Source organism: Sporosarcina sp. SAFN-015 (assembly GCF_051966875.1).
Lineage (GTDB): Bacteria > Bacillota > Bacilli > Bacillales_A > Planococcaceae > Sporosarcina.
Genome location: NZ_JBQCKP010000002.1, coordinates 1 through 57,671 on the forward strand (window position 1 = coordinate 1; position 57,671 = coordinate 57,671).

The window sequence follows — 57,671 nt, forward strand, 5'->3', positions numbered from 1 at the left end:
GCCAGGATCAAACTCTCCATAATAGAGAAATTCGAGTAGCTCGAGTTTCTTGCTGGCATCATTTAAGATGTCAATTTCGAATCCGAAGATTCGTTTTGTCTTTTCACCGACAAAGTCGGCTGCAAGACTTTATTTGTTGACGTTTTGCTGTTCAGTTTTCAAGGTTCATTGCGCGCCGCTTCGTCAGAAGCAACTCTTATATAATACCATCTTTGCAATTCCTTTGTCAACAACCTTTTTCAAAAAGTTTTAAGCTGTTTTGAAGTAGTTATTCACTTACCGGAAATGCAACGTTATTTACTATACCAGCATATTGTTTTGATTGCAATATCTTTTTAAACTTTTTTGCTCATTGCCTGAAAAACAAAGCCGCTGTTGAATTATATAAGAGCGGCTTTGGTTTATTCATTCAATGATCTTTGAAATAGCTATTCCGCGAAGAGCTGTCAAATCGATAATAACTCCGTCTGACTCCTTTTTAATCATAGGACGCAAAGGATTATCCCGGTGGATGAACATGATTTCGCCCACTTCCCCATCTGTCAGCTTCACTCGTGTTCCTATTGATAGATTGCCGACAAGTTTAAGAAGCGCTTCCACCACCTTGATGTCGAATTTGCCAAACTCTTCTTCTTTGATCATTTCAATCACTTTGTACGGTGAATGTTTTACTCTATATAATCTTTCCGACGTCATTGCATGGAAAACATCCGCCACGGCGAGTATTTGTGAGAAAATCGAAATGGTACCCATTTTTTCACCCCGAGGATACCCGCTTCCATCAAGACGTTCATGGTGTTGAAGGATTGCAAGTTTCATATCCTGCCTTAGCAAAGGGGTGTCTTGTATCATTTTCACACTGAACAATGTGTGCTTTTTCACTTCATTGTATTCTTCTTTCGTTAGAAAAGCTGTCTTTTCCAAAATGGTAGGTGAAACCTTGGACATGCCGCAATCCGCTAATACCCCCGCCAGTCCAAGCTGCAGCGCATCTCCTTTATCGTATCCCATTTGACTGCTGACTGCTGCCGCAAGAATACCGACAGCGACCGAATGATGATAGATGTATTCCTCAGGGTTGGAGAAGTCATTTAACAATGTAAGCATTTGTTTTTGCCTGATGAATTTTTCGAGCAATGGCAGGATGATTGTCCTTACTTTTGGAACATCTGGACGTTGACCCGATCGCCAATGACCAAATTCCCTCTTGTAACTCTTAACCGCTTCGTTATATTCCTTGCGAAGCTGATACATGCTTACTGGAATATTATCCAGTACCTCCTCTGCATTCATGGAAGGTGCTATCTCCGATTCAGGGATATCCTTCTGTGTGACTCTCTCTTCAACCTTTATGCGTTTCACTCCGAATGCATGTAATACTTCAATATGTTCCAATGAAATTTCTGTATCCTTGCGCATAATTGGATACATCGTCTTGCCATAAACATCCTCTTTAAGCAAAATTCCTGCACGGAGCTCACTGATCGTTTTATATACTTCCATATCTACGATGTCACCACTTTCCGATCATCTCTTAAGAACTATCATACTGCAAATTTTCAAAATAGACGACAAAAAAAGTTATTGAGTGGCATTTAGCCACCTCAATAACTTTTCAAATCAATCCTCTTCAGGCTCTTCTATATAGTCTGTTTCTATTTCGTTTTCCATATTTACTTCAGAGCTACTATCGATTTCGTCGCTTTCTTCATGCTCTTCGTGTTCCTTCTCGACTTTTGCAACTGTCGCGACAAGCTCGTCTTCTCCAAGACGGATCAGACGGACGCCTTGCGTACTGCGGCCGATTGAGGAGATATCTTCAATATCCATTCGAATAAGGATGCCGTGGATAGTGATCAGCATAAGGTCTTCAGAACCATCAACGGTTTTCATTGCTACAAGCTGACCGTTCCGCTCAGTCACATTCAACGTCTTCAATCCATATCCGCCACGAGACTGGATACGATATTCATGTTCCGGCGTCCGTTTTCCGAACCCTTTTTCAGTGACAACAAGAATTTCATCGCCTTCCGATACAGTATCCATACCGACAGCAATATCTCCTGCACGTAATCGAATTCCACGTACGCCGCTTGCTACACGGCCCATCGTGCGGATATCGCGCTCGTCAAATTTGATAAGCATTCCATCACGCGTACCGATTGCAATATTCTGTTCACCATTTGTCATTTTCACGCCGATCAATTCATCATCACCGCGTAATGTCAGAGCAATCAGCCCGTTAGAACGGATATTAGCAAAATCGGCAACCGATGTACGCTTAACAATGCCACCGCGCGTTGCGAAGAAGAGATACTTATCTTCCTCGAATTTCTCGACCGGAATCATCGCTGTAACTTTTTCATCTTTTTCGACATCCAATAGATTAATGATTGGAAGCCCTTTTGCCGTTCGGCTGAATTCCGGAACTTCATATCCTTTTTTACGGAATACCCTTCCGCGGCTCGTAAAGAAGAGGATCGTATCATGTGTCGAGGTGTTCAACAAATGCTCGACAAAGTCGTCGTCATTCGTACCCATGCCTTGTATGCCTCGGCCTCCTCGACGTTGACTCCGATACGTGTTTGCAGGAAGGCGTTTAATATAGCCGTTATGCGTCAACGTAAGAACCGAGTTTTCAACCGGGATAAGATCTTCGTCCTCAAGCATTTCTGCGCCGCCGCTTCCGATTTCAGTCCTGCGATCATCGGCGAAACGATGCTTCACTTCAAGTAATTCTTCCCGAATGATATCGACCACTTTTTCCTCGTCTGCAAGAATTGCTCGCAACTCGGAAATCAATACGAGCAGCTCTTGGTATTCGTTCTCGATCTTATCGCGTTCCAATCCAGTTAGACGTTGGAGACGCATGTCAAGAATCGCCTGGGATTGTCTTTCAGTCAAGCTGAAACGTTCCATCAAACCAGTTTTCGCTTCATCAGTCGTCTTTGAGCCTCGGATCAAAGCGATAATTTCATCGATATGATCGAGTGCAATCCGCAGACCTTCCAAAATGTGCGCTCGATCTTCCGCTTTGTTCAACTCGTATTGAGTACGTCTGCGGATGACTACTTTCTGATGCTCTAAATAATGATAAAGAATTTCTTTAAGTGATAATATTTTCGGCTGCCCGTCGACGAGCGCAAGCATGTTGATACCGAAGCTCGATTGCAATGCCGTATGCTTATAAAGGTTATTCAACAAAACGTGTGCATTTGCGTCTCTACGCACTTCGATAACGATACGCATGCCCGTCCGGTCGGATTCGTCTGCCAAATGCGTGACGCCTTCAATCCTCTTATCACGGACGAGCTCGGCAATCTTCTCGATAAGCCGGGCTTTGTTTACCTGGTAAGGCAGCTCGGTCACGATGATTGTTTCTTTACCGTTCGACTGCTGTTCGATCTCCACTTTACCTCTGATAATAATTGAACCGCGACCAGTTTCATAAGCCCTTCTGATGCCGCTTCTTCCAAGGATGATGCCGCCAGTCGGAAAATCTGGTCCTGGAATAATTTCCATCAGTTCCTCAGTAGTGATTGCCGGATTATCCGCCATCGCCAATACACCGTCAATCGTTTCGCCTAAATGATGCGGCGGAATGTTCGTAGCCATTCCGACCGCAATACCCGACGTGCCGTTTACAAGCAAATTCGGGAAACGGCTAGGAAGAACAATCGGTTCTTTCTCCTGGCCATCATAGTTATCTTGATAATCAATCGTGTCTTTATTAATGTCACGCAGTAATTCCATGGCGATGCGGGACATTCTCGATTCCGTATAACGCATCGCTGCAGCCGCATCTCCATCGACAGAACCGAAGTTCCCATGACCATCGACGAGCATATAACGATAATTGAAATCCTGCGCCATCCTTACCATCGTGTCATAAACAGCACTGTCGCCATGTGGGTGATACTTACCGATAACATCCCCGACGATACGAGCTGATTTCTTATGTGGTTTATCCGCAGTATTTCCAAGATCCTGCATCGCATATAGAATACGGCGGTGAACTGGCTTCAACCCATCCCTCACGTCAGGCAATGCCCGGGAGACGATAACACTCATCGCATAGTCAAGAAAGGATGTCTTCATCTCCGTACTGATGTTAATGCCTTGAACACCACGTTTTGGCATATCTGCCATATTGTCAAACTCCTTTCAACTCAGGCGCTTTTCACGAACAGCCTGTCAACTGAACAAAGCCCCGTCTGTTGCAGGTCCATGTTCTATATCTATTTCCTAGTATTGAATAAATCAAGTATCCAGATTTTTTACATACATCGCGTTTTCTTCGATGAATTTACGCCGAGGTTCAACTTCATCACCCATCAATTGCTCAAACGTCAAGTCTGCTTCGAAAGCATCCTCGAGATGCACTTGTAGGAGTGTCCGCTGTTCCGGGTCCATTGTCGTCTCCCATAGTTGGGTGGCGTCCATCTCTCCTAGACCTTTATAGCGTGTAATGACCGGCTTCGGAATGGAAGAGAGTCGATCCAGAATTGCTTGCAGCTCCACTTCGTCGAAACAGTATTCTTCATGCTTGCCTTGTTTGACCCGATAAAGCGGCGGTTGTGCGATGTAAACATAGCCAGCCTCGATCAAAGGCCGCATGAAACGGAAGAAGAATGTCAATAATAACGTTCGAATATGTGCTCCATCGACGTCGGCATCCGTCATGATGACGATTTTATGATAACGTGCCTTCGAAAGATCGAACTCATCCCCGATGCCTGTACCGAGTGCAGTAATCATCGTCCTAATTTCAGCATTGCCTAAAATCCGGTCCAGTCTTGCCTTTTCAACGTTCAGGATTTTACCTCTCAAAGGCAGGATCGCCTGGAAATGACGGTCACGACCGCTTTTCGCAGAACCGCCCGCCGAATCACCTTCAACGATATACAACTCGCTGATTGCAGGGTTACGTGAAGAGCAGTCCGCCAGCTTTCCGGGAAGGCTTGATACTTCCAATGCCGATTTTCGTCTTGTCAGCTCACGGGCATTCTTTGCAGCAAGCCGTGCTCTTGCAGCCATGAGACTTTTATCGATAATTAGGCGTGCAGTGTTCGGATTTTCCAATAGAAAGCGTTGGAAACCTTCCGAGAACAAGGCATTTGTAATTGTACTCACTTCAGAGTTTCCAAGTTTCGTTTTAGTCTGTCCTTCGAACTGTGGATCTGGATGCTTAATCGATATGATTGCGGTCAAGCCTTCGCGGACATCGTCGCCTGAAAGGTTTGGATCTGATTCTTTCAACAATCCATTTTTCCTTGCGTAATCGTTGACGACGCGTGTCAGTGCCGTTTTAAAGCCCGACTCATGCGTCCCGCCCTCATACGTATTGATATTATTGGCAAACGATAAAAGGTTTTCAGCATAACCGCTATTGTATTGCATTGCAATTTCAATAGAGATGCCGTCCTTTTCGCCCTCTATGAAAATCGGTTCCTCGTGGATCGGTTCCTTGTTTTGATTCAAATGTTCAACATACGATTTAATTCCACCTTCGTAGTGGAATGTATCCGTTCGTTCCTCTTCCCCACGCTCATCTGTAATAGTGATGCGCAGTCCTCTATTCAAATAGGCAAGCTCACGCAGGCGATGGGCTAAAATTTCATATTCATAGACCGTTGTTTCAGTGAATATTTCCGGATCGGCTTTAAATCTTGTACGTGTACCTGTTGTATCGGTTGTTCCGATCACTTCAAGCTCATGTACGATAGCTCCTCTTTCAAAACGGATGAAATAAACCTTTTCATCCCGGCTCACATACACTTCAGTAGCTTCGGAAAGTGCATTCACGACAGAAGCACCAACACCGTGCAAACCGCCCGAAACCTTATATCCTCCGCCTCCGAATTTACCGCCGGCATGAAGAACCGTCATAATGACTTCAACGGCTGGTCTACCAGTCGACTCCTGGATTCCAACAGGGATGCCACGCCCATTATCGTCGACACGGATCCAGTTATCTTTTTCAATTGTTACTTCAATATGATCGCAATAGCCCGCCAAGGCTTCGTCGATACTATTGTCTACAATTTCCCATACGAGATGGTGAAGCCCTCGCGAACTTGTTGTACCGATGTACATGCCCGGACGTTTACGGACAGCTTCCAAGCCTTCAAGGACCTGTATCTGATTTGCATCATACGCTGTCTGCAATTCTTTTTCTTCCATAGCCAAAATGTTCACCTTTCCTTTCCGAACATCAATCTAAGCTTCTATTTCTGTTAAACAGGAGTGGTTTTAATTCCCTTTATCACTAACCGTACCCGCCGATACTTCATACAGCTCAGCTTCACGTATCGTTTCATGGTCGATTCCCGCTATATTCGTTGTTGTGACAAACGTCTGAACCTGACCTTGCATCGTGTTCAGCAAGTGTGACTGCCGGTAATCATCAAGCTCTGATAGAACATCATCCAAAAGAAGGACCGGAGTCTCGCCTACTTCCTGTTTAACGAGATCTATTTCCGCAAGTTTAAGGGACAGCGCAGTTGTCCTTTGCTGCCCTTGTGAACCGTATGTTTGGATATCATAGCCATTCACAAAAAAATGGAGATCGTCACGGTGCGGTCCGATCAGCGTCATACCACGTTCCAACTCACGACGTCTCACTTCGTGCAATTTTTGGCTGAGTATTTCTTCCATCTGTTCAGCAGTCTGCCCAGAATCCAACTCTTTTAAAGTCCCATACGTCACTTTTAGCTGCTCGATCCCTCTGGAAATCCCTTTATGGATCGGTTCTGCCCATTTCTGAAGCAATTCAACAAAATAAAACCTTTTCCGGATGATCTGAACAGCCAACTGTATATATTGTTCTGTGTAAATATCGAACATGACGTCCGTAAAATCCAATTTGCCGCGATGATCTTTGAGGATTGCGTTCCGTTGCTTTAAGACCTTTTGAAAAGTCAGCAGGTCATGGAGATAGACGGGGGAGATTTGTCCGATTTCCATGTCTAAAAATCTTCTTCGGACCTGTGGACTTCCCTTTACAAGATTTAAGTCCTCCGGAGCAAACATGACAACATTGAGTTGACCGATATACAGACTGAGGCGATTTTGTTCCAAATGATTAACTCGCGCCTTCTTGCCTTTTTTCGATATTGTCAATTCAAGGGGAAGACGTCCATATTTTCGTTGGATGTCCCCTTCTATTTTACCATACTCTTGTTCCCAACGTATAAGTTCACGATCGTTAGAGGTGCGATGCGATTTCGCCATCGATAAGACATAGATCGCCTCCATGATGTTCGTCTTTCCTTGTGCATTTTCTCCGATCAGAACATTGATATGCGGGGAAAAGGATAGCTCTAGAGAAGAGTAATTCCGATAATCTGTTAAAGCTATCCGTTCAATGTACATCCGATTGACCGTCTGTGGAAGTGGATATTTTGAATTTACCTGCCCCTGGAATGGTGACGATATCCCCGTCATAAAGCTTTTTGCCTCGTCTGCGGTCAACTTCGCCGTTTACGTAAACGGTATGTTCTTCCAAATACCATTTGGCCATGCCGCCGGAGCTTATGCAATTCGACATTTTCAGCAGTTGACCTAATGTGATGAATTCAGTATCGATTTTCATGAGTTCCATCCGCTTCAATCCTTCTTAAAGTAGTCTGTTCTTCTATTTTAGCGAACTTTCATCTGTAAGTAAAAATGTAAATGAAAAATAAAGAAACAGGCGAAGGAAAACGTTTTGAATTCCTTGCCTGCTGTGGATAGACAGTCCTGTAATTCTTAAAATGTCCTGACCGGTAAAATCAATTGTAAAATTGCGTCGCTATCCATTGATTTCAAGATGAACGGTCTCATCGCACCTGTGAAATGGATTGCGATATCCTGTCCTTCGATTGCTTTCAATGCATCCATCATATATTTTGCACTGAAGGAGATTTTTAACTCTTCTCCGTTCACATTAATCGCCTCGATCAATTCTTCTACCTTTCCAATTTCAGGAGAATTGGATGAAACTTCAATGACATCGCTGCCGTCTGCGGAAAATCGTACGATATTATTCCGATCTTCACGAGCTAACAGAGAAGCACGGTCAATCGCTTGTAATAGTTTACGGCCATTTACTTGTACAGTCGTTTTGTATTCGGAAGGGATCAATCTAGAAGTATCGGGATAATTCCCTTCTAAAAGCCGTGAATAAAACAGTACGTTCCTCGTTTTGAATAGTACTTGTTGATCTGCAATGACGATTTCGACAAGGTCTGAGTTATCCGGAAGGATTTTATTCAGCTCTTGAAGGCTTTTTCCAGGAATGACAACGCTGAACGGACTTTCTGGCATCATTTCAGGAACGATTTCTCTTCTTGCAAGTCGGTGACTATCTGTTGCTACACAGACGAGCTTCTCTTCATCAGTTTCCCAATGTACACCCGTCAGAATCGGACGTGTTTCTTGCTGGGATACGGCGAAAACAGTTTCCTTAATGATCGATTTCATCAAATCAGACGGTAAGGAGAAGCGATACTCGTCCTTTACGTTCGGGAGAACAGGATATTCATCCGAATTAGAACCGATTAAATGGAATTCGGATTTCCCTGATTGAATATGAGTTTGCATGTTTTCAACTTCAATCGTCACATCATTCGTCGGTAATTTCCGGACAATTTCACTAAAGACTTTTGCTTGGAGAATGATTGAACCTGATTCAATAACACGGATAATTTGCTCACCGTCTTGTTCAACTGGGATGAATGTGCAAATTGTTATATCTGAATCACTTCCAGTCATCGTCAAACCTTTTTCATTCACGTCAATTTTTACGCCGGTCAAAATGGGGTTGGCCACTTTTGAACTGATTGCTTTCATGACATCATTCAATCCTTCGAGCAACCAATCTCTCATTATTTCAAATTTCATTTTGCACCCTCGCTTATATATTAATTAGTTAAGTAATAAAGATAGTAATAGTAATAGGGGCTGTGGAAATGTGGATAAGCCCTGAAATCCTATATGTTAGAAAACAATTCACATGTGCATAATATGTGCACAGTTTGTTTCGATTTTATCGAGTTATACACATGTGGATTTATTAGCCTCGCCCTAGAATACTTTTAATATCTTGAATATCTTGCTGCAGATTTTGATCATCTTTCAGCTGCTTAGAGATTTTTTCATGTGCATGGATAACGGTCGAATGATCTCGCCCACCAAATTCGGAACCTATTTTCGGCAAAGAGGAATCCGTAAGTTCACGTGAAAGATACATGGCAATTTGACGAGGGAATGCGATCGCTCTCGTTCTTTTTTTAGCCGTGAAATCTTCCAGCCGTATATTGTAATGTTCCCCAACTGTTTTTTGGATATCCAATATGCTTACAGACCGCGGGCGGGAATTAGGGATGATGTCTTTCAATGCTTCCGCTGCAAGATCTGTCGTAATGTCCATATTGACGAGCGAAGAATAAGCCACGACGCGGATCAAGGCCCCTTCTAATTCACGTATATTCGTATCGATTTGATTAGCGATATAAAGCATGACTTCGTCAGATATATCGAGCAATCCATCGGCCTTCGCTTTTTTGCGCAAAATAGCTATACGCGTTTCTAGATCAGGCGGTGCGATATCCGTTATCAAACCCCATTCAAAACGGGATCTGAGGCGATCTTCTAATGTCGGTATTTCTTTTGGAGGTCGGTCGCTGGAGATAATGATCTGCTTTGATTCTTCATGCAGTGTATTGAATGTATGGAAAAATTCCTCTTGGGTCTGTTCTTTTCCGGCGATGAATTGAATATCGTCAATTAACAGGACATCTACGTTCCTATACTGATTTCTAAAATCGCCCGCTTTGTTATTCATAATCGAATTGATGAATTCATTCGTAAATTTCTCTGAAGATAAATAAACAACTTTGGAGGACGGGTCTTGCTCCATAATATAATGCCCGATTGCGTGCATGAGATGGGTTTTTCCAAGTCCCACTCCGCCGTATATGAATAAAGGGTTATATGACTTCGCTGGTGCTTCAGCTACAGCGAGTGATGCGGCGTGAGCAAACCTGTTGCCCGAACCGATGACAAATGTATCAAATGTATATTTTGGGTTCAACATGACAGATGCTGATTGGATAGCTGATTTGTCTGCCTGTTTAACTGCCGGTTTTGGGACTTGAAAATCTTTTTCTTCCATTTCCTTTGGAACGACGAAATGAATGAGTCGATCTTCCCCTGTCAATTCCGAGAGGATGCCTGTGATCAAGTGCACATAATGAGTCTCAAGCCAATCCTTCGCAAACGAATTTGGAACAGCAATCGTAACGTTCTCATCGCCGTAAGATATCAATTTTGTCGATATGAGCCAGGTTTCAAAACTGGGCCTTGAAATTTTATCTTCAATTTTCGACAAAACGTCGTTCCATAATTTTTCAAGCTGATCCACTCGTGGGCCTCCTTTACATAGAAAATAAAAAAACACAGGAATATGTATTATACACAGAATTCGCTTCTGTGGATAAGAAATATCCAAAAGTGTTGAAAAAATTATCCACAACCTATCAACAATTGTGGATAATAAAATGGGCTTTTTAATTTGTTAACAGCAAAATCCTCTATATTGTATCAAGAAACTATAAGAATGACAAGGGATTCTATGAGTTATTAACAGTAGCGGCAATTGTGGAGAATTACATTATCCACAGGCTTTTGTATGTGTAAAAGGTGTAGATAAGACCTGTGTATAAAAAAAACGGGAAAAATTTCTATGAACATATTATTGGTTTGTCGATTTTTGTAGTTGTGGATAATTTATTTTGTCGAATGATGAGGTAGAAATCTTAGTACAGTTTTGATCGTGAAAACTACTTGCAGAAAAAACGGTTGACATCTTCGTCTATGCCCTTTATACTGTTCAAGACTGTCAGATTGTAAAGGGACAATGCAGGAGGTGTCTTTGAAATGAAACGTACATTCCAACCAAATAAACGTAAACGTAGTAAAGTTCACGGCTTCCGTGCAAGAATGAGCTCAAAAAGCGGTCGTAAAGTTCTCGCTGCTCGTCGTCGCAAAGGAAGAAAAGTGCTTTCAGCATAAGACCACTGTACCCAGTGGTCTTTTTTTTTACTTATACTGATATATGTGGAATTAAATCTTATGTTGTAATGAATACTAATTTGTTGATTGAAGCGGAAGGCGGCGCCTGGATCGTACAAGTTATTGTCCAGCTCCAGGCGCTAGATGCTCAGGTCATAAGTCAAAACTGCTTCGTGGTACAAACCACCACTCCGCATCTTCGCCTTATGCCTGTCGCATCTGAGCAAGCGCCTTCCGCTTTTCGGTAGGAGGTGAAATGTTTGAAAAAACGGCAGCGGGTCAAAAAGAATGAAGACTTTCAAAAAGTGTTTAAAAAAGGCAAGTCCGTCGCGAATCGGCAATTTGTCGTCTATTCCTATAGGAAAGAAGAGCAACAGGAGTTCAGAATCGGATTATCTGTCGGTAAGAAATTAGGAAATGCGGTGACGCGTAACCGCATTAAACGATTTATCCGACAAGCTTTTCTGGAAATGAAGGACGAGCTAAAAAATGATCGTGACTATGTTATTATCGCCAGACATCAGGCGGCCACACTTGATTTCCATGAAACGAAAAAAAGCTTGCAGCACGTGTTAAGAATTGCAAAAGCGTTCAAATCGAAATAAGAAAGGGCCGTAATTGAGTAAGAAGTAGAACGGAATAAATGTTCATGATAAACTGAAATCATCGATATTTCATAGAAACAGATTTGGGGGAACCGATTTGAAAAAAAGAGCCACGTTATTACTTATGCTGACCGTATTGTCAGTATTCCTAGCCGGATGTTCGGAATTCAATCAACCGATATATGAAACGAGTGAAGGTTTTTGGAATAAATACATCGTTTGGCCAATAGTATCCTTGATTGTCACATTCAAAGACCTATTGGGGACATACGGATTAGGAATCATCGCCGTTACAATCATCATCAGACTTATCTTGCTTCCATTAATGATTAAGCAAGCTCAAAATTCGAAACGGATGCAGCAGATGCAGCCGATCTTGAACGGTTTGAAAGAGAAATACAAATCGAAAGATGCTGTAACGCAACAAAAATATCGTGAAGAAATGCAAAGAGTGATGACGGAGCAGAAGATCAATCCCGCTGCAGGATGTCTGCCAGTTTTGATTCAAATGCCTATCATCATCGGCCTTTACCATGCAATTAGCAGGATGAATGCCACGCCTGAAATCGAAATTGGAAAATTCCTTTGGTTCGAACTTGCAACGCCAAGCATTACGCTAGCAATTGTCGCTGGTCTCATGCAGTTCCTCGTATTGCGGACAGGTCCTGCGATGGACAATCCACAAATGAAAGTAATGATGTACATCATGCCATTTATGATCATTATTTTCGGTACATTCCTACCAGCAGCACTAGCACTTTATTGGGTTATCGGTAATATCATTTCAATTATCCAGAATATCTTCATTTACAAACCATTTAAGAAGAAAGAAGTGGAACCTGTAAAAGTAGGAGGGAAAAGGAAATGAATAAGATAACGCGAAAAGGGGCGACAGTGGAGGCAGCAATTGCAGCAGCCTTACAAGAGCTCAATGTCACGCGTAATGAAGTCGATATTGAAATATTGGACAATGGGAAAAAGGGTTTTCTCGGATTCGGTGCAAGGGAAGCCGAAGTAACCGTCTCCTTAAAGGAAATGGTTAAGCAGGAAATGAATGAACTTGAAGAGGAAAAGGAAATAGTTCAGAAAGAAAAAACAGAGCCGTCTATTGAAGAAGAATCGGTTGAAATCCCTGTCGAGCCAGCAGTGCAAATTGTTGAAGTGGAGACTGACAATGCTGCGGTTTCAGACGAGAGGGCAATCAACGAAACAAAAGCCTATATTACGGAAATTGCGAAGACGATGGGCATCGACGATCTAGTCGTCAATCATGAAATGGACGGGAAGTATCTTTCATTCCAGCTGGAAAGTGAAAAAGCTGCTTTCCTGATCGGCAAACGCGGTCAAACATTGAACGCATTACAGCAGCTCGCACAGTTAGTTGCCAATAAAACATCTGAGCAATTCAAGGTCGTTCGTCTAGATGTAGGCGATTATCGTGAGCGCCGTGAACAATCATTGGAGCAATTTGCAGAACGGATGGCCGACCAAGCCGTTCGAAATGGAAGAAAAGTTCAACTTGAACCGATGCCTTCGTATGAAAGGAAAGTCATTCATAATGCATTATCGAACCGATTGGACATTGAAACGTATTCGGAAGGTACGGATCCGAATCGTTATCTTGTTATCGAGCCGATTAGTTAATTTGGAAACCTCGTGAGATGATCACGGGGTTTTTATTTGTGTTGAATTAAAACTTATCCACATTTTTTAATCCCACAACTATGAGAGTGACTGGATATGTGATATTATATATTGTCAGATAGTCAAGTCAAAACAGGTTATCCACATGTGGGTAACCGATGTAGGAAGGTGAAGAGTTTGCATTATGATACAATAGCCGCCATTTCAACTCCAATGGGGGAAGGGGCTATCGCCATCGTCCGGCTTAGTGGAGATGAGGCTATCGGCATTGCAGATCGAATTTTTCGTTCTCCGTCAGGTAAAAAACTCGCGGATGAACAATCACATACAATCCATTATGGGCATTTGACAGATCCGTCTACCGAGGAAATTGTCGAGGAAGTCATGGTATCTATCATGAGAGCTCCGAAAACATTTACCCGTGAAGACGTTGTCGAAGTGAATTGCCACGGCGGCGTGGTGGCAGTGAACCGTGTCCTCAACCTAGTGTTGAAAGAAGGAGCTCGCCTTGCGGAACCGGGCGAGTTTTCAAAGCGTGCATTTTTAAATGGACGCATCGATTTATCACAGGCGGAAGCAGTCATGGACCTCATTCGTGCAAAAACGGACAGAGCGATGAATGTCGCCTTGAATCAAATGGAAGGAAAGCTTTCCAGGCTAATCGGTGAATTGCGGCAAGCACTTCTAGAAACATTGGCACAAGTAGAAGTGAACATCGATTATCCAGAATATGACGACGTCGAAGAAGTAACCATTCCTCTTATGATTGAAAAGGGAACGTGGGTGAAGGAAGAAATCGAGAAGCTGCTGCGTACTTCATCCCAAGGAAAAATTCTTCGTGAAGGATTATCGACAGTTATCGTCGGTCGACCGAATGTCGGAAAATCTTCATTGCTGAACAGCCTTGTTCAGGAGAATAAAGCAATTGTCACTGACATCGCAGGCACAACCCGTGATATTATTGAGGAATACGTTAATGTAAGAGGAGTACCGTTGCGTCTCGTAGATACGGCAGGTATCCGGGAGACGGAGGATATCGTCGAGCGGATCGGGGTGGAGAGATCCCGCCAAGTCTTAAAAGAAGCAGATCTCATCTTACTTGTCCTGAACAGCTCTGAGCCTCTCACAGAAGAGGATATCCGGCTTTTCGAAGCGACCGAGGGAATGGACATCATCGTTGTCATTAACAAAACTGACCTGCCTCAGAAAATCGATATGCAGCAAGTAGCAGAATTGGCTGGGAAAGGTTCAATTGTCACGACATCTATCCTGAAAGAGGAAGGTATCGACGAATTGGAAGAAGCAATCGCCAAACTATTCTTCGAAGGAACACTCGAAGCGGGTGATTTGACGTACGTGTCCAATGCAAGGCATATCGCATTGCTTCACAAAGCGCATAAATCAATTCAGGACGCCTTGTCAGCTGCAGAGGGCGGAGTGCCTGTCGACATGATTCAAATCGACGTCACGCGCACATGGGAGCTCCTAGGCGAAATCGTAGGCGACACCGTCCAAGACAGCCTCATCAACCAGCTATTCTCCCAATTCTGTCTAGGGAAATAATCTAATTAGTCATGTGATTACTACCGGATTGAAGCGCAAGGCGGCAAAGTGCAAAGATGTGCTCTCAACGCTTCGCTTTTGTTCGCAAAAGCCGTTCTTTGTTACGGCTTTTCCTGGGGGATTAGCGGGACAAGTAAGACCCCGCAGTGTCGCGTAGCGACCGAGGAGGCTTACTGCCCGCCCCCCGGAAAGCGTCCGCCTGAAGCGTAAATCCGATTTTATACTCATTTTTTTATACAAAGCAACACCATTCATAAAATAGGAAGGATGAACGAACATGCCACAATTTGAAGCAGGCACGTTCGATTGTATAGTCATCGGAGCAGGCCATGCCGGCGTCGAAGCCGCATTAGCTTCTGCAAAGATGGGTGCATCGACATTGGTGCTAACAATGAATCTTGACATGATCGCTTTCATGCCATGCAATCCGTCACTCGGAGGTCCTGCAAAAGGGATTGTCGTCCGCGAAATTGACGCACTAGGCGGAGCAATGGGGAAAGTAATCGACAAAACACATATCCAAATGCGGATGTTGAATACAGGGAAAGGACCAGCCGTCCGTGCGCTACGTGCACAAGCGGATAAAGTCCTCTACCAACAAGAAATGAAACGCGTCCTTGAAGAACAGGAAAACTTGACGCTCCATCAAGGGGTTGTAGAAGAGTTGATCGTCGAAGACGGTGAAGTAAAAGGACTCATCACGCAAATCGGGGCTGTTTACCGTGCAAAATCGATCATCATTACGACAGGAACTTTCCTTCGTGGAGAAGTCATCATCGGCGACTTGAAATATTCAAGCGGTCCGAACAACCAAATGCCGGCAATCAAACTTGCTGAAAATCTGCAAGAACTCGGATTGGAAACAGTACGCTTCAAAACCGGTACACCTCCGCGTATCAACGGAAATACAATCGACTACAGCAAAACGGAAATTCAACCAGGTGATGACGTACCTCGTGCATTTAGCTACGAAACTACGCAATTCATCATGGACCAACTTCCTTGCTGGTTAACATATACAACACCGAGAACGCATGAAATCATCAATGAAAACCTACACCTCTCTCCGATGTATTCAGGGATGATCAAAGGGAAGGGGCCGACCTATTGTCCTTCAATCGAGGACAAGATCGTCCGTTTTGCGGATAAGTCCCGTCATCAGATATTCTTGGAGCCTGAAGGCCGCAATACGAAAGAATATTACGTTCAAGGACTTTCAACTAGCTTGCCTGAACATGTTCAACGGAAACTGATTGAAAGCGTTCCAGGGCTAGAGAAAGCGGAAATGATGCGTGCGGGATATGCTATCGAGTATGATGCAATTATTCCAACGCAGCTTTGGCCGACGCTCGAAACAAAAAAAATCAAAAATCTATACACAGCTGGTCAAATCAACGGAACATCCGGCTATGAAGAAGCAGCTGCACAAGGCATCATGGCCGGCATTAATGCGGCGAGCAAAGTACTTGGCAAAGAAGAAGTCGTATTGGGAAGATCGGATGCTTATATCGGCGTTCTGATTGATGACCTCGTAACGAAAGGAACGAGCGAACCATATCGTCTACTCACGTCTAGAGCGGAATACCGTCTCTTGCTGCGCCATGACAATGCGGATATGCGTCTCACGGAAATCGGGTACAAACTTGGAATGATCAGTGCAGAGCGTCACGAGAAATTCCTTCTTAAAAAACAGCAAATCGAAGAGGAAATTGAACGACTTCGAAAAGTGACGATCAAACCGAGTGAAGCAGTACAAGAAATTATCCGCGAATCCGGCGGTACAGAGCTTCGCGAGCCAATGAAAGCGGCGGATCTGCTAAAACGTCCGGAAATGAAGTATGAACAAATCATTACTGTTGTGCCTGCTGAGGAAGAAAAGTCGGAAGAAGTGGCGGAGCAAGTCGAAATCTTCATCAAATATGAAGGTTATATCGAAAAATCGATGCAGCAAGTGGAACGCATGAAAAAGATGGAGAACAAAAAAATACCTGAGAACATTGATTACAATGCTATTACAGGCATCGCCAAAGAGGCGAAAGCAAATCTCTCCGCTGTCAGACCGTTATCCATTGCGCAAGCATCAAGGATTTCCGGTGTAAACCCAGCAGATATATCAATTTTGCTCGTTTATATCGAGCAAGGGAAAATTGCAAAAATTACTGGTTAACATTATGTGACTGATGTGGGATAAGTCCGCATCAGTCTTTTTTTAGAAGGAGGATCCAAGGTGAACGAAGAACAATTTATCGAAGCATTGAAAGAGCAGGGAATAAGTCTCTCGGATCATCAGCTTCATCAATTCGGAAAATATTTCCAAATGTTAGTTGAGTGGAATGAAAAAATGAATTTAACGGCAATAACGGATGCACCATCTGTTTATCTAAAACATTTTTATGATTCCATCACTGCAGCGTTTTACACAGATTTGACAGGAAATAAGTCTATTTGTGATGTAGGGGCAGGAGCAGGATTTCCGAGTATTCCTTTAAAAATCTGCTTCCCGGATGTAACCGTTACGATTGTAGACTCTCTAAACAAAAGAATTACCTTTTTGACTGAACTCGCTAAAGAACTTGAACTTGATAATGTACATTTCATTCATTCAAGAGCAGAAGATTTCGGTCAAAATCCGAAATACCGTGAGCAATTTGATATTGTAACTGCCCGCGCCGTTGCCCGTTTATCTGTCCTTTCGGAACTTTGTCTGCCTCTTGTGAAAGAGGGAGGAATTTTCATATCCATGAAAGGTGCAGCTGCGGAAGAGGAATTGCAAGACGCAAAAAAAGCAATCAATATACTTGGAGCTGAACTCGTCGAGAAATTTTCTTTTAGTTTACCTATGGAGGAAAGTGAAAGAAATATATTCATTTTGAATAAAGTGAAAAAAACACCTAAGAAATACCCTCGAAAGCCCGGCATCCCAAATAAAACACCACTTAAATAATTGTTTCACGTGAAACAATATCTCATTATCCTGATTTTTGGTTCAAAGGAGATTGGAAGGCAGGTGCTCTTTTAAACATTGCACCTGTCTTTACACAACCTTTTTATTACAGAGACTAGTAATATAAGTTATAGTATTGTAATCTTATAGAATTCTACTCTTTAATAAGTAATAAAGAGGATATATAATAGATATGACGAAATAGCTATTAACGATGAGCAGTTTTGTAAAGGTGGGTGCCGGCGATGAAAAACACGTTTTCACGGTTTTTTGGTAGTGGAGAAAAAGAACCTGATTTACAGAACATAGATAAAACTCCACAAGAGAAAGTTGATCAAGTAAAGATAGATTTAATTAAACCAAATAAATATCAACCTCGTACTATTTTTTCCGAAGAAAAAATTGAAGAACTTGCCCGAACAATTCACACACACGGAGTCATTCAACCGATTGTTATCAGGAAAAGCGACGATGGTTATGAAATCATTGCAGGTGAACGAAGATTCCGAGCAATGAAAAAATTAGGTTGGGAAGAAGTACCGGCCATCATTCGCGATCTCGATGACAAAGAAACAGCTTCCATTGCTTTGATTGAAAACTTGCAGCGTGAGGAATTAACGGCAATCGAAGAAGCGTATGCATATGAAAAATTACTTGAATTGCATGGTTTAACGCAAGAAGCTTTAGCGCAAAGGCTTGGGAAGGGTCAATCAACAGTTGCCAATAAGCTGCGTTTATTGAAACTACCTGACGATATCAAAAATAGTATTCTTTCAAAGGAAATATCCGAAAGACATGCAAGGGCTTTGATTTCTGTTAAGGATGCGGAATTGCAGCATAAGCTATTCAAGATGGCGATTGAGGAACAGCTCAATGTAAAGCAATTGGAAGATAGAATTCAGCAAGCCTTGAACCCCGTTGAAGAAGAGAAGGGAAAAAAGCAAGTTGTCAAAAGGAAATCGGTCAGCAAAGACGTACGAATTGCATTGAATACAATTCGGCAGTCATTGGCGCTAGTTACGAAAAGTGGAATTGACGTAAAAACAGAAGAAGAAGATACAGAGGATTTCTACACAATCACTGTTAAAATACCTAAAAAGAAATAAAAAACAACATAGTATTCTCGTAATGAGTGCGAGATGACTCTTGCTTGACTGAAGCAGGAGTTTTTTTGCGCTATACATTACCATGACGAACGATTTTTTGATAAACTAGTAAAGAGTAACTGAAAAAGAATGAATCTATTCATTATTGAAGAAAACTTTTTGATAGATGAGTGAGAAAGCAGGTGCAAGTGTGGGTAAAATTATAGCCATTGCCAATCAAAAAGGAGGAGTTGGTAAGACAACCACTTCGGTAAATCTTAGTGCTTGCCTTGCACATATCGGCAAAAAGGTTTTGTTGATAGATGCAGATCCACAAGGAAATGCAACGAGCGGGGTAGGGGTCAATAAAGGAGACGTACATCAATGTATTTACGATATGTTAATCGATGATGTCCACATACAGGAAGTCATTCACCATACGAAGATGGAAACCTCGATATCGTACCAGCAACCATTTCATTGGCAGGTGCGGAAATCGAATTAGTTTCAACCATTTCAAGGGAAGTACGAATGAAACATGCGATTCAAGAAGCAAAAGAATTGTATGATTATATTATTATTGATTGCCCGCCATCGTTAGGGTTATTGACAATTAACTCATTAACCGCTGCAGATTCTGTCATCATTCCGGTCCAATGTGAATATTACGCTTTGGAAGGATTGAGCCAATTGCTTAGTACAATCAGGCTTGTCCAAAAGCATTTGAATGAAGGACTTACAATTGATGGCGTTTTATTAACAATGTTCGATGCGAGGACAAATTTGGGAATTCAAGTCATTGAAGAAGTGAAGAAGTATTTTCAAGATAAAGTGTACGGAACGATCATTCCACGAAATGTTCGACTAAGTGAAGCGCCAAGCCACGGAGAGCCGATCATCATTTATGATTCAAGATCGAGGGGCGCGGAAGTATATTTAGAGCTGGCAAAGGAAGTGGTGCACAATGGCTAAAGGTCTTGGTAAAGGATTGAATGCTTTATTTCCAGATGAGTCTTTGACAAAAGCAGAGTCAATCGAGAATGTCCGATTGAAAAGCATTAAAGTGAATCCATATCAGCCAAGGAAAATTTTTGATGAGAATGCAATTCAAGAATTAAGCGAATCAATTAAAGAACATGGGATTTTACAACCGATCATTGTCCGAAAAGTAGGGACGATATATGAAATTGTAGTAGGAGAAAGACGTTTTAGGGCAGCCAAGATGGCAGGATTAGTAGAAATTCCGGCAGTCGTTCGCCAACTGACAGATGAAGAATCAATGGAAATGGCAATCCTTGAAAACTTGCAACGCGAAGATCTGACGCCAATCGAGGAAGCGGAAGCATATCAAAAGTTGATGGATAATCTTAGTCTTACGCAGGAGCAACTTGCATTTCGATTAGGGAAAAGCCGTCCCCATATTGCAAACCATGTCCGATTGCTAAGTTTACCTGAAAAAGTGCGGAAGATGATTACAGATGGGAAACTTTCAATGGGACACGGTCGTACATTACTTGGACTTCGGAAGAAAGAACAAATTCTGTTAATTGCTGAAAAGACAATTAGCGAAGGCTTGAATGTCCGACAACTGGAAAAGTTAGTCCATCGAATTAACGAAGATGTTCCACGTGAAACAAAGCCAGAAAAGAAAAACATTTTCTTAGAAGAGCAAGAGTCGCACTTAAGGGAGTATTTTGGAACAAATGTGACGATAAAGAAATCGAAAAACAAAGGTAAAATCGAGATCGAGTTTTTCACAGAAGAGGATCTTGAAAGAATCTTGGATCTATTGAACGAATGAGCCTGTACCTATTTTGCATATCGCAAAATAGGTATTATTTTTAGCAGATGGAAGTGAAAAACAATGATTTTATTCGGTTCGATTATAAACGCCTTGTTAATAATAGTAGGAGCTATGCTTGGCCGTTTTCTATATAACATTCCAGAACGGATGAAAGAGACCGTTATGTATGGAATCGGCTTGGCGGTCGCAGCGATTGGCATCCAAATGACATTTGAAAGTACTCAAATATTAATTGTCATCATTAGCATTGTTTTAGGTGCAATCGTTGGGGAATGGATGAATCTTGATGATAAAATCAATGCACTGGGGAAATGGATTGAGTTAAAACTGCCTTCCAAAAAAGAAGGACCTGGTATCGCTCAAGGTTTTGTCACGGCAACTCTTATCTTCGTCGTCGGTTCAATGGCTATTATCGGAGCGATAGACAGCGGATTGCGCAATGACCATGATGTATTGATCATGAAGGGGATAATTGATGGATTTACCTCTGTCATTCTTAGTTCCACACTTGGTATCGGCGTTATGATTGCGGCAGTTCCAGTATTCTTTTACCAAGGTCTTATTACAGTATTTTCAACGCAAATTAGCCGCTTTATTCCAGATGAGTTGTTACAATTTTTCATTTCCGAAGTGACTGCTACAGGCGGTTTAATGATTATTGGAATTGGATTGAACCTAATTGGGATTACAAAAATCCGGGTGGCAAATCTTATTCCGGGAATCGTCATCGTTGGCATCATTGTAACAATCGTTCATTTCCTGTTTTAAAACGACCGTAGGCTAGTTGAAGGGAACGGGAAATGATTCGGCTCATCTCAAATGGAAGATGCAATCTTGTGCTTTGCAGGACAGCCTGTTCCATAAATCCAGATATATTGACAACTCCTTTGATAGACAAATTACCTACTGGAGGCAACTCTTTTCCAACCGCTTTGCCAGGATAGAGAGGTCCTTGATTGAAAAGTAAATGACCGATGGAATCGCTTCTTCCTAAACATGCATCAATTGCAACGATGTAAGGGGAGGGGTTCATCGCTAAGCGCTCATCTAATTGTTGTTGTAAATTAAGAGCATGCAATGGCTTTTCTAGTGTTCCGACAACTTGAAATGGAAAAAGTAAAGATTCTGACAAATGAGAACCAGTTAACGGACCTAATGCATCACCCGTAGATCGATCAGTTCCAATGCAAAAGAAAGTTAAAGAGTCTTGATGAAAAGGAAGATGTTCAAGAAAATATGTGCTGAGCTTCCAAACAGCACCTGTTTCATTATAATGAATACGATAATCATAATCAGTAGAAAGTGCTGTGTGCATGACAAAACTCCATTCTGAATTTAGTATTCCATTAATTGATTGTGTAGAAGTATACGCCGCTACATGAGGATTTATACGGAAAGGTATGATGCGGATGACAGAATCGCTAAAAGAACTTATAAGGAAACTATTATTTGACGAGGAGTCAGAGAAAGTTCGTAAGTTCATATTCTCTGAAGATACATGGTTTTCTTTTATAGAGCTCTTCATTAAAATTGTCTTTATCATCGCCATCTCTGTACTTGTCATCCATGTTGGCAAGTATATTATTCGAAGGATTTTTAAGATCAAGTTAAAAGGTCCCATTCGAAAAGAAGAGCGTCGGGAACAGACATTGCTTAAACTGCTCGAGAACACGCTCAGTTATGTAATTTCTTTTTCCGCAATTTTGGCAATTCTTCAAGAGTTTAATATTGATGTGAAGGGACTTCTTGCTGGAGCAGGGGTACTAGGACTAGCTGTTGGCTTTGGCGCACAGAGCCTCGTGAAAGATGTCATCTCAGGATTTTTCATCCTTTTTGAAGATCAGTTTTCTGTTGGTGATTACGTCAAAATTGGCACTGCAGAAGGTACTGTGGAAGAGATCGGACTGCGGACAACGAAAATCAAAAACTTCACAGGTGAGCTTTTCATTTTACCGAATGGAACAATTGCTCAAGTCATCAATTATTCATTGAAAAACTCTTTGGCCATTGTAGATGTCACTATTCCATTTGAACTTGGCATTGAGAAAGTAGAAAAGTCGATTGATGCATATCTCGAATCAATGAGCAAAGACAATCTGGACTTACTAGGAAAACCGAAATTGATTGGAGCGCATGACTTTACAGAGGATGCCGTCATTGAAAGAATTATCGTCGAAACGCTGCCAATGCGTCATTTCGATATTGCGAGAAACATAAGCATGGGGATCAAAAAGCATTTGGAAAGGGAAGGAATGGAAATCCCATATCCTACCCTTGTTTCAAAATCATTCAATAACGCGTAAAGAAAAGGGAAGGAGTGAAATGGTAAGTGGAAAAAGAGTTTCAATTGAAAGATGTTGTGGAAATGAAAAAACCGCATCCATGTGGAACGAATGCATGGAAAATAATACGGATGGGCGCCGACATTCGGATAAAATGTGAGGGATGCGGCCATAGTGTCATGATTCCACGCAATGAGTTTGCTAAGAAGATGAAAAAAGTGCTGGTTAAGGCGGAAACTGAGCAAAATTAGACAGGAACGCCAACAATTCTTATAATAGAAGAGTTGCAATGATGATTATGAAATTGACCTATATGAAAGGTTGGGAAATATATGGCGTTAACAGCTGGTATCGTCGGTTTGCCAAACGTTGGGAAGTCGACTCTATTCAACGCAATTACAAAGGCGGGAGCAGAAGCTGCCAACTATCCATTCTGTACGATTGATCCAAATGTTGGAATTGTAGAAGTGCCTGATGAAAGGCTTCAAAAATTGACGGAGCTTGTTGTACCGAAAAAGACAGTACCGACAGCTTTTGAATTTACAGATATCGCAGGAATTGTAGAAGGGGCGAGCAAAGGAGAAGGGTTAGGAAATAAGTTCCTATCTCATATCCGTGAGGTTGATGCGATTTGTCAAGTTGTTCGTTGCTTCGACGATGAAAATATTACACACGTATCTGGAAAGGTGAATCCAATTGACGACATCGAAGTCATCAACTTGGAACTCATCCTCGCTGACATGGAAAGCGTGGACAAGCGTTTAACACGCGTATCCAAAATGGCGAAGCAGAAAGACAAAGATTCGATGGCTGAAGAGCCTGTGTTGCTTAAACTGAAAGAAGCATTCGAGAATGAAAAGCCTGCCCGTTCCGTCGAACTGACACCGGAAGAATTTCAACTTATTAAAGGGATGCACCTACTTACAATCAAGCCGATGCTTTACGTTGCAAACGTTTCAGAAGATGAAATTGCGAATGCGGAAGAGAACGAATATGTCAAAATGGTTCGCGACTTTGCCAAGAAGGACAATGCCGAAGTAATTGTAGTCAGTGCAAAAGTTGAGGAAGAAATGGCTGAACTTGATGATGAAGAAAAGGCTATGTTCCTAGAAGAACTAGGCATCAAGGAATCCGGTCTTGATCAACTGATCAAAGCTTCATATCATTTGTTGGGACTTGCGACATACTTCACGGCAGGCGTTCAAGAAGTCCGTGCATGGACATTCCGAAAAGGGATGAAAGCACCCCAATGTGCGGGCGTTATCCATACGGACTTCGAACGTGGTTTCATCCGTGCAGAAACTGTTTCGTATGATGCACTTGTGGAAGCCGGATCTATGGCAGCTGCAAAAGAAGCAGGCAAAGTCCGTCTTGAAGGAAAAGAATACATCGTCCAAGACGGGGACGTTATGTTGTTTAGATTTAACGTGTAAGCAAATGAAAAACAACCGGAGAAGGGATATCCTTTTCCGGTTGTTTTACTGTATATTGCGTCCTGGCTCAAATAAGTACAACTTTGGCTCCTCGGGATCGTCTTTCACAAGCCAATCATCCGGAAGTTTTTTCAATTCCTTATGCATGGCGAAATCACCAGCAGCACCACCTATCAGAAAAGCGGCCAAAGTCAGCCAGATTCCATTTCCGAATGCCAGTCCAATAATGGCAGGCACTACACCAGTCGTCCAAAAAGGAAGCAATAACGCTTTCCGGATAGCCTTGTTCGTCATTAGGCGATCCGTCGTAGCATAAGCAATCCCCAACTTGAGATTCATCCCAACAACCATGCTCTTCCAAGGCACCTTGCCAAACACCCGGAAACCAAGCAGATGAAAAAGCTCATGAAGGACAATCAAAACTACATAACCAACTACAAAAAACAAAACACTCCAAATGTTGATTGAGAAAGTAAATTCCCCCTCAATCAACATCCTTAAAATGATCAATCCAATAAGACTCAAAAAAGTTAGCATTAATCCCCGCTTCGCCACCTTAGGCAAATCAATCTCAATGATTTTATCCGGCTCGGATGAATTATCCAATTAAATCACCCCTCATTATAATTATACACAATTTATTTAGCTTTACTTGCCATTTAATAAGCTGCAGAGGCTTGGAGTGGAAGCGCGAGACTCCTGTGGGAAAAGCGTCAGTCGAAGACCCCGCAGGAAGCGAAGAATGAGCGGACGAGGAGACTGAGGCGACGCCCACGGAAAGCGAGCGCTGGAACGGAAAGCAACTGCTCATATCTTATTCATATTTAATAGTTGATTGTCTACAGACATCATGTTAAAATATGATGATGTGAGTAATAAAAATTACTTACTCCTTGCCCGCCGTAACAAGTGGGCCAAAGTCCATAAGGAGGTGACTAAAGATGAGAAAGTACGAAATTATGTACATCATCCGTCCAACATTGGAAGATGAAGCGAAAAAAGCATTGATCACACGTTTCGATGACATCCTTACTTCTAACGGAGCGGAAATCATCGAGTCGAAAGAGTGGGGCAAGCGTCGTCTTGCATACGAAATCGACGACTTGCGTGAAGGCTACTACCAATTGGTGACAGCTAACGCAGGTATTGAAGCAATCGATGAATTTACACGTCTTGCGAACATCAATGAAGATATCATTCGTCATATGGCTGTTCGTCTCGACAACTAATCCATATAAGAACGAAATGCAGTACCTTGTTAAAAGGTGAAACTTGAAAATGATGAGGGAGGTTGCATTCTGATGATTAACCGTGTCGTTTTAGTTGGCCGATTGACAAAAGATCCTGAACTCAAGTACACACAGAGCGGAATCGCGGTAACGCGCTTTACGCTAGCAGTGAATCGGACATTCTCAAGCCAGTCAGGCGAGCGTGAAGCTGATTTCATCAACTGTGTCACTTGGAGAAAACAGGCGGAAAACACTGCGAACTTTTTACGTAAAGGAAGTCTTGCTGGTATCGAAGGTCGTATCCAAACGAGCAGCTTCGATGGACAAGACGGCAAACGTGTCTTCATGACAGAAGTCGTAGCGGACAGCGTGCAGTTCCTTGAGCCACGCAGTGCAAATGCTGAGAGATCTGGAGCTGCTTATGGTGGAGCACCACAGAACGAACAACCTTATTATCAGAATCAGCAGCCGAACCAGCAATATCAACAACCAGCACAACAACAAAATTATACACGTACTGACAATGATCCATTCTCGATGGGCAGCGGGCCGATTGAAGTGTCGGATGACGATTTGCCGTTCTGATGAATGATTGCCAGTAACGTAGTCAAGTAAGGAGGGAAAGCGATATGGCACCACGCCGTGGAGGTCGCAGACGTCGTAAGGTCTGCTATTTTACATCGAATAATATTACACATATCGATTACAAAGATACTGATCTACTTAAGAAATTCGTTTCTGAACGTGGAAAAATCTTGCCTCGCCGTGTAACTGGTACAAGCGCAAAATATCAACGTAAATTAACGTCTGCTATTAAACGTGCTCGTATTATGGCACTTCTTCCGTTCGTTTCGGAAGAAAGATAATTATACTTTTTAAAACCGCCTTGTGATACCGGCATTCCCGGTCCCAAGGTGGTTTTTTTATTGGGCAATTTATGCGTTTCCTGGGAAATATACATTTTATTCAATGTAGGGGATCCGTTCTGTCCTTTGGTTAATCGGTAGTAATCATGATACAATTATAAGGACTCATTACATATGAGGAGTTAGACAATACTAAGTCCATTGACTGGACGGAGGAACTGAATGATGCAGGACCAATCTCGAAAAATAACATACGGTGCGATGATGCTCGCATTGTTCACGATTCTGCTGGCGGGTGCTCTATATATCCCTCTTCTCGGAAGCATCATACTGATTTTCATCCCGTTGCCGATTATCCTTTATCGGCTTCGTTATGATAGGAGCTCGACGATTTTCGTTGCACTTGCAGGCAGTATTTTGTCCCTCGTCGTCGGGGGCATTTTATTAGTGCCTTTTGCCGTGGTATTTGGATTGCTCGGCTTTCTGATCGCGGAATCGGTGCTTCTAGGAAAATCAAAGCTTTACACGTTCATGGCAACAGGACTCTTTTTCATCCTGACAGGCGTATTGGTTTATCTGATAGTTGCACTTGTTTTCGAAATTAATGCTATTGATAGTCTGATGGCTATGCTGAAAGAGATGGAAATGCAATTCAAGGCATCTCTCGCAAATTTTGGTGCATTGCCGGAAAGCTATGAAAAAATAGTGGAAGAAGCATTTACGATGTATCGATCTGCTATTCCTGCCATTTTTATTCTATCGGTGTATATGTTTGCGTTCATCATGGTCATTCCAAATTTCGAAGTACTGAGGAGACTTGGTCATCCAGTACCTAAATTTTCGCCATTCAGGGAAATGAAACTGCCCGTCATTACCATTTTCATCTATGGGCTCATTATTCTGCTCCCTTATATAATGGATTTGAAACCTGAATCCTCGGCTTTTTTGCTATATGTCAATGCGACGATCATATTGCGTGTCCTTTTGCTATTACAAGGGCTGGCATTAGTTCAATACTTCATGTACAAAATGAAACTGCCGACAGTTGCCACGGTGTTCGCTACGATTTTTGCATTGCTTTTCAGTCCAATAACCACACTTCTTGGCATACTTGATATAGGCGTGAATATCCGTGCTTGGATCGGAAAAGACAACTTGAAGTAAGGGGATGAGACAATGAGGTCATTTTATAGAAGAAGAGTTATCCGATATCCACTGACTGTCATATCTCTCCTTGGATTGATAGCGGCCGTCCTTTTGTTACTTTCAAACTTCTGGGGTGGCCTTTTATTTACGATTCCTTTTACAATAGCCATAGGCATCGCCTGGAAGCTTGAAGAGCAGACATATGTGGAAACAGAGAAGCATATCGAATCTCTATCCTACCGGCTGAAAAAGGTCGGGGAAGAGGCATTGCTCGAATTGCCGATCGCCATTATCCTTTTTAATGAAAAACAGATCATTGAATGGGCAAATCCCTATGCTGTCAATATCTTTGATAAAGAGACGTTGATTGGAGAGGAATTGTTTCAGCTATCTGATACATTTCAATCCGTTCTTAAAAATGATGAGCAAAAGACGACTTTGAAATTCGGAGGTTCCACTTATCAAGTCATTTACAGGGCTGAGGAAAAACTGATTTACTTATTCGATGTCACTGAAAAAGTAGAAATCGAATCGCTTTATTACCAAGACCGTACTGTACTCGGAGTTATGCTCATCGACAATTATGACGAGCTAGCCCAGACGATGGATGACCAGACACGAAGCAATCTTAATTCACTTGTTACATCACTCGTGAATCAATGGGCGATGGATAACGGTATTTTTGTAAAAAGGATTGCATCTGATCGTTTCTTGGCAGTATTCAATGAAGCAATCCTTTCCAATTTGGAAACGGCGAAATTTACGATATTGGATGATATACGAGAAAGGACCGCAAAGCAGAATGCAAGCTTGACACTTAGCATAGGTGTCGGTACTGGCTCCGCCTCACTGACAGAGCTTGGAGAGCTGGCGCAATCGAGTTTGGATCTTGTGCTCGGACGCGGAGGCGATCAGGTCGCCATTAAGCACAAAGACGGTAAACTTAAATTTTTCGGAGGCAAGACAAATCCGGTGGAAAAGAGGACCCGTGTACGTGCTAGGGTCATCTCGCATGCTTTACGAGATTTGATTCAAGGCAGTGATAAAGTTCTTATTATGGGCCATAAGATGCCGGATATGGACGCGATTGGTGCTTCCATTGGAGTGCGGAAGATGGCAAGGATGAACAATTTGGAAGGTCATGTCGTCCTTAATTTTGATGAATTGGATGCAAGTGTGACTCGCCTAATGGAAGAAATCAAAAGGGATGAAGAACTTTTTTCTCAATTTGTCGATCCAGAAACAGCATTATTGATGTTGACCGAAAAATCCCTTCTTGTGATCGTTGATACGCATAAGCCGAGTATGGTCATTGATGAGCGGTTGATCGAAAAAGCCGAAAAGGTTGTCGTTATCGACCATCATAGACGTGGTGAGGAGTTCATTAATAACACGATGCTCGTCTATATGGAACCGTACGCATCTTCTACAGCCGAGCTTGTTACAGAGCTTGTAGAATACCAGCCAAAGCATGAAAAACTGACGATGCTTGAGTCAACTGCCCTGCTAGCAGGAATAGTCGTTGATACGAAAAGTTTTACATTGCGAACAGGGTCGAGGACGTTCGAGGCGGCTTCCTATTTACGGACAAATGGTGCCGATACAGTATTAGTGCAGAGGCTGCTGAAGGAAGATATCGACACCTACATCCAGCGGTCGAAATTGATTGAAACGGTTGAGCTTACTTCTTCAGGCATCGCGATTGCAAAAGGTGAAGAAGGCATCATCTATAGCTCGGTGCTGATTGCACAGACTGCTGACATCCTTCTGACGATGCAAGGAGTCATCGCCTCGTTTGTCATCGCTTCTCGTTCGGATGGGAAAATTGGAATTAGTGCAAGATCACTTGGAGAGCTGAATGTACAGCTCGTCATGGAGGAGCTTGGAGGCGGCGGGCATTTGACGAATGCAGCTTGCCAGCTTGAAGTGGAAACGATAGAAGAAGCGGTTCATTTATTGAAATCCGCTATAGAAGATAAATTGGAAAGGGGAAATTGACGATGAAAGTTATTTTTTTGAAAGACGTTAAAGGCAAAGGTAAAAAAGGCGAAGTGAAGGAAGTCTCTGTAGGCTATGCACAAAACTACCTGTTGAAAAACAAATTGGCTATTGAAGCGACACCTGCAAACTTAAGCCAACTCGAAGGTCAGAAAAAGCGTGCTCAAAAAGACGCGGCGGCAGAATTGGCTGAAGCTAAAAAACTAAAAGAAGTTATTGACGAGAAAACTGTGGAAATGAAAGCGAAATCCGGCGAAGGCGGACGTCTATTCGGATCGATTACGACTAAGCAGATTGCCGATGCTCTTGAGAAAACTCATAAAATCAAAGTGGATCGCCGTAAGATGGAACTGCCTGATGCGATACGGGCGCTCGGATATACAAATGTGCCGATCAAACTGCACCCAGAAGTTACAGCTACGCTTAAAGTCCATGTAACTGAAGAATGATAGGGAGCGATAAAGATGGACCAGATGTATGATCGTGTCCCCCCGCATAATAACGAAGCCGAACAATCAGTCATTGGAGCGATTTTCTTACAGCCTGAAGCATTAATCACTGCTTCAGAGATTCTTCGTCCCGAAGACTTTTACAGAACAGCTCATGAAAAAATATTCGACACAATGCAGATCCTGAGCGATAGGGGACAACCGATTGACGTCGTTACGGTAACAGAAGAGCTTTCCGCGAAGAAGGAATTGGAAGACGTCGGTGGTATTTCATATTTAACCGAAGTTGCAAATGCTGTCCCGACAGCAGCGAATATCGAGTATTATGCCAAGATAGTCGAAGAGAAGTCGCTTCTGAGACGACTCATCCGCGTAGCAACCAATATTGTCGAAGAAGGTTTTACGAAAGAGGATGAAGTCGAAGCGGTCCTTTCCGAAGCAGAAAAAAGGATCATGGAAGTATCCAGTAGGAAAAATGCCGGTGATTTCAAGCACATTAAAGATGTACTTGTGGAAACATATGACAATATCGAGATTCTCCATACGAGAAAAGGAGAAGTGACAGGTATTCCAACTGGATTCCGTGACCTCGACAAAATTACGGCTGGATTTCAGCGAAATGACCTCATTATTGTAGCGGCCCGTCCTTCCGTTGGTAAAACGGCGTTCGCCCTAAACGTGGCGCAAAACGTTGCGACGAAGGCGGGAGAAAACGTCGCGATTTTCAGTTTGGAGATGGGCGCGGAACAACTCGTCATGCGTATGCTTTGCGCGGAAGGGAATATTGATGCGCAAGTGATGCGGACAGGGAATTTGGAAGCTGAGGATTGGCGGAAACTGACGATGGCAATGGGAAGTCTATCCAATGCCGGTATCTTCATTGACGACTCACCCGGCATCCGAATTAACGAAATCCGTTCTAAATGCCGCCGTCTCCAGCAGGAGCATGGTCTGGGCATGATCATGATCGATTATTTGCAGCTCATTATGGGAAGCGGCCGTTCTGGTGAGAACCGCCAACAGGAAGTATCCGAAATCTCTCGTTCTTTAAAAGCGCTGGCGCGTGAATTGAAAATTCCAGTCATCGCGCTCTCCCAGCTTTCCCGTGGCGTAGAACAACGTCAAGACAAGCGGCCGATGATGTCCGACTTGAGGGAATCAGGAAGTATCGAGCAAGATGCGGATATCGTCTCTTTCCTTTATCGGGAAGATTACTATGATAAAGAAACAGAGAACCAGAATATGATCGAGATTATTATAGCGAAGCAGCGGAACGGCCCAACCGGTACAGTCACCTTAGCTTTTGCGAAGGAATTCAATAAGTTCCTCAACATTGACTGGAGCCAACACGAAGCTCCATCCTATCAGTAATAGATACAGAAAAAGCCTTGATTCACCTAACAATGGTGAATCAAGGTTTTTTGGCATATATAGGACTATTATCGCGAAGTAGCAACTCCTTATTTATTACTAACAATTGGAAAGAAATAAGGAATAATTGGTTGCAATACTACAAGTTCATTACAAATGCTTGTAAATTCACAAGCAACTTAGCAGATATGATAAATTGAAGAAGCGTAAAAATCTTTCAGGATGATAGGCTTCTTGTAGCAGTTGCCAGTCGGAGGGAGTACGAAACGATGTTTTTCAAGAAAGACAGTATGAACGAACAAAAGAATAGAAGTAACATATATAAAAAAGTCCAAAAGGTAGGCATCATTACGATGCTGCTTACTGGGGCAGGCATCAGTTCTGGTTTTGCCCTAGCAAAAGAGGAAAACTCAACAATCCATACCATATACCATGTTTACTCGGACAAAAATTATGTAGGAATGGTATCCGATGAGAAAAAGATCGAACAGCTCAAACAAGAGGAATTGGAAAAAGCGGCCTCCGAATATGAAGGTCTCCCATTGACCATCGGAACTGAATTGTCTGTCGTTCCGGAAAAAGTCTTTACGGTAGGAACAGACGATGAACAGATCCTCGAAAAACTTCAGGACATGCTTACCGTGGAGGCGGAAGCGATCGGTGTCCAAATTGATGAAGAGACTGCATTCTTCGTCAAAGACATGGCCGATTATGAAGAAGTGATCCAAGAGCTGACATTGCAAACAGTTACCGAAGAGGAGCTTGCAGAATTCGAAGCCCGCCAACAATCTACTGAACCTTTACCACCGTTAAAGGAAAATGAAACAAGACTCGCGAACATTCAATTCAGTGCGAGTATACAGGCGACTGAAGGACAAACGGCACCTGATGAAGTACGAAGCGTAGAAGAGGCAATGTCCTTGTTGAATAAAGGCACATTGGAAGAGAAGAAATACGCAATCCAGGAAGGTGACGTATTAGGGAAAATCGCGAGTGCGCACAATATGTCGACATCAAAACTGATGGAAATCAATCCGGGGATTACAGAAGATACAGTTCTTCAAATTGGACAAGAGCTTAACGTGACGGCTCTCGAACCTTACATAGAAGTGGAAGCACACTATGAATCTAAAGAGATAGCCCCGATTCAGTTCAAGAAACTCACCGAGAAAGATGAATCGGAATTTAAAGGTGAAAAGAAAATTAAGCAAAAAGGAACGGATGGCAAGAAGTCTGTCACGCACTTGATCCGTAAAAAGAATGGGAAAGTTGTTGGAAAATCCGTTGCAGAGGAACATGTACTGGAAGAACCTGTCCATGAAGTGACAGTCGTCGGTACAAAAGTGATCCCTTCACGTGGAACAGGAACCTTCAAGTGGCCGGCTGACGGCGGATATGTATCGAGCCAAATGGGGAAACGATGGGGCAGGGTGCACCAAGGCATTGACATCGCACGTCCATCATCACGTTCAATTTTTGCTTCAGATAATGGAGTCGTAACGGACGTCGGTCATCATGGTACATACGGAAACCGTATTATCATTACGCATAACAATGGTTATAAGACGTTATACGCCCATCTGTCGTCGATCGAAGTTAAAGTGGGACAAACAGTACCGCAAGGCTCTAAAATCGGTGTCATGGGATCTACAGGGCGATCTACAGGCATGCATTTGCATTTTGAAGTGTTCAAGAACGGTTCCAATATCAATCCTTTGAGTGTGTTAAGATAAAGAGTAAGGAATGGAGACGCTACAGTATTCTGTTGCCGTCTCTTTTTCTAATTTTGTACAGGCTAGAGCAGAAGGTTTATCGCGGAAGAGATAGAATATATAATGAATGCCGTACAATCGATCAATGCAAGTTGCAAGTTAAACAAGAAGTTGAACCTATTTGATCATAAGTTGGCGCCACAGTGGCGGGAAAGGGAATGAATTATGCAAAATAAAACGATCTTAGTCGTAGATGATGAAAAACCGATAGCAGATATATTGGAGTTTAATTTGAAGAAGGAAGGCTTTATCGTCCATTGCGCTTATGACGGCGAAGAAGCTCTTGAGAAAGTGGAAGAAGTACAGCCGGATATTATGTTGCTCGATATTATGCTTCCGAAGCGCGATGGCATGGAAGTGTGTAGAGAGGTCAGGAAGAAATATGATTTTCCGATCATTATGCTAACAGCGAAGGACTCAGAAATTGATAAAGTGCTTGGGCTGGAACTTGGAGCGGATGATTATGTGACGAAACCATTCGGAACACGTGAATTGATTGCTCGCGTGAAGGCAAACTTGCGCCGGCACTCCAAAACATTGTCCGATGAGCAGGAAGATGCGACAAATGAAATTACGGTCGGAGTGCTCGTCATTCAGCCAGATGCTTATTTGGTCCAAAAACGCGGAGAGTCGATTGAACTTACGCACCGTGAGTTTGAACTGCTGCATTATTTAGCAAAGCATATCGGACAAGTCATGACGAGGGAGCATTTATTGCAGACAGTATGGGGCTATGATTATTTTGGGGATGTGCGGACAGTGGACGTTACAATACGCCGCCTACGCGAAAAAATTGAGGACACTCCAAGCCACCCGACGTGGATTGTGACAAGACGTGGAGTCGGTTACTATTTGCGTGATCCGGAACAGGAGTAAGGACAATGCAGAAAGTCGGATTTTTTCGATCCATCCACGTAAAATTCGTCCTTATCTATATTATGCTCATCCTTGTAGCGATGCAGATCATCGGTCTTTATTTCGCGAGGGAGCTTGAAGAAACGTTAAAGACAAACTTCACGAATTCTGTCAGGGACAGGATGAATCTAGTGGAATTCAGTGTCCGTGAAGAAATGATAAAAGACCGGCCACCGGAAGAACCTTCAATTGAGCAGAGCTTGCGGTCCGTCCTTTCGGGATTTACATCGGAAGATATTAATGAAATTCGGGTCATCAACTCAAAGTATCGTATTTTGGCTACTTCCGAATTAGGTAATCAATCGTTGGTTGGCCAGCGATCGATGGAGGACAGTGTAAGGAGATCCATCTCCTCAGAAACATTTTATGAGACTATTAACTATGACCCGACTACAAATAAACGCGTAATGGTGCGCGTTACGCCGATAATGAACAATAATATGGAAGTTGTCGGCGCTTTATATGTAACTGCCAACATCCAAAAAGTGTTCAAGCAGATAAATGAAATCAATCAAATATTAGCCGGTGGGGTAGCGGTATCCCTTACATTCACGATCATCATCGGCATCTTCATTGCCCGGACATTCACTCGGCCGATTTCGGATATGAGACGCCAGGCGCAAGCGATGGCGCAAGGGAACTTTTCAAGGAAGGTCCATGTATACGGGGATGACGAAATGGGGCAGCTTGCCATCGCCTTTAACCATTTGACGAATCAGCTCCAAGAGTCGCAGTCAACTACGGAAAGTGAGCAAAGAAAGCTCGCCTCAGTCCTTGAAAATATGACGGACGGCGTCATTTCAACGGATCGTAAAGGCAGAGTGAGCCTCATTAACGACTCTGCACTCATGATGCTGCGGATGACGCGTGATCTAGTATTGAACCGTCCGATTGCAAGCATTTTAGGATTGGAGCAAGAGTATACGTTTGAAGACCTGATTCAAGTGAAGGATTCGATTGCGCTCGACTTCAGTACAGAGAAGGAGCCTTACATCCTACGGGCAACCTTTTCGGTGACGCAGAGGGAGACGGGGTTCGTGAACGGGCTCATCGTCGTCCTTCATGACAATACTGAACAAGAAAAGATAGACATGGAGCGAAGAGAATTTGTTTCAAATGTCTCTCATGAGCTCCGTACACCACTCACAACGATGAGAAGTTATTTGGATGCATTGGCGGAAGGTGCTTGGAAGAATGAAGAAATTGCTCCTTCCTTTCTTCGCGTAACGCAGACGGAGACAGAGCGGATGATCCGGCTTGTCAATGACCTGTTGAAGCTTTCCAGAATGGATAGCAAGGAGTATGAGTTGAACACCGAATGGGTGGAATTCAATCATTTCTTCAATTCGATTATTGAGAGATTTGAATTTTCGAAGTCGCAGAACGTGCATTTCAAGCGTTTGTTGCCTTCAGCGGATCTTTTTGTTGAAATTGATACCGATAAAATGACACAGGTGATTGATAATATTATCTCAAATGCACTTAAATATTCCCCGGATGGCGGGGATGTCCGCTTTGGTGTGACGACATCCGGAACATATATTAAAGTGATGATTTCCGATGATGGCATGGGTATTCCGAAAGCGAATGTGAATCGTATTTTTGACAGATTCTATAGGGCAGACCGTGCGCGTTCAAGAGCAATGGGGGGAACGGGTCTCGGACTCGCCATTGCGAAAGAAATGATCATCGCGCATGGCGGGGAAATATGGGCAGAAAGTGAAGAAGGGAAAGGAACGACGATTTTCTTTACGTTGCCTTTTGAACAACAAGAGGAAGGTGAGTGGGATTGAAGTATATTGAGCCGATTAAATCGATCATCTTACTATTGCTCGTTCTATTGAGCGTCACATTCACCTTTTCCATTTGGACGTATTCCCCACAGTTGGCAACAATTGAACAATCACCGACAGTCGATATTTCAATCGGCTCTCGGAAGCAAGTAGAGGACATTATCAAACCTTATAAATATGTTATCAAATATGATGAAGCACTGAAGGGAACGACTGACCAAAAGATCATTAACAATGTGTTGAAGGAAATGAAAACTTGGAAAATATCTCAAATGGTGTATGAACCAATTGAGATGAGTAAGGCGCAGATGAAATCGTTTTTCGAACAGCCAAACCAGTTCACTTTGTATTTTCAAGGGGAAGTGCCATTGTCTGTTTATGATGAGATTTTGCCTATAGAGGATAATAATCTCCGGGATTTCAGCTTTGATCGTATTGTCGTCAAGTGGAATCCGAAGGACGTAGCATTTGAAGCGCATTTCATCAATCGTGCAAACAGAATTCGCTATCATGGAAAAATAACACCTGAATATACGATGAAATCATATCGTCAAATTGTGCTGGAAGGGGAAAAACTGCCTTCCTACACCGAAGTAAACGTCCAAGATCCGGTCTATTTGGCGGTCCCTACTGAACCAATTAACATGATTGAAAGTACGTACTACCAAGAAGAAATAAGCCCGACACGTTTTCGGGATGCCTTATTCAATGACCCGAATGCAGTGCGACGCAGCCAAGTGGATGCCAAACATGAGGAATTTGGTGACGATCATGCGTTATTAGTTGTGAATACGGAATCGAAAATGTTGAATTTCGCTCATCCTGCGGCATTAAGCCGGAAGGAGGCAGATCCTGCTGACTTATTGAACGATGTCATCGACTCGATCAATGAGCACGGTGGGTGGACTGATTCGTTCAGGTATTCGTATATAAATCCTTATTCCCGTTATGTAAGATTCCAACTGTTTATTCACGGTTATCCGGTTTTGGGCGAGACGCCGGGTATGGCACCAGGTATGACGGAAATTGCACAATATTACGGCGAAGATCGGGTTTTCCGTTATATCCGGCCGTACTATAAACTCGGTTTTTCGTTTGATGAAAATACGGTGGTGCTGCCTTCGGGTATAGACGTAGCTAACGAGCTGATGGAAATGGAGAAACTTGATTTTGGGACGGTTGAGGAAATTACAGCAGGATACACGATGAGACATGATGTGGAAAAACGGATTTTTGTAATGGAGCCTGCTTGGTTTTATCTAGCCAAAGGGAATTGGAATCCCTATACACCTGTTCAAGGCGGGGGTGAGCAAATTGGATTGGAGTAGGACGAAAACGATTTTCATCTTTGTCTTTTCGATTTTGAATATATTTCTTTATTTCTTGTATTTGGAACAGCATACTGAGGCGCAAAATGTACAGGTCGCAGGAAAAACATCAATCGAGGATTTGATGAGGCAAGAAAATATTACGTATAATGTCCCAGAAGTCGTTAAAAATGACTTCTCCTACATTTCCGCTGACGTGAAATCATTCAACGAAGATGAATTGGAAGGGCTAGAAGGTCAGTCTATTACAATTGTCGATCATACAAATATCGAATCCGACATGATCGATCAAGTTCTAATCCAGAATGATAAAGGAGAACCTTATTTCACGGAATTTCTGACGAAGTATGTTTGGAGCGGGTCTGAATATGAACTATGGGATATAGATGAAGAGGATCAGAAAGCCATTTTCTTTCAAAAAGTGAATGGAGAACCGATTTTCTATAGCCCGAATGCAACCTTGACGATTCATTGGAACGAAGACTTCGAAGTAACCTATTATGAGCAGCGGATGCTAGAAAAATTCTCAAGTGATAACAGAAAGAAAGAAGTATTGACACAGGATGAAGCAGTTGCGTCGCTCGCTGCCCGCGGTTATTTAAAGCAGGATTCGAAAGTGTTGAAAGTGACGCCGGGGTACTCATCACTTGTTCAATTGACTGGAAAGCAAGTATTTGCTCCGACATGGAATATTCGTGTAGAATTAAAAGATGGCACCATCGAGGATCATTTCATCAATGCTATTGAAGGTAAAGTAATAGACTTCCAATTGGATAAGGTGGAAGAGGAAGACCTTGATGAGGTTGAGGATGAAAAAGAATAAGGAGTTTTTCATATGCGTTTCAGTGTGCTCGCCAGTGGCAGTACGGGCAATTCCATATATATAGAGACCGAAGAGCATGCTTTTTTGGTCGATGCAGGGCTTAGTGCGAAAAGGATGGAGCAGCAGTTAGAAAATATCGGCCGCTCCATGAATAATGTAGATGGCATACTCGTAACTCATGAACATAGCGACCATATTAAAGGGATCGGTGTGCTGGCGCGACGATATAAAGTACCGATTTATGCGAATGAAAAGACGTGGCTTGCAATGAATGGGCTTGTCGGCGAAATTCCGATGGAGCAGCGTTTTCACTTCAATATGGAAACGAATATGTCATTCGGCTCGCTTGATATTCAATCGTTCGCAGTTTCCCATGATGCTGCGGATCCAATGTTTTACGTTTTCCATGAAAAGGATCGTAAGCTGGCACTTATCACCGATACGGGGTATGTGAGCGACAGGATGAAAGGGCATATCCAGGGTTCCGATGCATTCGTATTTGAAAGCAATCATGATGTCGGTATGCTGCAAATGGGACGTTATCCATGGTCCGTCAAACGCCGGATTCTGAGTGACGTTGGGCACGTCTCCAATGAAGATGCCGCAGTCGCAATGAGCGAAGTTGTAGCCCAAAAAGAAACAAGAATCTATTTGTCGCATTTGAGCAAGGACAACAATATGAAAGATCTTGCAAGGATGAGCGTTTCGCAAACATTGGAAGCATGCGGAATCCGATCAGGGGAATTTGTACATTTGTATGATACTGATGCGGACAAACCGACAGAGCTTGTCACTGTCTAATAATCGTCGAAAAGCTTTGCCTTCGGGTGAAGCTTTTTTAATTGGAAAATATCCTAAAGGTAAACAAAACTTGATTTTAAACAATCGGATTAGGGTAAAGTGAGTGTAACTGTCTATAGAAAGGGAGAGGAGAATGGACGAGTTTAATCAGAGACCTGACAATGAAGATGAAAGGCCGGATATCCAAGAACCTGAAAGACGTGAAGAGCCGGCAAGATTCGGCGAAAGACCTTCGAAGCCAAAGCGTCGTGGCGGATTCCTGCCAGCTCTTTTCGGTGCACTGCTCGGTGGACTCATCGTCTGGTTGATCATGAATTCTACTTTCGATAAAGAAGAAGTGACACCTCAAGTCGGAAGCGAAACGACAGGTGAAAACAATCTGTCTAGTGAACGGGTTTCCGTAGATATCAATACAGACGTCACTGACATTGTCTCCGAAGTCACAGATACTGTTGTTGGCATTACCAATTTGCAAACAGTGCGCGATTTTTGGTCTTCGGCAGAAACGACTAGGGAGACTGGCAGTGGATCGGGTGTCATTTATAAGAAAGAAGGCGACAAAGCGTATATTGTTACAAACCATCACGTTGTCGAAAACGCTCAAGGACTTGAAATAACATTTGATGATGGAACAAAAGTGGACGGCAGGCTTGTCGGCAGTGATATGTGGACAGATTTAGCCGTTGTGGAAATCGATGCGGCACATGTAAAAACAGTGATTCCTTTCGGCGATTCTGATGCGTTGAAGCGGGGTGAAACTGTTCTTGCAATTGGTAACCCGCTTGGCCTCGGTTTTGCAGGTTCTGTCACGATGGGTATCGTATCGGGGAAGGACAGATCGATTCCAATCGATTTCGATGAGAACGGGACAGTCGATTGGCAAGCTGATGTTCTTCAAACCGATGCAGCCATAAACCCCGGAAACTCTGGGGGTGCTCTTATTAATATGGCAGGTCAACTGGTCGGCATCAATTCGATGAAAATCTCGGAAGCGACAGTGGAAGGAATTGGCCTCGCTATTCCAATCAACATCGCCGTGCCAATTATTAAGGATCTGGAAAAGACCGGAACGGTTCAGCGACCGACAATGGGTGTAAGTCTCCTTGATTTGCGAGATGTTCCTTCAACCGAACAGCAAAGAGTGCTGAAATTGCCGAAGGACATAGCTAACGGCGTGATCGTCACTCAAGTATTCCGTAATACGCCAGCCGAGGCGGCGGGTGTTCAACAATATGACGTCATTGTAGAGATGGATGGAAAGAAAATCGAAGACATGGTCAGCTTGCGAAAACATTTATACAATGACAAAAAAGTAGGCGACACGATGAACATGAAAGTGTACCGGGATGGAAAACAGATAGAAATCGAAATGGAATTGAGGGACGGCAATACGTTCTAATGGCATAAAAGTGAGCGTGAAACTGAATAGAATGTTACACTTTTTACGAGGATGTAATATTTATTTATCCACAACAGGCGGCATAGCAGAACATCGGCTATACTGCCTGTTTTTCTGTAAAAGTTATGAGCATGTGGATAAGAAATCAAAATTGTGAATAACATTGTGTAAAAATTCTAAGAAGAAAGAAGTGTGGTCAATGAAAATATATAGCTGTGAAACCCATATCAATCATGCACTTGACGTGTTTGTTGCAAAAGAGGAGACATTCCCGATCATGGAAAAAATCGAAGATGAGAAAAAGTTATCCACAAAATGCGAGTACTGTGACACACCCGCATCTTATATTGTGGCGAACGGATAATCGGGCACAATATATAGTTTTTACTGTGGATATGTGAATAAGTTCTGTGTATAACATTTCAGCAAAGGTGGACAACCCTGTGAATATTACAATTGTGTCAGTTGGCAAACTAAAAGAAAAATATTTGAAAATGGGCATCGATGAGTATGCCAAACGACTCGGTTCCTATGCAAAAATCGATCTCGTCGAAGTGTCGGATGAAAAAGCACCCGAGTCATTGAGCGAAGCCGATATGGAAATCGTCAAAAAGAAAGAAGCAGACCGGATCCTCGCTAAAATTAGCCCGGATGCATACGTTGTTGCACTAGCGATAGAAGGGAAGATGAAAACGAGCGAGGAATTGGCGGCGGGAATGGAGTCTTTAATGACATACGGCCGAAGCAAAGTCGTCTTCGTCATCGGCGGATCTCTCGGATTACATAATGATGTATTGAAACGTGCGGATGAGCTGCTATCTTTCTCAAAGATGACATTTCCGCATCAGTTGATGAAATTGGTGTTGTTGGAGCAGGTGTATCGAGGGTTTCGGATTATTAAAGGTGAACCGTACCATAAGTAAATGAGGTTTATAATATTAAATAAACTCTAACTTATACATGTTGTGTACAAATGCTAAAGATAATATAGTTGTTAAACCTAAATCTAACGTTTTCCTTACGACGATAAATCAAATTAACTCAGTTAATGAAACCTATCCAAATGGAATAGTGGGTTTTCGTCGTTATTTAATATTGCATCTGATTAGAAAGATAATCTAAATGCAATACTATGGATGTTAAACATTTAAATGGAGATTTTGAATACAAAGATGAAACGATTGGGCCGGTTTTCCTTTGTCATTTTTTTTCATAGCTTTATAATGATAAAAGATGGATTTTAGTTAGTTTTTTCTCTTAAGCCGTTTTTATCTATCGCTTTTAGAGAAAGCTTGAAGTATAGAAGGTGGGCGGAATTTAAATGAAGAAAATTGGATTTGATTTGGAGAAGTATTTGCAAGAACAATCTGCCTACATCCTAGAACGGGTGCAGCAGTATGATAAACTTTACTTGGAATTTGGCGGAAAATTGATAGGCGACAAACATGCCAAGCGTGTCTTGCCTGGATTTGATGAAGATGCCAAAATCAAATTATTGAATACGCTGAAAGAAAATGCGGAAATCATCATCTGTGTTTATGCTGGAGACATTGAACGGAACAAGGTCCGTGAAGATTACGGTATCACTTATGACCAAGATGTCTTGCGCTTAATCGATGAATATCGGGCATATGACATTTCTGTCAACAGTGTCTTGCTCACTCGTTATCAAGGACAGCCAACAGCCAAAGTATTTATGACCAAGCTTGAGAGAAACGGAATTAGCGTCTATACCCACAGTGAAATCAAAGGTTATCCCACAAATGTTGATGCGGTCATTGGTGAGGAGGGATTTGCGATGAATCCCTATATAAAAACGACAAAGCCAATCGTGGTAGTAACGGCACCCGGTCCGGCCAGCGGAAAGCTTGCAACCTGCCTTAACCAAATGTACCATGAGAATAAACTGGGAAATAAAGTCGGCTATGCAAAGTTTGAGACTTTTCCGGTTTGGAACTTGCCGTTAAAGCACCCAGTAAACATCGCTTATGAAGCGGCTACCGTCGATTTGAAAGACGTGAATATGATTGACAATTATCACTATGAAGCATACGGGAAAGTAGCGATCAATTACAATCGTGACATTGAGACGTTTCCTGTCATCAAACGGATTATTGAAAGGATTACTGGTAAAGAGTCTGTTTACCGCTCACCGACTGATATGGGTGTTAATCGTCTGAAATCGGGTATCACAGACGATATGGTCGTGCAGGAAGCTGCCAAGCAGGAAATCATTCGGCGCAGTTTCGTAGTAGAGAACGACTATAAAAAGGGGCTTGCCGATGAAGATAGTGTACGCCACATGCAAGTGATGCTGGAAGAGACGGACTTAAAGAAAGAGGATCGGGCACCTGTATTGCCTGCCCGTAATTATGCGAAAGCAATCCAAGAGAGAAATGACAGCACGAATTTACAAGCCGTAATTGCAATAGAATTGCCAAATGGCGAGATGATCACCGGTCGAACGACAACTTTGATGGATGCTTCGGCTGCCGCGATTCTGAATGGGTTGAAGAAATTGGCCAATATTGCCGATGAAATTGATTTGTTGTCACCTATGATTTTGCAGACGATTCAACGGTTGAAAACAGATGATTTGAACAGCCGAGTCCCGACACTAAGCGCCAATGAAGTGCTGATTGCACTGGCAATCAGTGCGGTCACCAACCCTACATCTGAGCTGGCTTATAAGCAACTGCCGAATTTAAAAGACACACAAGCCCATTCTACGGTTATATTGAATAGGGAAAACGAACAGACCTTTAAGAAGCTTGGAATCGACATTACCAATGATCCAGTATATCCGACTGAGAACCTGTATTACAATTAGGTTTTGGAAAACGCCTGCCTTTTTCTTCTTATATGGAAGTCTAAGGAAGATGTTTACTAAAAAGGTGTAGTCTTCTTCTAATTAGAAGACTACACCTTTTTGGATTAATGGATTAACTGCCGGAAAGTCTGTTGGAACCTATTAGAGACAAGCTTTAGCATACTGTTTTTGAAGGACTTAAAAAAGCTAGTCAAGACTTTTCAATAAATCTTGCCTAGCTTAGCTATTTTGTATGAAATGTTTAAATCAATATAGTAAATTTCCTTCAATGATTGCTAAATGTATTACATAGACAAACTACTGAAAGTTCCCCAATTCTCTTGCTTAGCAAATTGAGGATAGGTGGATATAAAATTAACGATGATAGTGGCGTTATCGAGGTTAGGGTATGTGTTGAATAGGAATCTATCGCCATATCGAATAGCTGTGAGTGCAAGTGGTAACTCACGTCTAAATATTTCATTGCGTATTGCAGCTATATTTTGAGTGTATTCTCCTTGGTCTATATATAAATACACATAGAGATATAAGGATTCCTCATTAATCATCCATTCACCTAAGACCTCATCTCTCATCTTAGGGTTCACTTGATCCCAAGCGTACTCATTTCCAATCGTTAAAAACAGATCACCAGTCGCATCTTTCTAATTGAGCTACAAATGGTTCAATCCTTAAATAGTGCTTAAAACTATGTTAGATGGATAAATCGCACTTAGACTAATTACGGTGAACCGTTCCATAAATAAGTAAAAAATAAAGAGACAGTTTCCTTAGCTTACTTAGCCTGGAAACTGTCTCTTTTAAAAATATTCTTCTTGATAATTAAGTAGTTCTTGATCTCGAAGTTTAAATAAAATAGATTTGCTCTGATTTCAAATTCTTCCCTTGTCTTTGGTAATTCTGTCACCCGTATGGACTCTTCGTATTCCTCTAATAGCTTTAATGCAATGCTTGTATCTCCCGAATCTACATGTTGACTGATGTTGAGAAAAATGCCGGCAAGCATGCCTCTTTGTTTGACGTCTAATTCCGAAGAAGAAACGATGCTAATAATACCAACCATCTGTTTTAAGATTTCCAATTGATCTTCCCGCATTTCGAGATAGTAATAATCTTTGTTTTCTTTGCGTAACAGATGATTTTCTACATCTTGTATAGCGATGTTTTTAGCCCGATTCAGGATATTTTCGACTTCAATTAACTCTTTTCCATCCCAATTTTGATCGCCGTCTTTTAAAAGAATAGAGAATTTGTATAGAATAACGCTGAATTTATTTTCGATTTCTGTTTTATAGTTTTCAATTTCTTTCTTAAAGCTTGGCATAATGCTGTTTACGAGTATGGCGATTCCGATGCCGATAAAAATTATATAGAGTTCATTCAAAACGTTTTCCAGGTTGGCTTCCTTGACCGTATAAATATGCAAAACAACAACGATGCTCGTTACAAAACCTTCCTGAATACGTGCTTTTATGAGGACGGGGACAAACAATAAGATAAATAGAGTTAAAACAATCGGATGATATCCCAACAGTTCAAAAAATATGGAACCAAGAAGTAACGACAAAAGAGATGCAAAGAACTTCTTTTGAATGGAATACAACGTCTTTTTCTTAGTCTTCTCAATGCACATGATGACGATGATGGCTGCAAATGATCCAAACTCTAAATTGAATAAACTTGCAATCCAAATTGCCAACCCTGCGCCTATAGCAGTTTTAATTGTCCGATATCCCATTCCAACCATAAACATCACCTTGTTGTTTGTTATACTTTCATTATAACCAAATTCTATCAAATAAAAATACGAACGAGGAGAGGATTCAATTATGATAACCGATTCAGATTTGAAGTACCTACGACGTTGTATTGAATTAGCTACAACCGCGCTGGAGAAAGGCGACGAGCCATTTGGTTCAGTCCTTGTCTCAGCCAACGGAGACGTGCTTGCCGAAGACCATAACCATGTGGCAGGCGGCGATCATACTCAGCATCCAGAGTTTGCATTAGCTCGATGGGCGGCCTCGAATATGACTCCTGAAGAAAGAAGCAAGGCGACAGTATACACTTCTGGCGAGCATTGCCCTATGTGTGCTGCGGCTCATGGGTGGGTTGGGTTAGGCAGGATCGTGTATGCAAGTTCATCCGAACAGCTAGTACAATGGCTGAGTGAAATGGGAGTTGCTCCTTCGCGCGTAAGGAATCTTCCTATCCAAGATGTTATTCGTGATACGACAATAGAGGGCCCTGTTCCCGAACTGGCTGAGCAAATCCATGAACTCCATCGTCAATTTTATGCAAATAGACAATGAAAAAAGCGAAAACCACTTAGAATTTTGTTATTACAATGTTCTAGGTGGTTTTTTATGCAATTATTGAGCTTCTCAAACATGAAATAACCAAACAACAATCGGTCCAAGTACTGAGCCGATAATTGCACATAATGCCATTGTGATAGAGCTCATTGAAAAGGCAATTTCACCGTATTCAGCTGCTTTGGAAGTCCCTATCGCATGTGATGCACTGCCAAGAGCGATCCCTCTGCCAAGGGGGCTATGAACTCGCAATAATTTATAAATAGTAGGAGCAACGATAACACCGAAGATTCCTGCAAACATAACACTGACAACTGCCAATGAGGCATTCCCGCCCAATCCTTTAGCGACTTCAATTGCGACAGGTGTCGTAATGGATTTTGGGATAAGGGACATGGTGAGTGAATGATCGATTCCGAAGATTTTAGCTATGAGAGCAACAGTGACCATTCCGGAGCTAGCACCAACCAACACGCCACCTGCTATAGGCAGCAGATGATCAAGTAAAAAACGGCGTTGCTTATACAATGGGTAAGCAAGTGCAACGACGGATGGGCCTAATAGTGAACTGATCCATTGCCCTCCTACCATATAGCTCTCATATGGAATATGAAACACCGACAGGACAATGATAATAATCGTAGTGGCAGTTAAAACAGGTATTAAAAATGAGTATGAATACCGTTTATAAACTTTAGCCATCGCAAGATAAGCAATGACCGTTAATAGTATCATGCAGAATGCGAGTGAAGCTTGTTGCATTCTTCATCATCCTTTCTTTTTTGTGCCTTTTTCTCAAAAAATTGCCCAGCCATTCCTGTAATAGCAATTGAAATGATAGTACTGAATAGAACGGCCAAAACGAACAACGCACCATGAAAGGAGAGTAATGAAGGATAGTTCATGATATCAACTGTTGTTGGAATAAAAAACAATACTAATACACTTAATACGAATCCTGCTCCCGTTTCAATCCATTTGACTGGAACAATCTTCATACATAAACAAATAAAAAGTAATAAGAGTCCTATGATACTACCTGGAATGATTAAGTGGAAAAAGTTTTGAATGACGTTTCCAATATAGGAAAAGACATATAAAATACAAATTTGTAAAACAATGACGAGAGTTTTCTTGATGTGCTGTTTCAATAGTAAACAACTCCCTTCTTTTAATCCTTTATTCTTTAAGATTTGCAATTATGGTGGCATGCGCTTTATCAATATGATTAATGACAGCATCCGTTGCTTGTCGTACATTTCCGGCTTTCAGGCCATCAATAATCAATGTATGTTCGAAGTGGATCTCATCCAAGCTTTTTCCTGCTTTCAAGGAAGCGAACCGATACCAATTAAAATGGTCAGTGAGATTTTCAATTAATTGATAAAGCCGGAGATTTTGGCTTAACTCTGCTAAAGACAAGTGAAAGGAAGAATCATAGTACACAAACTGTACAGGATCTTCCTTATTCGCGAACAGTTGTTTATCCATCACTTCAATCCTATGAATTGCTTCGTCATCAATAAGAGGTATGAGCAGTTCGATGACCAAAACTTCATTCGCTTTTCGCAATTGAAAAATATCGTCCACATCGCGCTTGTTAATGGTTTTGATGAAAATTCCTTTTCTCGGTACAGATGTAATCCATCCTTCCAGTTCCAACTGTTGTAAAGCTAATTTTAAAGGAGTACGGCTAATCCCAAGGCTTTCACTAAGCGAACGCTCATTCAACATAGATCCTGGTTCAATTTCATGTTGAATAATCGCCTTCTTAATTTCCTTATATGCATGATCCTTAAATAGTGGGGGTTGTTCTGCTTTAAGGAAGTTCATCGATATCACCTTTTTCATAGTAGTCGGCAGGTAGAATTTGCGTAATTGATAGCGTAAACGAAGTATTGGCATCTGGTATACCAGATGCCAATAAAATTATATCACTATTTTTTGAAGTATACAATCTATGCTGTTCTAATCATTTCCCGGTTAATTCTTTTATCATTACAATATGTGGAATTCCGTCTTCCATAAATACATCGGATGAAGTCCGATAGCCAAGTTTCTGATAAAAACCTTCTGCATGTGTTTGTCCGTGCAATTTAACAAGAGATAACCCTTTTTGGGCAGCGATCTTCTCTAGAGCGTCAACAATTACTTTCCCTAGGCCAAATTTTCGATAAGCCGGCAGGATGCAAATTCTTTCTAGTTTTCCTACGCCATCAACAACCCTAATTCTTCCGGTTCCGACAGGCTGTTCTTCGTAATACACCAATATGTGCTCACATTGTCCGTCCAGTTTGTCAAATGCATCGAATTCATCTTCCAATGGCACTCCTTGCTCTCTAACAAACACTTCTTTCCTAATAAAAAACGCCTTATCAAGATCTTGTTCTATCGTTATTTGTTTTACTTCCATTTAATTCGCCCTTTCTTGATTTAATAGAGTAGTATTTCATTTTTGAAATCGTCAATGTAGCAAGTATATAGAAATGAAAACCTATTGCCAACAGCTGTATAGACAAAAGCTGAACAAGCTTTCAGCAGTCATCCTTAATTATATCGGAATAACTTGCGGAGAGTTATTCGTTGTTATATGAACAATAATTTGATAGCATTTAGATATAAAATACTTAAACATCTAAATACATTGGAAAAGAGGAATTCTCATGGGAAGATTAGATAATAAAGTAGCGATTGTAACTGGAGGGGCATCAGGCATTGGGGCTAGCATGGTTGATTTATTCAGCCAGGAAGGTGCAATTGTCATTGCAGCAGATATTAATGATGAAGCACTTGAAATAGCGAGCCAAAAAGAAAATGTATATGGGATGAAATTAAACGTTACCTCAGATGATGAATGGGAAGTGTTGGCAAAAGAAGTGTTCGACCGTTTTGGTAAAATTGATATTCTCGTCAATAACGCTGGCATTTCATCAGAAAAACCATACCAAGATATTAATCTTGATGATTGGCAAAAAATGCTTTCAATTAATGGCTTTGGTCCATTTGCCGGTGTAAAACATGTTGCTCCATATATGGCTGTACAAAAGCAAGGTTCGATTGTCAATATTTCATCCTACACGGCTCAAATCGGCCAAGGATTCAATCACTATTCTGCTTCGAAGGGGGCTGTACGTGCTCTATCTAAAGCAGCTGCGACTACATTCGGCCATCAAGGAGTTCGTGTAAATGCTCTGTTTCCTGGCATTATAGAAACACCTATGACACAGTCCTTAAGCACATCCCAAGATCTTCTCGGACGATTGATCCAGGCAACGCCGTTGCAACGTTTAGGTAAACCGGCTGACATTGCAAACGCAGCATTATTCTTGGCATCGGATGAATCGTCTTATATCTCAGGTGCAGAACTAACGATAGACGGGGGATTCTCAGCACAATAAATACTAAGAAGGGCTCCAAATATTATTGGGGTTCAAGAAATTAATAAACACCAGCCTCCACCGGCTGGTGTTTTTAACCATTACTATTTTGTAGTTCTTCATACAGTGCACGAGCCTTTTCCTCGGCCAAACTCTTATCTGTATCATAAATGGTGATAAGTTTATTTCCGATAATAAAGTTCCATTGTTTTGTCATGTAATTCACCTGCCTTTCATCTTCTTTATATACCACTATTGTAGTGTTTCTAAACATTAATCGTATAGGGAATGTATTCTGCGCATAGTTTCACGATATTTTACAATACTAAGCTCGCTGTAACTTATCCTATTTGCAGGAGGGAAAACGTAAATGGCGAAGGACTCAAAACCGAGTTGGAAAAAGGATCACCCAAGTACTTTTCTAAGCAACTCTGTCCTAAAAGCAGATCGCTCTGTGAAACAAGCGATGTCACACCCTGAAGAGATGGCGATTGAGCATGCATTTAACTCAATCTTTCGTGCAGAAAACGCATTTGCCAACGCAGTAGAACGAAACGAACATATGGATACTGTCCAGCAAAACAAGGAACAGTTGGACTTGATGAAGCGGCAATTGAACGAAGCGCAGGAGCAAGTAGAGGAAGAGTAATTTGGGACAGTGACCCTCACTGATATTATGGGGTTATTTTTCAAATGAAATATTTTCGAAATTGATTGTGTTCCTTCTACCCTGATAAACATTGCTATAATAAAGGAGTGTCGAAAGCTGAGTGATCGCTTTGGACGCTCTTTTTTCTATATGATAGCCAGGGAGTTGGAATTATAAATGAACAAAAAAGCTATTGCGGATATTCGCAAACGTTTTAAGTTGGATACGGATTTATTAAAAATCATGGATATTTATAACGTGTACATCAGGCAGGAGAGCAGTGAAATCTATCACGAAGTTTGTCAGCCGTTTTCTTTGTTGGATAGGGAACAGCAGGAATTATTCCTAAACAATTTTAAAAAAGTATTGGGCGGTAAACTGGACGCTAAGCTATTCGAAGTGAAGTTTCGACGTCAATCGGAGGAGGAGCAGGACGAGAATCATACGCAACGGATTCTTTATGAGGGGCTTCATGCAGATGATGTGGAAGGATGGAAGGCGGATATGCAGCGCATCGCGCAAAAGATGGTGCAGGACATTCAATACGAAAAAGATATCGTCATTACCTTTATTCGCGGGAATTATTACAAACCGACGAAGCGGAATAGCGAAGAGTCGGAAGTTGCAGCACGAGACGAGGTATACAAGAACCCCTTCATCCTTTGCAGTATGAATCAGACAGTGGAGCCGAAACGATCGCTCGTGTTCGATTTCGTTGAAAAGGAGTTTAAATCCAGTTTTGTAGCGGATCCCATCATTAATCTTACGTCTCCGATCGGTGGGTTTTTATTCCCTTGCTTTACGGACAACACAGCAGACGTCAATCACGTACTATATTCTGCAGGCAAGGCAAACAAGCCGAATTTCCAGTTTATCGAGAATGTGCTCGATGGGGAAGAAATTATGACGGCAGAGGAAGATAAAGTCGTTTTTGAAGAAATTGTAAAATCGGTCGTCGGTGATGAAATGGATACTCGAACCCTTGCGAGTGTATATGATGAGATTCAGCGCATGATGGAAGTGGACGACGAAGAGGAGGAAGAAGAAAGCACTCCGACTTTAGATACGAAAGAAGTGACTCGGGTCTTAAAGGCGAGCGGCTTGGAAGATGTCAATGCTGAAAAAGTGGAAATGGCATTCCGAAAAGTGATCGATGATGATACGTACGAAATGAAGGCGAGTCATATCGTTCCTAGTTACACATCGAAGTCCATCAAAATCGAAACGAAAGTCGCGAACATCGCCATCAGCCCGCAAGATTTGCGGTTCGTGAGGCAAGTGACGGTCAATGGAAAGCGTTGCATATTGATCGAAGTGGAGGAAGACACGATGATTGAAGGATTTACGCTTATTTCAGAGGATTTGTTGGATTAAAAGAGGCGAAATCCCCATTAAATAATTTCTCATTTTAAAGACAAGCTAAGAAAAAAGAGAAAGGTGATCACATGGATAACCGACATGGATCAAGTGGTACGCAATATGAATAAACCTTTTACACCACAGCTTGTCTATTTTGAACCGAAAACATTGGAATATCCGCTCGGGAAACAATTGAAAGAGAAATTCGAGAAAATGGGGATTGAAATCAGATTTACAACTTCACATAATCAAATTCGGGATTTGCCAGGTGAGACAGATGCCCAGAAGTATCGAATCGCAAAATCGACATTAGTCGTCGGGATACGAAAAACACTGAAGTTTGATACGTCAAAACCATCAGCAGAGTATGCAATTCCTTTAGCGACAGGATGTATGGGGCATTGTCATTATTGTTATTTGCAGACGACAATGGGAGCCAAACCGTATATCCGGACGTATGTGAATGTGGAGGAGATCTTTGCGGCCGCGGACAACTATATCGAAGAACGGGCACCTGAAATCACCAGGTTCGAAGCAGCTTGTACATCGGACATTGTAGGTATTGATCATCTGACTCATTCATTAAAAAAGGCCATTGAACATTTTGGACAAACGGAATTGGGACGGCTACGGTTTGTGACGAAATTCCATTATGTAGACCATCTGCTTGATGCCAAGCATAATGGACACACCCGATTCCGATTCAGTGTGAATGCCGACTACGTCATAAAAAACTTTGAGCCAGGCACATCTCCATTGGCGAAGCGCATTGAAGCTGCAGGGAAGGTGGCAAGAGCAGGCTACCCACTCGGCTTTATCGTCGCACCCATTTACATCCATGAAGGCTGGGAGGAAGGGTATCGGCATTTGTTTGAACGACTAGACGAGGAATTGCCAATGGATGCCCGAGATGATATCACATTTGAATTCATACAGCACCGATTTACGAAGCCGGCGAAAAGGGTTATTGAAAAAAATTACCCGAAGACAAAACTCGAGTTGGACGAGGAAAAGCGACGTTATAAATGGGGCAAATACGGCATTGGCAAATACATTTATCAAAAAGATGAGGAAGATGAATTAAAGGAACATTTATATGGCTATATGGGTAAGTACTTTCCGAATGCCAAAATAGAATATTTCACGTGAAACAAATTGGAAGTTTGATTTTCTGTTTTCGGTCTCCTCTTTGTTATAATAAAGAAGTATCCAAAGCTATACTGTTGCTTTGGATACTTCTTTTTTGTAGATAATTCGAATTTGGATTCCCTACTCCCATTTGTCTAGTTTTATCATTCAGACAATGTCCTGCCATTGCATATAGTAATATGACTATTTACAAGCAACTAAAAAATGAAGTAGAGGTAATTAGTATGAATGAGAAGTTACAAAAGAATGCCGATACTTATTATCAACTTGCTGAGAAGAAGGCTGCAGATTATTTTGAAACACTTTCTGGAAAGCTTGCAAACAAGATGTATGCCACTACCTTAACGAAAGATATACAGACTTGGAAACAGAATCATATTCACCCCAATACATTGGCATCGTTGTTTTCCCGTGGAAAGGGTAGAACTGGTTCTCGAGGATATCATGGTTATCTTCAATGGCTTGATTACACGGGAAAACTCGATAACTACTTGGATCGAAGCATCTCTTATATCTTCTTGCGTGATCTGGGTAAATCACTTGACTCACCTAACACGCTTAACAGAATCAAGAATGTAGTTCATGACATAAAAAAGCATCTACCACTATCCAGATCAACCGGCAGTGGCGAACAAACTGAGATGTTCAGCATGGCAAGTTTATATCGTTGGGCCGAAAGAGAAGGCGTTGAGTCGACGTTTATTTGGTTGATGAATAAACTGAAGTCGGTATCTTCTAATATTCCTGAAGGGCTTAATGCTGAAGAGGCGAAGCGGAAGCTAATAAAAATCATTGCTGGGGTCATCATGCATCAGATTGAAGAGATGAGTGATGAGGATACGGCCGCAGAACGGACCCGAAAGTTGGATGAAGCGATAAGATTGGGCTATTCGTATGGCCTAACCTATCCTTTTATTGACGATTTATTGGACTCAAATGTCTTATCCGAAGATGAGAAAAAACAATATTCAAGTTTGATACGTACAACCCTTATTACATGTTCCGTACCTGAATTAGGGGTGTGGACGGGAAATAATAAGGATTTGATTCACTATATCCATTCCGAACTCCGAGAAGCCTTTGCGTATATTCAAGGTTGCTTGCGACAAGAAACAAAAGATCTTTTCTTTGAGCAATCTTACGTATTTTTTCATGCCCAGGAAATGGATCGGGAAAAAGATTTAGTACACGCAACTTATACGAATGAAGAGCTTTATATCCCGGTTATTTTAAAATCGGCTTCTTCCCGTTTAATTGTCCGATCGGTTCTTAGTGCTAAAGAGGATGACGGGTTTGACAACCGAACATTCTTTTACGGTATATATAATCAGTTAGCTGACGATTTTGCAGATATGTTTGATGACTTGGAGGCTGGCGCAGTTACACCTTATACGTATTATTTGAAATATCATCGTACGCGTTCGGATCTCATAAACCCTTTTGAGTTGTATTGGACCGTCATCTCTAATTTGATTCATAACGTGTATCATTCGGATAAAAAGACACGTGAAGTAATGTTAAACCGTGCGATAAATGGACTAAAACGATTTAAAGAGCGTGCGGGAGATAAAAAATATAACGAAGTGATGCAGTTATTCGCAACCGGAGATTCCAAATTCGATAGACTCATCCAAAAGATGGTCCGGAAAGCGGATGATGTCGATTTCTTTGATAAATTACTTCGGGACCATATTCTAGCCAATTTGAAAGAGGAAGGGAAAGAGAGAGAAGCCTTTTTAGACACGGTCAAAACCGTACGAGGTCAAATAAACGAATTGTTGTATATCAATGAAAGTGATGATGCTTCATTGTGGGAAGATCCAATTGTCAGTGCTGCAAATTATAGTTTGTATGGCGATGGAAAGCGGCTTAGACCAATCGTAACGTGGGTGATGGGTGTACATGAATATGGGTTGGATCAATCTGCGATCGTGCCCTTACTGAAATCATTGGAATATATGCATACTGCTTCTCTCATTTTCGATGATCTGCCGTCTCAAGATAATTCATCCATTCGCAGGGGACGACCGACGCTGCATCATGTTTATAATTCAGCCGTGGCGGAATTAACGGGTCTATATTTAACTCAAAAGGCGGTAGAAGAACAAGCATCGCTTGACCGGTTTGACCCGAAAACGGTTCTTCGCCTAATTCAATATTCGGCTGGAAAGACAACTGACATGTGTAAAGGCCAAGCGATGGATTTGAACTCTAAAGGCAAGCAATTAACTTTGGAACAGTTAAATACAATGTGCTTTTATAAAACGGGCATAGGCTTCGAAGCCTCTCTCGTTATGCCTGCAATTCTAGCGGGGAAACAAGAATCCGAACTGGAAGCACTTAAGCAATTTGCCTATCACGCTGGTATCGCTTTTCAGATCAAGGACGACTTGCTCGATGTTGAAGGGGATGAGGAATCTCTCGGAAAGCCATCCGGCAAGGACGCGGAAAACAATAATTCAACCTTCGTATCGATTCTCGGTGCAGAAGGTGCCCGTGAAGCGATGTGGGATCACTACTGTACCGCCATGGAAACGTTGCAACAGATGCAGCACAAAACAACCTACCTGAAACACTTTTTAAGTTATATTGTTAACAGGGACAATTAAAAGTTTACCTATGAATTTTTCAATAAAGTTATGGTACCTGAAGATCGTATGATCGGTGTTTCATTCGCTCATTTTAGAATAAGCATGCATTTTGATGGGGTGCATAAGCACCTAACAATCTTTAGATTTGAATGACGCTGATTAGATTATTGTTAATGTCTGATACATCGAAACGTTTTGGTTCACCGTGTCTCCAGTTAGATACGGTGATGTTTTTTTCCATTAACATTTCTCGTACCTTTTCAGCATCTTCAACTACGAAATTAAACGGTGTATACTGTTTGCTAGGTTCGTAATCATTAACTTCAACGAGGTGGAAGCCGCAGTTATTGGCTATCTCCAAGCCTGCCATCCGTTTATTTTTCCAACGCAGTGGAAAGTGAAAAACACTTTGGTACCAAGCTAATGATTCTTCAAGATTTTTCACTGGCAAAAATACCGCATCGATTCGCTCAACAAATTTTTCCTTCATCGTTTTATCATTCCTTTTCAGTTTGATATGTTAATAAGTGATTCACACTATGCAAACCATTCTTCCCCTACTTGCCAATTGTATAAAAACATATCCAGCAATCACTCGCTCGCTAAAGAAGTATTTCTATATCAATAGTAATTATATATTTAGATTATATGATAAAATTTAATTATATGTAATTTTTAGACCAATTAAATTGGAAGGTTGTTTAGTATGGATTATAAGATTGTATCTAAGATGTTGATGGAACAATTACGAACTTCGAGGACGATGGTATTGCTTTCGCGTTGGAAAGGTTTGGGGTCATTTAAGGGGGATATCATGTACAGATTTGAAGAGGAGTACCTCAGAATTATATTAGGGCAGTTTAGACATTTTAAAAAACGCGCAGAAGATGGAATTCGGCAATTGTCTGAAGACGAATTACACTGGAAGCCAAGTGAAGAGTCTAACAACATTGCAATCATCATAAAGCATCTAAGCGGAAATATGCACTCTCGTTGGATCGATTTTTTGACTACAGACGGTGAAAAACCTTATCGGAACAGAGATATGGAGTTTGTTGATGGAAATGAATCTAAAGAGCAGCTAATGAAAATTTGGGATAAAGGATGGAAATTACTTTTTAATACGATTGAAAGTCTTAAAGCAGAGGATCTATTAAAAATAGTTACATTGAGACAACAGCCCCTTAGTGCTTTTCAAGCAATTCAAACGGAAGTAGCTCATATTAGTTATCATGTAGGGCAGATTCTTTATATCGGAAAGCAAATTAGGGATAAAGATTGGAAGATCTTAAGTATTCCTAAAACTGTTCGGAGGGATGGAAATGATTAAGGCGGCGATTTTCGACTTAGACGGGACATTGTTGGATCGAGACGAATCAGTCAAAATGTTCATTGACCATCAATATGAAAGGTTGCACAAATTCGTAGGCCATATTCCAAGGGAGATGTTTGCAGCAAGATTCATTGAATTGGATAACCGCGGATATGTGTGGAAAGATAGGGTGTATGAACAGCTGGTCGATGAGTTTGAAATTAATGGTATAACGTGGGAGGAACTGCTTCAGGATTATATTGATGAATTCAAGAATTACTGTGTTCCTTTTGCTAATCTCATAGAAATGCTGGAGACACTAAAAAGAAAAAGCTTGAAGCTAGGGATGATTACAAATGGTAAAGGTCAATTTCAGATGGACAATATTAAAGCGCTTTACATTGAGAAATATTTTGACGCCATTTTAGTATCTGAATGGGAAGGAATCAAAAAGCCAGATCCTCAAATATTCATTAGAGCATTGGAGCAGCTAAATGTTTCGCCTAGCGAAAGCATATTTGTAGGGGACCATCCTGTAAATGATGTGGAAGCTGCTAAAAATGCCGGAATGATTGGGATTTGGAAAAAAGATTTTCAATGGAGTGCAGTGGAAGCTGATTTTGTCGTTGATGACTTAGCCGAATTGCCTTTGATTATTGAAAAGATAAGTATAGTGGAAGAACAGCATTCCTAAGAAAAAAGACGATGGAAAACAATCTATCCGTCGTCTTTTTAACTTACGTAAGTTCATTTCTTTTGGATAAGCCCAAAACCAATTCCTGGAGGATCTACTAAATAAGCAAGGTAAAAATCATCGAGCTCCATTTTATCTCTAACGACCATTGCGCCATTTTCTTTCGCTTCAAAAATGAGATTGACCGGGTTAAATAGTAGTGCAATGTAAAACAAAAAGACCACCCGTTTAAGGTAGTATTGTATTTTTAATCAATTGTTTTGTTGGTTGTCCTATTTAACTGCAATTCGAGAAGTGCAGTTTTTTGATAAGTGAGCTCGATGTCTTTTTCAAGATTATCCAAACTATGTTTAACCTCTTTGAAACGTTGCGTTATGTCTTCACGTGTGCCTTGTTGTCCCGTTTGATTGTCTAAAATGACAGAAGGATGCAACTCCTATATAGGAATGGCATCCAATCAGTCAAAAGTGAATTATTTTAATTCTAACTGCATTGATTCAATCGCATATGGTTCTGCAACGAGTTCAAGCGGCCTAGAGTTTGGGTCCTCATCCACCTCATTAGCAAACTTATATACATTGACAATCGGCGTTATCGTAATAGACGTTGCATCTTCATGGAACTGAGTCGTTGTGATTCTTGGTCTGCTAGTATAGTCTTTGAAGTCTTCAAAGTCCGTGCTGTGGCCAACGTCATGATAATAAATCATGTTATAGTCATTTCCCAAATCATCTTTCACGAGATATTCAATCTGAATACCGCGCCATTCTTCCTCTTCTGCTGCGGCTGTCCGCATGTCAACCCTTTCTGAAAGATACAGCGTTGTAGAGATTGGGGTTTCAGTCATTTTAGTCAAAGTTATATCAATACCATCTGCATTTGACACAATACCAGCATCCGCAAATTTTTTCGTCTTACTATCGAGAGCATGCAAGTTAAGTTGGAAGTTCCATTCTCCTTGGAATTCATCTTTGACGTTTGACAAGTTCAGAATGCTGCTGCCATCCCAAGTTGCAGTAATTTCGTCCGGTTTAGGACCTTCAATTAGCTGATAGATAAAGAGCCCGGCGTATTCATGATCACTGATTTT

General features: G+C 41.8%; 56 protein-coding genes and 2 pseudogenes (1 of these 58 running past the window's edge). 39 read left to right on the forward strand and 19 right to left on the reverse strand.

The window, feature by feature from the left end; translation table 11 throughout:
• Positions 1–405: 405 nt before the first annotated feature.
• From ACTHPA_RS02995 to dnaA, 7 genes are all read right to left on the reverse strand, one after another.
• Positions 406–1,503: an HD-GYP domain-containing protein gene (locus tag ACTHPA_RS02995; RefSeq protein ID WP_440498590.1), complete on the reverse strand. Its 1,098-nt coding sequence runs from the start codon at positions 1,501–1,503 to the stop codon at positions 406–408.
• A gap of 117 nt (positions 1,504–1,620) precedes the next feature.
• On the reverse strand, positions 1,621–4,149 hold the full coding sequence (gene gyrA / locus ACTHPA_RS03000; RefSeq protein WP_440498591.1) for a DNA gyrase subunit A: 2,529 nt from the start codon (positions 4,147–4,149) through the stop codon (positions 1,621–1,623).
• A 111-nt stretch (positions 4,150–4,260) separates the two neighbouring features.
• Positions 4,261–6,183, reverse strand: coding sequence for a DNA topoisomerase (ATP-hydrolyzing) subunit B (gyrB, locus tag ACTHPA_RS03005; RefSeq protein WP_440498592.1), 1,923 nt, complete (start codon positions 6,181–6,183; stop codon positions 4,261–4,263).
• 69 nt (positions 6,184–6,252) lie between these two features.
• On the reverse strand, positions 6,253–7,374 hold the full coding sequence (gene recF / locus ACTHPA_RS03010; protein WP_440498593.1) for a DNA replication/repair protein RecF: 1,122 nt from the start codon (positions 7,372–7,374) through the stop codon (positions 6,253–6,255).
• Entirely contained in the window at positions 7,364–7,603 is a 240-nt protein-coding gene (gene yaaA / locus ACTHPA_RS03015) for a S4 domain-containing protein YaaA (RefSeq protein ID WP_440498594.1), read from the reverse strand. Before yaaA ends, recF begins: the two co-directional genes overlap by 11 nt.
• 146 nt (positions 7,604–7,749) lie before the next feature.
• Positions 7,750–8,883, reverse strand: coding sequence for a DNA polymerase III subunit beta (dnaN, locus tag ACTHPA_RS03020; protein ID WP_440498595.1), 1,134 nt, complete (start codon positions 8,881–8,883; stop codon positions 7,750–7,752).
• A gap of 172 nt (positions 8,884–9,055) precedes the next feature.
• The gene (dnaA, locus tag ACTHPA_RS03025) at positions 9,056–10,405 is read right to left on the reverse strand and encodes a chromosomal replication initiator protein DnaA (protein WP_440498596.1); all 1,350 of its coding nucleotides are present in this window, start codon (positions 10,403–10,405) and stop codon (positions 9,056–9,058) included.
• 515 nt (positions 10,406–10,920) lie between these two features.
• Between dnaA and rpmH the strand changes: the two genes are divergently transcribed.
• The 11 genes and pseudogenes from rpmH (at position 10,921) to ACTHPA_RS03080 (ending at position 21,468) form a co-directional block, all read left to right on the forward strand.
• Positions 10,921–11,055: a 50S ribosomal protein L34 gene (gene rpmH, locus ACTHPA_RS03030; RefSeq protein WP_224654211.1), complete on the forward strand. Its 135-nt coding sequence runs from the start codon at positions 10,921–10,923 to the stop codon at positions 11,053–11,055.
• 260 nt (positions 11,056–11,315) lie between these two features.
• Positions 11,316–11,660: a ribonuclease P protein component gene (gene rnpA / locus ACTHPA_RS03035; protein WP_440498597.1), complete on the forward strand. Its 345-nt coding sequence runs from the start codon at positions 11,316–11,318 to the stop codon at positions 11,658–11,660.
• A 97-nt stretch (positions 11,661–11,757) separates the two neighbouring features.
• Positions 11,758–12,528 carry a membrane protein insertase YidC gene (gene yidC / locus ACTHPA_RS03040; protein WP_440498598.1) on the forward strand — a complete coding sequence of 257 codons (771 nt, stop codon included), beginning with the start codon at positions 11,758–11,760 and terminating at the stop codon, positions 12,526–12,528.
• Positions 12,525–13,304 carry an RNA-binding cell elongation regulator Jag/EloR gene (jag, locus tag ACTHPA_RS03045; RefSeq protein WP_440498599.1) on the forward strand — a complete coding sequence of 260 codons (780 nt, stop codon included), beginning with the start codon at positions 12,525–12,527 and terminating at the stop codon, positions 13,302–13,304. Before yidC ends, jag begins: the two co-directional genes overlap by 4 nt.
• 177 nt (positions 13,305–13,481) lie before the next feature.
• A complete protein-coding gene (gene mnmE, locus ACTHPA_RS03050) occupies positions 13,482–14,867 on the forward strand; it encodes a tRNA uridine-5-carboxymethylaminomethyl(34) synthesis GTPase MnmE (RefSeq protein ID WP_440498600.1) in 1,386 nt (461 codons plus the stop codon).
• 277 nt (positions 14,868–15,144) lie between these two features.
• The gene (gene mnmG / locus ACTHPA_RS03055; protein WP_440498601.1) at positions 15,145–17,034 is read left to right on the forward strand and encodes a tRNA uridine-5-carboxymethylaminomethyl(34) synthesis enzyme MnmG; all 1,890 of its coding nucleotides are present in this window, start codon (positions 15,145–15,147) and stop codon (positions 17,032–17,034) included.
• Positions 17,035–17,094: 60 nt separating this feature from the next.
• On the forward strand, positions 17,095–17,811 hold the full coding sequence (gene rsmG / locus ACTHPA_RS03060; protein ID WP_440498602.1) for a 16S rRNA (guanine(527)-N(7))-methyltransferase RsmG: 717 nt from the start codon (positions 17,095–17,097) through the stop codon (positions 17,809–17,811).
• Positions 17,812–18,056: 245 nt separating this feature from the next.
• On the forward strand, positions 18,057–18,917 hold the full coding sequence (gene noc, locus ACTHPA_RS03065) for a nucleoid occlusion protein (protein WP_440498603.1): 861 nt from the start codon (positions 18,057–18,059) through the stop codon (positions 18,915–18,917).
• Between the two features lie 190 nt (positions 18,918–19,107).
• Positions 19,108–19,868: pseudogene (locus ACTHPA_RS03070) on the forward strand (ParA family protein).
• Positions 19,861–20,697, forward strand: coding sequence for a ParB/RepB/Spo0J family partition protein (locus tag ACTHPA_RS03075; RefSeq protein WP_440498604.1), 837 nt, complete (start codon positions 19,861–19,863; stop codon positions 20,695–20,697). The pseudogene ACTHPA_RS03070 and the gene ACTHPA_RS03075 overlap by 8 nt, the downstream one beginning before the upstream one ends.
• A 63-nt stretch (positions 20,698–20,760) precedes the next feature.
• Positions 20,761–21,468: a DUF554 domain-containing protein gene (locus ACTHPA_RS03080; protein ID WP_440498605.1), complete on the forward strand. Its 708-nt coding sequence runs from the start codon at positions 20,761–20,763 to the stop codon at positions 21,466–21,468.
• Here ACTHPA_RS03080 and yyaC read toward each other — a convergent pair.
• On the reverse strand, positions 21,437–22,015 hold the full coding sequence (gene yyaC, locus ACTHPA_RS03085) for a spore protease YyaC (RefSeq protein ID WP_440498606.1): 579 nt from the start codon (positions 22,013–22,015) through the stop codon (positions 21,437–21,439). The two genes, ACTHPA_RS03080 and yyaC, sit on opposite strands and share 32 nt — an antisense overlap.
• A gap of 94 nt (positions 22,016–22,109) precedes the next feature.
• Between yyaC and ACTHPA_RS03090 the strand changes: the two genes are divergently transcribed.
• The 3 genes from ACTHPA_RS03090 (at position 22,110) to ychF (ending at position 24,415) form a co-directional block, all read left to right on the forward strand.
• Positions 22,110–23,003, forward strand: coding sequence for a mechanosensitive ion channel family protein (locus tag ACTHPA_RS03090; RefSeq protein WP_440498607.1), 894 nt, complete (start codon positions 22,110–22,112; stop codon positions 23,001–23,003).
• 26 nt (positions 23,004–23,029) lie between these two features.
• On the forward strand, positions 23,030–23,233 hold the full coding sequence (locus ACTHPA_RS03095; RefSeq protein ID WP_440498608.1) for a DUF951 domain-containing protein: 204 nt from the start codon (positions 23,030–23,032) through the stop codon (positions 23,231–23,233).
• A gap of 81 nt (positions 23,234–23,314) precedes the next feature.
• Entirely contained in the window at positions 23,315–24,415 is a 1,101-nt protein-coding gene (gene ychF, locus ACTHPA_RS03100) for a redox-regulated ATPase YchF (protein ID WP_440498609.1), read from the forward strand.
• A gap of 45 nt (positions 24,416–24,460) precedes the next feature.
• Here ychF and ACTHPA_RS03105 read toward each other — a convergent pair whose 3' ends face one another.
• On the reverse strand, positions 24,461–25,021 hold the full coding sequence (locus tag ACTHPA_RS03105; RefSeq protein WP_440498610.1) for a DUF3267 domain-containing protein: 561 nt from the start codon (positions 25,019–25,021) through the stop codon (positions 24,461–24,463).
• Positions 25,022–25,356: 335 nt separating this feature from the next.
• Between ACTHPA_RS03105 and rpsF the strand changes: the two genes are divergently transcribed.
• The 17 genes from rpsF (at position 25,357) to ACTHPA_RS03190 (ending at position 43,135) form a co-directional block, all read left to right on the forward strand.
• Positions 25,357–25,644 (forward strand): 30S ribosomal protein S6, encoded by a 288-nt coding sequence (gene rpsF, locus ACTHPA_RS03110; protein ID WP_432362740.1) that lies wholly within the window; start codon positions 25,357–25,359, stop codon positions 25,642–25,644.
• Between the two features lie 72 nt (positions 25,645–25,716).
• Positions 25,717–26,229: a single-stranded DNA-binding protein gene (gene ssb / locus ACTHPA_RS03115; protein WP_440498611.1), complete on the forward strand. Its 513-nt coding sequence runs from the start codon at positions 25,717–25,719 to the stop codon at positions 26,227–26,229.
• A gap of 44 nt (positions 26,230–26,273) precedes the next feature.
• Complete coding sequence (rpsR, locus tag ACTHPA_RS03120; RefSeq protein ID WP_060204561.1) at positions 26,274–26,510, forward strand: 30S ribosomal protein S18; 237 nt, start codon at positions 26,274–26,276, stop codon at positions 26,508–26,510.
• Positions 26,511–26,732: 222 nt separating this feature from the next.
• On the forward strand, positions 26,733–27,674 hold the full coding sequence (locus ACTHPA_RS03125) for a YybS family protein (protein ID WP_440498612.1): 942 nt from the start codon (positions 26,733–26,735) through the stop codon (positions 27,672–27,674).
• Positions 27,675–27,686: 12 nt separating this feature from the next.
• Complete coding sequence (locus tag ACTHPA_RS03130; protein WP_440498613.1) at positions 27,687–29,654, forward strand: DHH family phosphoesterase; 1,968 nt, start codon at positions 27,687–27,689, stop codon at positions 29,652–29,654.
• A gap of 2 nt (positions 29,655–29,656) precedes the next feature.
• On the forward strand, positions 29,657–30,103 hold the full coding sequence (gene rplI / locus ACTHPA_RS03135; RefSeq protein WP_440498614.1) for a 50S ribosomal protein L9: 447 nt from the start codon (positions 29,657–29,659) through the stop codon (positions 30,101–30,103).
• 15 nt (positions 30,104–30,118) lie between these two features.
• Entirely contained in the window at positions 30,119–31,474 is a 1,356-nt protein-coding gene (gene dnaB, locus ACTHPA_RS03140; protein ID WP_440498615.1) for a replicative DNA helicase, read from the forward strand.
• 269 nt (positions 31,475–31,743) lie between these two features.
• The gene (locus tag ACTHPA_RS03145; protein WP_440498616.1) at positions 31,744–33,207 is read left to right on the forward strand and encodes a peptidoglycan DD-metalloendopeptidase family protein; all 1,464 of its coding nucleotides are present in this window, start codon (positions 31,744–31,746) and stop codon (positions 33,205–33,207) included.
• Positions 33,208–33,411: 204 nt separating this feature from the next.
• A complete protein-coding gene (gene yycF / locus ACTHPA_RS03150) occupies positions 33,412–34,122 on the forward strand; it encodes a response regulator YycF (protein ID WP_440498617.1) in 711 nt (236 codons plus the stop codon).
• 5 nt (positions 34,123–34,127) lie between these two features.
• Entirely contained in the window at positions 34,128–35,954 is a 1,827-nt protein-coding gene (gene walK / locus ACTHPA_RS03155; protein WP_440498618.1) for a cell wall metabolism sensor histidine kinase WalK, read from the forward strand.
• Positions 35,945–37,282 carry a YycH family regulatory protein gene (locus ACTHPA_RS03160; protein ID WP_440498619.1) on the forward strand — a complete coding sequence of 446 codons (1,338 nt, stop codon included), beginning with the start codon at positions 35,945–35,947 and terminating at the stop codon, positions 37,280–37,282. Before walK ends, ACTHPA_RS03160 begins: the two co-directional genes overlap by 10 nt.
• Complete coding sequence (locus ACTHPA_RS03165) at positions 37,269–38,105, forward strand: two-component system regulatory protein YycI (RefSeq protein WP_440498620.1); 837 nt, start codon at positions 37,269–37,271, stop codon at positions 38,103–38,105. The genes ACTHPA_RS03160 and ACTHPA_RS03165 overlap by 14 nt, the downstream gene beginning before the upstream one ends.
• 12 nt (positions 38,106–38,117) lie before the next feature.
• Positions 38,118–38,906 carry an MBL fold metallo-hydrolase gene (locus ACTHPA_RS03170; RefSeq protein WP_440498621.1) on the forward strand — a complete coding sequence of 263 codons (789 nt, stop codon included), beginning with the start codon at positions 38,118–38,120 and terminating at the stop codon, positions 38,904–38,906.
• A gap of 133 nt (positions 38,907–39,039) precedes the next feature.
• Positions 39,040–40,305, forward strand: a complete 1,266-nt coding sequence (locus tag ACTHPA_RS03175; RefSeq protein WP_440498622.1) for a S1C family serine protease — start codon at positions 39,040–39,042, stop codon at positions 40,303–40,305.
• Between the two features lie 199 nt (positions 40,306–40,504).
• A complete protein-coding gene (locus ACTHPA_RS03180; protein ID WP_440498623.1) occupies positions 40,505–40,669 on the forward strand; it encodes a CxxH/CxxC protein in 165 nt (54 codons plus the stop codon).
• A 79-nt stretch (positions 40,670–40,748) separates the two neighbouring features.
• Positions 40,749–41,228, forward strand: coding sequence for a 23S rRNA (pseudouridine(1915)-N(3))-methyltransferase RlmH (gene rlmH, locus ACTHPA_RS03185; protein WP_440498624.1), 480 nt, complete (start codon positions 40,749–40,751; stop codon positions 41,226–41,228).
• 398 nt (positions 41,229–41,626) lie between these two features.
• Complete coding sequence (locus ACTHPA_RS03190; RefSeq protein WP_440498626.1) at positions 41,627–43,135, forward strand: DUF1846 domain-containing protein; 1,509 nt, start codon at positions 41,627–41,629, stop codon at positions 43,133–43,135.
• Positions 43,136–43,419: 284 nt separating this feature from the next.
• Here ACTHPA_RS03190 and ACTHPA_RS03195 read toward each other — a convergent pair.
• Positions 43,420–43,776: pseudogene (locus tag ACTHPA_RS03195) on the reverse strand (staygreen family protein); the annotation flags it as partial.
• Positions 43,777–43,910: 134 nt separating this feature from the next.
• Complete coding sequence (locus ACTHPA_RS03200) at positions 43,911–44,882, reverse strand: aromatic acid exporter family protein (protein WP_440498628.1); 972 nt, start codon at positions 44,880–44,882, stop codon at positions 43,911–43,913.
• Positions 44,883–44,964: 82 nt separating this feature from the next.
• Here ACTHPA_RS03200 and ACTHPA_RS03205 point away from each other — a divergent pair, with 82 nt between their 5' ends.
• Positions 44,965–45,447 carry a nucleoside deaminase gene (locus ACTHPA_RS03205; RefSeq protein ID WP_440498629.1) on the forward strand — a complete coding sequence of 161 codons (483 nt, stop codon included), beginning with the start codon at positions 44,965–44,967 and terminating at the stop codon, positions 45,445–45,447.
• Between the two features lie 72 nt (positions 45,448–45,519).
• Here the strand turns inward: ACTHPA_RS03205 and ACTHPA_RS03210 are convergent, their stop codons facing one another.
• From ACTHPA_RS03210 to ACTHPA_RS03225, 4 genes are all read right to left on the reverse strand, one after another.
• Positions 45,520–46,212: an LrgB family protein gene (locus tag ACTHPA_RS03210; RefSeq protein WP_440498630.1), complete on the reverse strand. Its 693-nt coding sequence runs from the start codon at positions 46,210–46,212 to the stop codon at positions 45,520–45,522.
• Positions 46,182–46,601, reverse strand: a complete 420-nt coding sequence (locus ACTHPA_RS03215; RefSeq protein WP_440498632.1) for a CidA/LrgA family protein — start codon at positions 46,599–46,601, stop codon at positions 46,182–46,184. The genes ACTHPA_RS03210 and ACTHPA_RS03215 overlap by 31 nt, the downstream gene beginning before the upstream one ends.
• A gap of 28 nt (positions 46,602–46,629) precedes the next feature.
• Positions 46,630–47,283, reverse strand: a complete 654-nt coding sequence (locus ACTHPA_RS03220; RefSeq protein ID WP_440498634.1) for a GntR family transcriptional regulator — start codon at positions 47,281–47,283, stop codon at positions 46,630–46,632.
• Between the two features lie 139 nt (positions 47,284–47,422).
• The gene (locus ACTHPA_RS03225; RefSeq protein ID WP_440498636.1) at positions 47,423–47,863 is read right to left on the reverse strand and encodes a GNAT family N-acetyltransferase; all 441 of its coding nucleotides are present in this window, start codon (positions 47,861–47,863) and stop codon (positions 47,423–47,425) included.
• A 250-nt stretch (positions 47,864–48,113) separates the two neighbouring features.
• Here ACTHPA_RS03225 and ACTHPA_RS03230 point away from each other — a divergent pair, with 250 nt between their 5' ends.
• Positions 48,114–48,848: an SDR family NAD(P)-dependent oxidoreductase gene (locus ACTHPA_RS03230; RefSeq protein WP_440498638.1), complete on the forward strand. Its 735-nt coding sequence runs from the start codon at positions 48,114–48,116 to the stop codon at positions 48,846–48,848.
• Positions 48,849–48,921: 73 nt separating this feature from the next.
• Here ACTHPA_RS03230 and ACTHPA_RS03235 read toward each other — a convergent pair whose 3' ends face one another.
• On the reverse strand, positions 48,922–49,044 hold the full coding sequence (locus ACTHPA_RS03235) for a hypothetical protein (protein WP_440498640.1): 123 nt from the start codon (positions 49,042–49,044) through the stop codon (positions 48,922–48,924).
• Between the two features lie 153 nt (positions 49,045–49,197).
• Here ACTHPA_RS03235 and ACTHPA_RS03240 point away from each other — a divergent pair, with 153 nt between their 5' ends.
• From ACTHPA_RS03240 to ACTHPA_RS03255, 4 genes are all read left to right on the forward strand, one after another.
• Positions 49,198–49,476: a hypothetical protein gene (locus tag ACTHPA_RS03240; RefSeq protein WP_440498642.1), complete on the forward strand. Its 279-nt coding sequence runs from the start codon at positions 49,198–49,200 to the stop codon at positions 49,474–49,476.
• Between the two features lie 177 nt (positions 49,477–49,653).
• Positions 49,654–50,850: a DUF4317 domain-containing protein gene (locus ACTHPA_RS03245; protein ID WP_440498643.1), complete on the forward strand. Its 1,197-nt coding sequence runs from the start codon at positions 49,654–49,656 to the stop codon at positions 50,848–50,850.
• A 105-nt stretch (positions 50,851–50,955) separates the two neighbouring features.
• Positions 50,956–51,984, forward strand: a complete 1,029-nt coding sequence (gene splB / locus ACTHPA_RS03250) for a spore photoproduct lyase (protein WP_440498644.1) — start codon at positions 50,956–50,958, stop codon at positions 51,982–51,984.
• Positions 51,985–52,208: 224 nt separating this feature from the next.
• On the forward strand, positions 52,209–54,593 hold the full coding sequence (locus ACTHPA_RS03255) for a polyprenyl synthetase family protein (protein WP_440498646.1): 2,385 nt from the start codon (positions 52,209–52,211) through the stop codon (positions 54,591–54,593).
• A gap of 121 nt (positions 54,594–54,714) precedes the next feature.
• Here the strand turns inward: ACTHPA_RS03255 and ACTHPA_RS03260 are convergent, their stop codons facing one another.
• On the reverse strand, positions 54,715–55,065 hold the full coding sequence (locus tag ACTHPA_RS03260) for a VOC family protein (RefSeq protein ID WP_440498647.1): 351 nt from the start codon (positions 55,063–55,065) through the stop codon (positions 54,715–54,717).
• 216 nt (positions 55,066–55,281) lie between these two features.
• Here ACTHPA_RS03260 and ACTHPA_RS03265 point away from each other — a divergent pair, with 216 nt between their 5' ends.
• Positions 55,282–55,905, forward strand: a complete 624-nt coding sequence (locus ACTHPA_RS03265) for a DUF1572 family protein (protein ID WP_440498649.1) — start codon at positions 55,282–55,284, stop codon at positions 55,903–55,905.
• Positions 55,898–56,581, forward strand: coding sequence for an HAD family hydrolase (locus tag ACTHPA_RS03270; RefSeq protein ID WP_440498650.1), 684 nt, complete (start codon positions 55,898–55,900; stop codon positions 56,579–56,581). Before ACTHPA_RS03265 ends, ACTHPA_RS03270 begins: the two co-directional genes overlap by 8 nt.
• A gap of 53 nt (positions 56,582–56,634) precedes the next feature.
• Here the strand turns inward: ACTHPA_RS03270 and ACTHPA_RS03275 are convergent, their stop codons facing one another.
• Together ACTHPA_RS03275 and ACTHPA_RS03280 are read right to left on the reverse strand one after the other, a co-directional pair.
• A complete protein-coding gene (locus ACTHPA_RS03275; RefSeq protein ID WP_440498652.1) occupies positions 56,635–56,796 on the reverse strand; it encodes a hypothetical protein in 162 nt (53 codons plus the stop codon).
• 257 nt (positions 56,797–57,053) lie between these two features.
• Positions 57,054–57,671, reverse strand: the 3' portion of a protein-coding gene (locus ACTHPA_RS03280; RefSeq protein WP_440498654.1) for a DUF4179 domain-containing protein. The gene runs 507 nt beyond the window's last position; 618 of the gene's 1,125 nt are visible here — the last part of the coding sequence; its start codon lies beyond the right edge, outside the window; it ends in the stop codon at positions 57,054–57,056.

Coding starts and splice junctions, on each gene's coding strand:
- ACTHPA_RS02995 (WP_440498590.1), bottom strand. CDS start 1,503: ATGGAAGTATATAAAACGATCAGTGAGCTCCGTGCAGGAATTTTGCTT.
- gyrA (WP_440498591.1), bottom strand. CDS start 4,149: ATGGCAGATATGCCAAAACGTGGTGTTCAAGGCATTAACATCAGTACG.
- gyrB (WP_440498592.1), bottom strand. CDS start 6,183: ATGGAAGAAAAAGAATTGCAGACAGCGTATGATGCAAATCAGATACAG.
- recF (WP_440498593.1), bottom strand. CDS start 7,374: ATGTACATTGAACGGATAGCTTTAACAGATTATCGGAATTACTCTTCT.
- yaaA (WP_440498594.1), bottom strand. CDS start 7,603: ATGGAACTCATGAAAATCGATACTGAATTCATCACATTAGGTCAACTG.
- dnaN (WP_440498595.1), bottom strand. CDS start 8,883: ATGAAATTTGAAATAATGAGAGATTGGTTGCTCGAAGGATTGAATGAT.
- rpmH (WP_224654211.1), top strand. CDS start 10,921: ATGAAACGTACATTCCAACCAAATAAACGTAAACGTAGTAAAGTTCAC.
- jag (WP_440498599.1), top strand. CDS start 12,525: ATGAATAAGATAACGCGAAAAGGGGCGACAGTGGAGGCAGCAATTGCA.
- mnmG (WP_440498601.1), top strand. CDS start 15,145: ATGCCACAATTTGAAGCAGGCACGTTCGATTGTATAGTCATCGGAGCA.
- noc (WP_440498603.1), top strand. CDS start 18,057: ATGAAAAACACGTTTTCACGGTTTTTTGGTAGTGGAGAAAAAGAACCT.
- ACTHPA_RS03075 (WP_440498604.1), top strand. CDS start 19,861: ATGGCTAAAGGTCTTGGTAAAGGATTGAATGCTTTATTTCCAGATGAG.
- ACTHPA_RS03080 (WP_440498605.1), top strand. CDS start 20,761: ATGATTTTATTCGGTTCGATTATAAACGCCTTGTTAATAATAGTAGGA.
- yyaC (WP_440498606.1), bottom strand. CDS start 22,015: ATGCACACAGCACTTTCTACTGATTATGATTATCGTATTCATTATAAT.
- ACTHPA_RS03090 (WP_440498607.1), top strand. CDS start 22,110: ATGACAGAATCGCTAAAAGAACTTATAAGGAAACTATTATTTGACGAG.
- ychF (WP_440498609.1), top strand. CDS start 23,315: ATGGCGTTAACAGCTGGTATCGTCGGTTTGCCAAACGTTGGGAAGTCG.
- rpsF (WP_432362740.1), top strand. CDS start 25,357: ATGAGAAAGTACGAAATTATGTACATCATCCGTCCAACATTGGAAGAT.
- ssb (WP_440498611.1), top strand. CDS start 25,717: ATGATTAACCGTGTCGTTTTAGTTGGCCGATTGACAAAAGATCCTGAA.
- rpsR (WP_060204561.1), top strand. CDS start 26,274: ATGGCACCACGCCGTGGAGGTCGCAGACGTCGTAAGGTCTGCTATTTT.
- ACTHPA_RS03125 (WP_440498612.1), top strand. CDS start 26,733: ATGATGCAGGACCAATCTCGAAAAATAACATACGGTGCGATGATGCTC.
- ACTHPA_RS03130 (WP_440498613.1), top strand. CDS start 27,687: ATGAGGTCATTTTATAGAAGAAGAGTTATCCGATATCCACTGACTGTC.
- rplI (WP_440498614.1), top strand. CDS start 29,657: ATGAAAGTTATTTTTTTGAAAGACGTTAAAGGCAAAGGTAAAAAAGGC.
- dnaB (WP_440498615.1), top strand. CDS start 30,119: ATGGACCAGATGTATGATCGTGTCCCCCCGCATAATAACGAAGCCGAA.
- ACTHPA_RS03145 (WP_440498616.1), top strand. CDS start 31,744: ATGTTTTTCAAGAAAGACAGTATGAACGAACAAAAGAATAGAAGTAAC.
- yycF (WP_440498617.1), top strand. CDS start 33,412: ATGCAAAATAAAACGATCTTAGTCGTAGATGATGAAAAACCGATAGCA.
- walK (WP_440498618.1), top strand. CDS start 34,128: ATGCAGAAAGTCGGATTTTTTCGATCCATCCACGTAAAATTCGTCCTT.
- ACTHPA_RS03170 (WP_440498621.1), top strand. CDS start 38,118: ATGCGTTTCAGTGTGCTCGCCAGTGGCAGTACGGGCAATTCCATATAT.
- ACTHPA_RS03175 (WP_440498622.1), top strand. CDS start 39,040: ATGGACGAGTTTAATCAGAGACCTGACAATGAAGATGAAAGGCCGGAT.
- ACTHPA_RS03180 (WP_440498623.1), top strand. CDS start 40,505: ATGAAAATATATAGCTGTGAAACCCATATCAATCATGCACTTGACGTG.
- ACTHPA_RS03190 (WP_440498626.1), top strand. CDS start 41,627: ATGAAGAAAATTGGATTTGATTTGGAGAAGTATTTGCAAGAACAATCT.
- ACTHPA_RS03200 (WP_440498628.1), bottom strand. CDS start 44,882: ATGGTTGGAATGGGATATCGGACAATTAAAACTGCTATAGGCGCAGGG.
- ACTHPA_RS03205 (WP_440498629.1), top strand. CDS start 44,965: ATGATAACCGATTCAGATTTGAAGTACCTACGACGTTGTATTGAATTA.
- ACTHPA_RS03210 (WP_440498630.1), bottom strand. CDS start 46,212: ATGCAACAAGCTTCACTCGCATTCTGCATGATACTATTAACGGTCATT.
- ACTHPA_RS03220 (WP_440498634.1), bottom strand. CDS start 47,283: ATGAACTTCCTTAAAGCAGAACAACCCCCACTATTTAAGGATCATGCA.
- ACTHPA_RS03225 (WP_440498636.1), bottom strand. CDS start 47,863: ATGGAAGTAAAACAAATAACGATAGAACAAGATCTTGATAAGGCGTTT.
- ACTHPA_RS03230 (WP_440498638.1), top strand. CDS start 48,114: ATGGGAAGATTAGATAATAAAGTAGCGATTGTAACTGGAGGGGCATCA.
- ACTHPA_RS03235 (WP_440498640.1), bottom strand. CDS start 49,044: ATGACAAAACAATGGAACTTTATTATCGGAAATAAACTTATCACCATT.
- ACTHPA_RS03240 (WP_440498642.1), top strand. CDS start 49,198: ATGGCGAAGGACTCAAAACCGAGTTGGAAAAAGGATCACCCAAGTACT.
- ACTHPA_RS03245 (WP_440498643.1), top strand. CDS start 49,654: ATGAACAAAAAAGCTATTGCGGATATTCGCAAACGTTTTAAGTTGGAT.
- splB (WP_440498644.1), top strand. CDS start 50,956: ATGAATAAACCTTTTACACCACAGCTTGTCTATTTTGAACCGAAAACA.
- ACTHPA_RS03255 (WP_440498646.1), top strand. CDS start 52,209: ATGAATGAGAAGTTACAAAAGAATGCCGATACTTATTATCAACTTGCT.
- ACTHPA_RS03260 (WP_440498647.1), bottom strand. CDS start 55,065: ATGAAGGAAAAATTTGTTGAGCGAATCGATGCGGTATTTTTGCCAGTG.
- ACTHPA_RS03265 (WP_440498649.1), top strand. CDS start 55,282: ATGGATTATAAGATTGTATCTAAGATGTTGATGGAACAATTACGAACT.
- ACTHPA_RS03270 (WP_440498650.1), top strand. CDS start 55,898: ATGATTAAGGCGGCGATTTTCGACTTAGACGGGACATTGTTGGATCGA.